Raw genomic sequence first — 56,904 nt, forward strand, 5'->3', positions numbered from 1 at the left:
ATCTTCTTTGGTAGGGGTAGTTCATATGGGGCTTTTGTATGTACCTACAAAAAATTTGCAGGTCGGGAAATTGGTTATAACGATTAATTATAATTTCTATTAATTAATATATTAAATAGAAAATAAATGAAGTCAGGCAAGCGGAGTTTTACACCAACCCCCAGCCATAAAAAAACCAACCCTAACAGGTTGGTTTTTCTAGGGAAATTTGGTCGGCATGAGAGGATTTGGGCTTCCGACCTTTATGAAAATAACGAGCGTGTATCTTATGAAGACGGAGAGCCATACGATATTCTTGAACACGGTAGATTAGGTGTTAGGGTAAAGATTCAGTGTGGAACGCTAAGTAGGGAGAATTGTAGGAATATATAGAAGGAATAAGAACGAAATAATTTCTAGATGTATATTTTCGATTCCAAAATATTGGGGTGCTTATTGCTGGTAATGATACAAAAATATTTAACCTTAATAAGTAATAAGAACACTGCATTATTCTTTTTCTGAACTAGACTTTAATTGGTGTGAATTGCAAGGGGATTATTTTTGCAATAACTCAATATATTGATTATATACTCAAGATACTTCAAAGTGCATGTTTGAAAAACGATTATGTTGTTGAATTTAAATGTTTTTATATCTGACATCTCAAGCATCTTGAAGTTCATTCGGTATATACCCTATGGATTTCAAGATGCATCGCGACGGCAAGGGAGTGAATCCCCGGGAGCATAGAAAACTATGTGACCGGGGTGAGCGAGTGCAGCCAACAAAGAGGCAGCTTGAAAGATAACGGGTATAAAAGAATATTATGTAATTTAAGGAGAAAGTATATGAATCCTAAGAATGATTTTAAGGCTTTTTCTATTAATAATAATGCGAATGTAGTGAGTCAAGAAGAATATGAGGTCAATCAGAGTTTGCAGACTGGATTTTCACCCGATAATGTTCCCACTCACTTGTTAAATAAAGTATTACGTCAAGCGTCAATGGTATCATCTGCCGTGGCTGATTTTATCGCGGTACGATCTGGCAATGATGTTCTGGATGATGGGAACACAACCAAACTAACCGCGCAATTAAATAAAGCATTAGAGCAAAAAATTACAACAGACATTCCCAGTGCCTCATTAACACAAAAAGGTGTTGTCCAGCTTACAAATGTGATTGGCAATAGCGATACATTAGTGGTTACACAGAAGCTTGTTCAGGAAGTAATAAATTCATTACGTGAGTATACCCGCGAAGAGATAGATAATCGGATTAAAACAGCTAATGAAATTCCTGTTGGTTCTCCTATTCCTTGGCCGTTGCCCTATCCACCTATCGGCTATCTCACTTGTAATGGTGCATTTTTCAATAAATTACAGTACCCGAAGTTGGCAGAAGTTTATCCTGACGGTAGATTACCCGATCTAAGGGGAGAATTTATCCGGGGTTGGGATGATGGAAGAGGGGTAGATCCATCTCGTTCATTATTATCATGGCAAGAAGGGTCTTATTTGGTACAGGAAATTTATGCGCCTGGTGATAATATTCTTACCTTTTCACTCAATGATCGTGGTAAATTGAAGTGGGATGTTCCCGAAAGTAGCAATATTTCGACAAGAGTTAAATGGATTGAAAAGACTCATCTCGGGGAAGCGAGTAAGGATTATATAGGAGTGTCAAGACCTCGTAATATCGCATTTAACTACGTCGTCAAGGCGGGAATAATAGTGACACAAGAATCTATCTTAGATTCAGAAATTGCCATATTAGGTGAAGACAGATTAGCGACTCAAGCCGGCTGGATAAAGGTTTATCATGTTAATCCTTATTCGAGAGAATTTGCTGGAACTAATTTTGAGTATGTCGCAAAAGGTGTGGGTTTATCAGCGCGTTCTTACCCTGATGCGCCAGATTTTTCCGATTCTGATGATATGGCTATTTGTCGCAGTGAAGACGGTAAGTGTTGGGAAATTGTCCCTGACCACAGAGGGAAAATAGCTTACAACAAGCAAACTCGCGCACAACTAGAAATTATTGAATTGGGTGAGCTACCGGAAATTCTGACATTTAAGAAGCCTGATACCGATTACGATAGATGGGATGGTAAAGAGTGGATGGTTGATAAAGAGCTTCTCAAATCCCATCAGATTGAGGAAGCAAAACGGAAGAAAGCAGAACTGTTAAGACAAGCAAATGAAACAATCTCATTGCTACAAGACTCTGTTGACTTGGAAGTCGCTACAGACTCAGAGAAAGAAGCTTTGCTCGAATGGAGAAAATACAGAGTATTGCTGACTCATACAGATTTGAATCAAGCGCCTGATGTGAAGTGGCCGGAGGTGCCGAAGTGAGAACAGTAATAATTAGGTAATTTTATGTTTTGGGGTGAGAAGAACTGGTTTGTTAATGGCTATGAATGCCAGGTTTGAAGTCGGGGTTTTGCCCCGGTTTTTCCCTAATTTTTCCCCAGCCAACCCCCAGCCATAAAAAAACCAACCCTAACAGGTTGGTTTTTCTAGGGAAATTTGGTCGGCATGATAGGATTTGAACCTACGACCCCCGACACCCCATGACGGTGCGCTACCAAGCTGCGCTACATGCCGATAATTCCTATTATAGTACTGATTTTTTATCTAAAAGCAAGTACTGAATTTTGTGACCGATTGATTTTTAAGCATTTAGTTGGCTATAAAATGTTTAACCTCGGTTAGTATCTGTAGCAGTTGTGCCAGATTGGGTTTAGCATCTTTGATTTCGTTGCCTTCCAGGTCATATAGGTGATATTCACCATTTTTATCCAAGAACAAGGTGTTTTCACTGGTTGTAATGATCAAGGAACCATCATCACCGGTAATTATCCACGGGTTATCACGCTGTGCTGCAAATAGATCTTCGCCTTGAGAATAATCATCAGGAGAATTGCTGACGTGCAACAAACGTTGCATTAATGTTGTCATGACGTCCTGATGGCTTGTCAGTTTACTAATTGTCTGTGATGGTGTTCCTGGCCAATGAATCAGCAGTGGAACATGCATTTGAGCACGATTGAGTCTGCCATTATTTATCCACTTAGGTGGATGTGTCGCGGCAAGTTCACTGTGTTCTGCGGTAATAACGATGACCGTATTGTTCAGTGCATTTTTGCTTTTTAGTGTCTCTAGTACAGTATTAATCTGACTATCAAGAGCAGCCGCATTACCTACTGCATCTGTTTTATCCAAGCCACTTAGCCTTAAGAAGGAGAACCAAGGAGCGTTAGTATTGGGTAAATTCAGCCATTGCTGCCATTGTTCGACGGTGAGTTGGTTGCTTTGGTTGACCTCAATAGGTAATGAATAGTCGGAAAGTAATGCATGACGATAAAGCGGAGTGTCAAATCCTACGGAAGAGAATAGGCCGAATTGATATCCCTGATGAGTCAGGGCATTAATCAGGGCTGATGATTTACGTCCAGCCAGTATTCCATCCAGATAACCAGAAGAAATGCCATAAAACAACCCGAATAGGGCCGTATCATTTTGAATCCCGGTGCTGAAATGTTGATTAAACTGAATGTTGGTTTCTCTGAAATGAGAGAGCGCAGGCATATTCTCGGTAATATCTTCATTATCCAGCTTATCAGCTACCAGTATTAACAGGTTGTATCCGCTTCCTTTATTCAGATAAGTCAGATCATTAAGTGGATATTCCACTGTCAGCGCAGCAGGATCACCCTGTTGCATAAGGCGGCGCTGATATTCTTGTTGATCCAGCAAACCATGTTTTTCAAGAAATTTACGCGCAGTCATTGGATAGGAGAGCGGTAGGTTGGAACGTTGCATGGTGATCGGACGATAAAAATTAGCGTCAGCCCAGATATACATCAGATGGGAAGCGACAAAGGCCAAAATCAGGACGGCAGCCAGTGGCTTACCAAATCGTTGCCGATTCAGGCTGCGTAGTTTCTGCCAACTCCAGGTGCCAAATAACATCTGTATCAGAAAAATGACCGGGATACAGATGAACATTAGCTGCCATTCTCGCGCCAGTTCCCCTTGATCAGGATTGATGACTAAATCCCAAACTAAAGGTGTAAGGTGAAGGTGGAAACGGTTGTATATGGCAATATCGAATATTAATAGTGTCAGTCCGGCAGTAGCGAAAATGGCTGAAAGAAACCTGAGCAGGCGCTGCGACATGGAAATAAATGTCAGTGGAAACAGAACCAGCAAATAAGCAGCAAAAACAATAAAACTAAAGTGCCCCAGCCAACTAGCCAGAGCATAAACTCGACCGAATAGTGAGCCCGGCCAGTCAGAAACAAACAGATAACGACTACCCAGTCCAAGGCTGAGCAGGATGTTAAACAGGGCAAACCAGTGCCCCCAGCTAATCATCTGGGAAACTTTTTCACGATAACGCTGACGGCTAGTCACCATATTTTGTTTACGTTGTGGTCTTTAGTTAAAAATTAATGGGCTTTATCTTCGTTTACGGAAGATTTAAGCGCGTGTGCAAACGAGTCAGCAATATGTCTGCGCTGTGCAGGAGATATACTCGTATTGATTAAATTTGTCACCATATTGCCCAGCACCATTAGAGAAAGGTCTGTCGGGGTACGGTTTCTTTCTAGAACACTGACGAGTTCTGTTAGTAAACGTTCAACGTGTTCGTCACTGTAACGAGATGACTGTGGCATAGATTTAAACTTCCTGAACTAACAAAGCACATTATCTTACCGTATAGATGCGTGATTTTCTGCTCTTTTGTGGCAAATTAATTTACGGTTAAGATTATGTTGCAGTAATAGCCTACTTTTAGCAATTTTTTGATATCTGTCAGCAAATTATAGTTGGTGGCAGATGATGAAATGTTATTTTCTTTTGGGGGTTTTTTATTGCAGTCGTTTGTTATCGGTGTTTGAATGCGTGTTTAAAAATGCGTGAAGTCAGCCGAAAGGAGTAGAAAGAATGAGTCTGCAAATAGACCAGATTGCCTTGCATCAATTAATCAAGCGTGATGAACAGACATTAGATGTCATGCTGCGTGATTCTTTGCTCGCCACCGATCAAGTGGTGGAAGATATGATGGCTGAATTACACCGAGTATACAGCGCAAAAAGTAAAGCTTACGGCTTATTTAATGAAGAGAGTGAATTGGCAGAAGCACTCAAACATCAGCGTAAAGGTGATGAAGATTTTCTTGGGTTCAGTCGTGCAGCAACGGCACGTTTGAGGGATGAACTGGCAAAATATCCGTTTGCCGAGGGAGGGACGGTCCTGTTTTGTCAGTATCGCTATTTGGCGGTAGAGTATTTATTGATTGCCGTACTTAATAGCTGTAACAGTATGTCTGTTAACGATAATCTGGATTTAAATACTACGCATTATCTGGATATTCCTCATGCAGATATTGTTGCTCGCATAGATTTGACGGAGTGGGAGGCTAATCCTGAATCAAGCCGTTATTTAACATTCTTGAAAGGCCGGGTAGGGCGTAAAGTTTCAGATTTCTTTATGGATTTTCTCGCTGCTAGTGAAGGTATGAATGCTAAAGTTCAGAATAAAGGCTTGCTACAAGCAGTTGATGATTATTGTGAATCTGGTGAGCTTGATAAGAATGAGCGTCAAGCCTATCGTCAGCAAGTATACAGCTATTGTAATGATCAATTGCAGGCGGGAGAGGAAATTGAGATTAAGGCGTTGTCTCAGGAATTACCTACATTTGGAGAGCAGAATTTTCAGCAGTTTTCACAGGAACAAGGATATGAGCTGGAAGAGAGTTTTCCGGCTGATCGCAGTACGTTACGCCAGTTGACTAAATTTGCCGGTAGTGGTGGCGGATTAACAATCAATTTTGATGCAATGTTATTTGGTGAAAGAATTTTTTGGGATCCGGCAACGGATACTTTAACGATTAAAGGCACGCCGCCAAATTTACGAGATCAGTTACAGCGTCATCGTGGTGGTCATTGATGCTAAGAAATAAATAACGCCGCATTTGCGGCGTTATTTACTCGGCGTCCCGAAAAGCTCGGCTGTGGCTAATTAAGCACGCAGGAAGTCAATGTGCGTCAGTTTTGGCTTAAACGGATGGCGCTGTACAGCCTGCACTTTAACTTTAGTTTCTTTACCGTCGATAACCAAGGTCAGAACTTCACTATAAAATTCAGCTTGGTGTTCCATATTGATAACCTGATCATGATTCAGTTCAATAGAAACTGGCTCTTGGTTGCCACCGTATACGATAGCTGGGAACTTGTTAGCTCTGCGCAGGCGGCGGCTCGCACCTTTGCCCTGCTCTTTACGTACTTCTGCATTAATAGTAAACATTATTTTTTCTCTTCAAGAAGAAAATAAATCCTGCTACAGGCGACCCAGCAGCAGGTTCGAGATTTGGCTTAACATTTAACATAGTAACTAACATAGTAACACCGTGTTAAGCGGGCGGCATTCTAGCGAAAAATGGTAGTTACAGCAAATGGAATAGGTCAATCTGAACCTATTAATACAGTTCATTTTAATACAATTCATCTTAATACAATTCATCTGCTCGTCGAAAACGCCCTTGGTAATCAAAGATCTTTTCACGAATTTGCCAGAATCGGCCTTTTTTACGGGCGACAACAAAATCTGGATGGCGTAATAAAGATTGCCGGCGAACGATATCTGAGGCGGTTTTCCAGTCAAAAGGTATTGCCGGGGCACGTTGATGCTGACGGAGAAATTGGCGCTCAAAGGCTAGTCGTTGGGCAGGGGTTGTCAGCCGAAAGCGTTCCGAAACATCAGCACCATCTTCATCGTAATAGATGATTTTCAGACATTCGCCTTTACTGTCAGTTTCAGAGATGAGTTGCATGCCACCACAACGCAGTACCAGTGCATCTTTGAGCTTCAATGCGGCTTTCAACATATCGTCGGGATCAACCAGCACTTCCTGGCAACTGTGGCAACGCCGCGCTGCAATATCATTTTCTGCATTGCAATGAGGGCAGAGTTTAAAACGAAAGCGGAACTCACATTGATGGCGTTTGCCGCATTGATCCTTTTCCCAACCCTGACAGCGGCGACCGAAGTGTTCAATAATTTCACCGTCGGAGGTGCATTTTCCCCAAAATAGATTAGCGAAGTTACAGATAGGGCAGAATACTTGAACCGGTTGGCTCTGTTTATCCGGTTTATTGCTGCCAACTTCTGGTGTGTAGAGATCGTGAGGATTTCCTGCATAATCGAGAATCAGGCAATCTTTTTTGCCGGGAAATAATCGTAAACCCCGACCGATAATTTGCTGATATAAACTGACGGATTCAGTAGGGCGCAAAATAGCTATCAGATCAACATGGGGAGCGTCAAATCCAGTTGTCAATACGGCGACGTTAACCATATAGCGCAATCGCTGAGTTTTAAAGGCTTCGATAAACAGATCACGATCAGCGGTTGATGTATCAGAACTGACTAATGCGGCTTGGCCGGAAGGGAGTAATTGAAAAATCTCTTTGGCATGTTCGACAGTTGCAGCAAAAAGCATAACACCTTTGCGATCAGCGGAATATTCAATAACCTGTCTGATAATATGGGGGGTGATGCGTTTTTGTCGTTTGATTTCGTGATTTAAATCAGTTTCATTGAAGATGCCTTGCTGACTAGAGTGAACTTGGCTGAAATCATATTGCATAACGGGCATATCTAGCCGTTTTGGCGGGATCAGGAAACTGTGTTTAATCATATAACGCAGGGGCAATTCATAGATGCAATCACGAAAAAAACGACTTTCATCACCACGGATCATGCCGTGATAGTGATATTGATATATCCAGCCGGTAGCCAGTCTGTAAGGTGTCGCCGTTAAGCCGAGAATACGTAGTTGTGGATTATTTTGCCGAAGGTGATGAATAATTTGCTGATATTGGCTGTTTTCATCATCACTAATACGGTGGCATTCATCAATTATCAGCAAAGAGAATTGATTATCAAAATATTCAAGATTGCGGGCAACAGATTGTACACTGCCAAACACCACCTTGCCTGTGCTTTGCTTCTGCTGCAATCCTGCGGAAAAAATATCTGCGGGTAAACCGTATGCGCAGTATTTGCTGTAATTCTGTATAACTAATTCTTTTACATGAGCCAATACTAATACTCTCCCGCGAGCTAATTTTGCCAGTTCAGCAATAACCAGGCTTTTACCTGCTCCAGTTGGTAACACAATGACCGCGGGCTCATGATGGTGCCGGAAATGATTGATGGTGGCATCCACGGCTTCTTGCTGATAGGGACGTAAAGTAAAAGTCATAATCGTTTCGCAACCGAAAAATATTCGCAAAAGAGTAACATTTTCCTTATCAATTTTCTGTGGACGGAAGTCAAAGTAAGATAATTATCTGACTGAGTGAAACTATGACTGGTTATAATAAATAGATAATTGTTGTTTATAGTAAACATAGTTATGATTAGCTTTGAAATATTTTGGGCTCATTTCATATCTTCTTTTTTGGTGGCTCGGTGTTGTAGTGCCAAGGTGGTGCCAAAATAGTAGAGGATCACATTCATTTTTAAATTAATTAATACAGGTGTCTTCATCCATGCGATTGGATAAATTTTTGTCACAACAACTTGGTATCAGTCGGAATGACGTAGGGCGCGAGTTGCGTGCGGGGCGTATCACTGTTGATGATGAGATTGTAAAAACGGGAGCTTATAAATTAACTCCAGAGCAACAGGTCATGTTTGATGGTTCATTATTGGAACAGCAGCAAGGGCCTCGTTATTTTATGCTAAATAAACCACAGGGATATGTCTGTTCCACCGATGATCCGATAAATCCAACGGTGCTCTATTTTATTGATGAGCCGGTAGCGCATAAATTACATACCGCGGGTAGGTTGGATATGGATACTACGGGTCTGGTTTTGCTAACTGATGATGGTCAATGGTCTCATCGTATTACTTCCCCGAAACATCATTGTAAAAAAACATATCTAGTCACACTTGAATGTCCAGTTGCAGCAGAAACGGCAGATAAATTTCTTGCAGGTGTGCAACTTAATGGTGAAAAAACAGTGACAAAACCCGCCCAGCTGGAAATTCTGGAGCCTCAAGTAGCCCGTCTGACGATTAGTGAAGGGCGTTATCATCAGGTAAAACGTATGTTTGCAGCGGTAGGTAATCGGGTAACCTCGCTTCATCGTGAGCGAATCGGTGAAATCATCTTAGCTCCTGAACTGGAGCCAGGAGAGTACCGATCATTAACTGAGCAAGAAATTGCCAGTGTCACTCTTCTTTAATCCTGGTTTTAGTTAATTATTTAAATTATTGGAGCAATATACGTGCAACAACAACGATCATCCTATTTGGGACTGATTTTAATCCTTGGGCTACTTTCTATGTTAATGCCCCTTGCCATTGATATGTATTTGCCGAGTTTGCCGACTGTTGCCGAGGATTTCGGTGTAGATAACGGACAGGTTCAGATGACGCTGAGCAGTTATATTCTTGGCTTTGCCATTGGTCAGATGGTATATGGTCCAATGGCTGACAGTTTGGGGCGTAAGCCGGTTATTCTGGGTGGGGTTACTGTATTTGCTCTAGCTTCAGCTGCGTGTGCAATGGTTCAGAATATCGATGATTTTATTTATATGCGCTTTTTGCATGGATTCTCCGCCGCCGCAGCGGGTGTTGTCATTAATGCGCTAATGCGAGATCTGTTCACCAAAGACGAATTCTCGCGTAGCATGTCTTTTGTGATATTGGTAATGACCATTGCCCCATTAATTGCTCCAATTCTTGGTGGCATGATAATGATTTGGTTCACCTGGCATGCGATTTTCTGGAGTATTGCGGTGGCTTCTGTTATTGCTGTATTCCTTGTCGCTTTCTTTATAAGAGAGACTTTGCCAAAAGAAAAAAGACAAAAATTTCATCTTCGTACAACCGTAAGCCAGTTTATTATGTTATTTCGCCAGCGTCGTGTATTTTGCTACATGCTTGCCAGCGGTTTTTCATTTGCGGGAATGTTCTCTTTTCTCAGTGCAGGGCCATTTGTTTATATTGAGTTGAATGGTGTTTCGCCCCAGCACTTTGGTTATTACTTTGCGCTTAACATCGTATTTCTGTTTGTGATGACGACAATAAATAGTCGCTATGTCCGGCGTTTTGGTGCGTTGAAGATGATGTATTTTGGTTTGAGTGTGCAGCTTATGATGGGGATCTGGTTATTACTGTCTACCGCGCTCGATTTTGGCTTTATTGCTCTGGTCATCGGTGTTGCAGCTTATGTATGTGGTATTGCAATGATTACATCCAATGTCATGGCAGTGGTTTTAGATGATTATCCACATATGGCCGGAACGGTGTCTTCATTGGCAGGTACAGTTCGTTTTGGTATTAGTGCTTTGGTTAGTATATTACTTGCTATGTTACCTGCACGTAATGCCTGGCCAATGGTTGGTTCTATGGTTTTATCTGTTATTTTGGCTGTGTTGCTTATTATATACGCAAAAAAGCGGCGATAAATAAAAACAGAAGGCTGTTTTCATGTGCAGCCTTTTCCTTCAAAAGAAAATTAGAATAAGCGAAAAATATTTTTGATGATGTTGTCTGGTTATAATTTTATGTGAGATTGTTGAGGTTTTTTTATTCTAAAATATATGTCTACTTTCGTTGATATATTCTTGATTGACAAGGGTAAGATTTAATCTTTTTTATTAAAGATAACCAATTAGAACAAAAAATTATGCTATTTTTTGTTATTCTAAGATTTGCCATTAAGTAACGAGGTTGTAATAGCTTTGTAGTATTAGCTGCATTTTCTGTATTACTAACATTATCATTAAAAACGATAATGTTAGTAAAGAGAATATTTTTCCTGAATATTCAGGAAAATTGAAAAATTGGTTATGCATAATATACCCTATGGATTTCAAGATGCATCGCGACGTCAAGGGAGTTTATTTTTTTATTATCGCTGTTGTGTATTTGCTGATTTTTATATTCCTATTGAGCTGAGAAGCTAACTTTTTACTATAAGGAAATTCCGAAATGTTTTTCCGTGTGAATAAATTGTTATTAATGCATTGATAGTAGTTATAAGTCATTGTTGTATTTTTGTTAAATTAAAAAATATTAAACGGCGTTATCATTAGGTTTTCATTAATTATACCTTATAAAACACATTGTTATCTATTTGTTTTTACAGTTCTTATTTGATTTTTATGTTAAGGTATTGAGTTGAAAAAATAAAATATGTAAACAATCATTAAACATAAAGTTGGGTTTTTGCATAAAAATTAGTTGAGTTTTCTTTAAAAAAAGTATAAATATATGAGAAATGAGAGATTGATCTCACTTTTTCTAAGGTGAAATTTGGAATTAATGTAATACTATAAACACAAATTTAACTTTTCGTTTACCTTTTTTGGGGGTTAGTTATTCGGTTTTGGCGAGTAGAACACCTGAAGATAGCCGCTAACTTTAACTTTTGTATCTATGTTCTTTCAGGTAGGAATGATTCGTGAATAATATTCAGCTTTCGGTAGTACATCGGCTGCCGCAAAGTTACAAGTGGTCACCCGGTTTTGTGGGTATCAAAGTTGAGCCGCTTCCGGTTGATGAAGTGAATGCAGAAAGCAGCCTGATGGGGTTGAAGTTACTCAGCCACGAAGACGGGGCTGCGTGGAATATTATGCAAAAATTACAGCAATCACTTGCTGATATGCAAATTGGAAGCACTGTGATTGAGTTGGAAGGTCAGCCGTGCTTATTTATTAATAGTGAAGACGAAAGTGCGGTTATGTGTCGTTTGAAGACACTTGGCGCAGCCATTGCTGAAAAGATAACAGCGCTTTATCCATTTTGATATATACCCAATGGATTTCAGGATGCATCGCGACGGCAAGGGAGCGAATCCCCGGGAGCATGGCGAACGATGTGACCGGGGTGAGTGAGTGCAGTCAACAAAGAGGCAACTTGAAAGATAACGGGTATAAACGCGAAAAGCGCTTCCTTTAATGGGAGCGCTTTTTTGCGGGCAAGGGAAAAATTTTTAGCCGTTAGGTGCCATATTATTGCTGATGACCCGGCGACCACCATAATAACGTTTGCTCCAGTATGTACTGCTTAACCTGGAAACGATTACACCATTGCTAGTAGAGGCATGAACAAATTGGTCATTGCCAACATAGATGCCAATATGCCTGGTACGGGCACCTGTCTTAAATAAAACTAAATCGCCAGGGCGTAATCTTGAACGGTCGATTTTTTTGCCAATATTTTGTTGTTCAAATGTTGAACGTGGTAGTTCCATGCCAAACTGGTCACGGAAAGTACGTTGAACAAAGGCAGAACAATCTATACCGCGTTTAGTATTGCCACCGAGTCGATAGGCAACTCCTTTCCAGCCATTGTATTGGCTAAGAATTTTGGATTTTATGTCCAGATTACGAACGAGTGCTTCGAATTCATCCTGAGACGCTTGAAGTAAGAAGCCGTTCTTACCATTTACTGCATGCGTATCAGTTTGTGTGTTACGAAACCTTGATGAATCTGGTGAGCTGCACGCGGATAAGGTGATCGCTACGAACAGCGCGGGTATCAGCCGCGTAATGTATCTCAGTGCCGGTTGAGACTTGACCATTATTTTTGTTTTCCCTTGCTATCCTTACCTTAGTTGGTCGCTATTATTGAAAAATATCAAACGCTTCAAAGCCTGGTGTTAGAAAAAACAATGATTAAACAACGCGCTTGGTGAAAAAACGCGTCTGATGCCACGTTTTATAACGATATTTACAATAAATGTTATCCAGATCGAGAGTACAGAAACAATCAGGAAAAGGCGAGTATTTAATGACATAATTTACAAAAAATTAGATTTCTAAATGGGAGAGATCAGGCGTGTTGCTAATTTATGTGGGTTTTATGAACTATTAGGAAGGTTAAATACCTTCCCGATATGATTCAGTAAAATAGAGTTTATGGGAAAGATCTTAAGTTGGGCGACCAATTTGCGGTAGATTCTTATCCAACCAGTTAATCATTATGTCACTTAATGGTGTTAATAATAGCCAACTTGTTCCAATTAGCACCAGAGATAAAGAACCGACTGCAATATCAGTAAACCAGTGAGCTCCTGCCATGATGCGAGGTAACGCAAATATTACCATAATGAGTAATGCAATACAGAATGCTCTGCCTGAGATATATCGAAGAATAAAGCAGCTGAAAATCAGGAGCATTAATCCGTGATCACCTGGAAAGCTATCGCCTGATGCATCTTTTGTTACCAGATTGGTCATTTCGCTAATACGATTGATATGATCGAAGGTTAATGTTGGGCTTGGACGGACAACAGGGAGTAGATGACCGATTTGGTTAAGTATAATTGCGCTTATTATCATGACCAAACCAATCATGAATAATCTGCGTTTGCCATCGTAATTTTGTTTACGAAAAGTGTTGTAATACAGCAATCCCATACATAAAAGTGAAATGACATCGAAGGCCCTGATATTCACAAATGCTACAAATTCTGTGAATGTTGAGCCTGATATTAATTTCTCATTAAAGAAGTAGAAGATTGCAGAGTCGATCTTGAGCCAGAAACCATGATGCTCTGGTAAATACCAGGAGAGAAATAAAGTGATACCTAACAGGTTCAGTATAAATATGGCAAATGGGTGACTGCGTGTCATGGGAGACCTATTTGTTAAAAATAAGATAAATGGTAACTAAACTTACAATTATGTAGGTTAATATAACAAATATTGAGTAATAATGTCACAGTTCTTAATCATAAGTTAATTTGTTGTTGTTTATCTACTTTGGTAACTATTCCTGTTCAATTCCATGGATTTTATTGAGTGATGTTGGGGTGTTTAAGGTTGTAAATTCTTAATTTATTGAAAATTACTTCTGATAATTCTAATATTGTAAGATATAAATATCTTAATCAGTTTTAATCGCTAAAAATCATAAATAAACAATGAAAATAGCCGTTACCAATACATAGACTCAGAAATTTTTCCGATTTCTAGATTGATTTCATTTTTGGAAATCGCAGCGAATGATGCTGTTTTATGGAGGGGGCTTTATGTCTATGTTTCGGGTTATAATGGGTTGTTTTTTCCTAATGATTTCTGGTCTTGTCAATAGTGAACCAGAAACAACATCAAATACAGGGGTTATTCGCTTTTCTGGTGCGATCGTTGAATCACCGTGTCGTTTTGATTGGCGTGATAACTGGGCTGACACCACTTGTTGGCGAAAAGGACATAAGATTACCCAACGACAAAAGCTCGATTTGCAAAATGATATTTATTTTTATTTACCACACCAAATAGGGATAACAGAGATTAAATGGATAAAAGGAAAAGAGAAAATTGGCGTTGTTACAATTTTCTATAATTGATGTTAAGAAAAGTTTTACATGTTATTTATTCAATGTTTAATTGAAGAAGAGTCGGGATTTTATCTGTCATTGCTAAAATGAAGGAGTGACAGATTTATATTTTATTTTGGAATTTAAATTATGCCCAAATGTTAATGGGAAGTAGCTGACTGATTTAATGAATGGAATAAAATAAAAAGTGAGTTACCCTGTTTTATACCGGGTAACTCAGAATTAGCTAATATTATTAATCGCAACGCCCCATATAACGGCGTTCTGCAATATGAATACGGATTTTTTCCCCGCTACTGATATATTCAGGTACTTGCACGGTAAGTCCGGTGCTCATTTTGGCTGGTTTTGTTCGTGCACTGGCTGAAGCGCCTTTAATTCCAGGGGCTGTTTCTTCAATAACCATATCGACTGTTTGTGGTAGCTCAAGGGCAATGACTTGCCCCTCTATTGTCAGAACTTGCATACCAGGCAGGCCACCTTCAGGAATAAATAACAACTCTTCTTCGATTTGTTCCTTTTTAAAGTGATAAGGTGTGAAATCTTCATCATCCATGAAAACATATTCATCGCCATCAATGTAGGAAAAGTTAACGCTACGACGAGTTAGGTTGATCGTATCAAGGATATCATCGCCTTTGAAACGTTCTTCCACTTTTTGACCGGTGCGGATATCAGTAAAGCGCATTTTATATAATGTGCTAGCTCCCCGGGCGCTTGGTGCTTGAATATCAATATCTTTAACCAGCAGTAACTTACCATTATAACTGACGGCGCTACCGCGTTTAATTTCATTGGCTTTAGCCATATGTAACCTTCCATAAAACCACAAGAGAATAATCGGCGACAAAATTACTCGCAGTCAAGACATTAGGCAAGTAGGGATTAAAAAACCCCACTGTTTTTTTACATTGGGGTTGTAGTAAGAATGTTTTATATATCAACGATACACAGGTAATAAATCAAGAGAGGACAAAATATGAGCTATAGCATTTATCAAACCAAACAGAATGACGAACCCAATGAGGAATTTCCCTCCTGGCGCTCGGTAACTGGCTTCAGGAAAGCGCTGGCGACTTGCCCGGGCCATGAGTGCTGGAATAATGACAGCCCAGATGGTTGCAGCGAATCCAGCAAAACCAATGGCATATAGAAAACCATTGGGGAACAGTAAAGCTAGCGCTGTTGGTGGAATAAATGTCACTAATGCAGATTTTAACCGGCCGGGGCTGTTATCTTTAAAACCGAAAAAATCGGCTATGTAATCAAATAGCCCTAAGGAGACACCAAGAAATGAACTTGCTAATGCCATATAAGAGAAGGCATTTAGAAGCTGGTGAACGGTTTTGCTGTTTGTTGTATTATCCATGTGTTTTAATAAATCACCGATATTCCCGCCATCAGCAATAATCTGTTTGAATGCTTCGCGGGGAATATTTCCCTGAATGACATATTGCCACAGGATATAAATAGCTAATGCGATTAATGTGCCTAATAACAGGCTGCGAATAACGGCTTTTCTATCTTTATGATAATATTTTACTAAACTTGGGATGTTACCGTGATATCCGAATGAAACGAGTAAATAGGGCAGAGCGGCTAAAGCGTAAGATATATAACTTGTTGTCGTGTCATTTGATATAGCATCCGTCTGATTAAACAGAATGACATATTTCACTTCGGTAAACATGCCACCAACGGACATAAAAAAAGTAATAACCATACCGCCGATCAAAATTGTGCTCAAACGATCGACAGCTTGAGTCGATAACCAGACAATAAATGCAACGATAAACGCGAAAATAAAGCCAGCATTTGCCTGTGATATCGAAATAATATTTTTAAAATTATGGGCAATAATTGAGCCACCCGCTGAAATGTAGGCGTAGGTTAATATATAAAGTACGAATGCAATAGAGATGCCATTGATTGCATTCCATCCTTTACCGAGTAAATCTTTAGTCATGGTATGGAAGCTTGCACCTGATGGGTAGTTCAGGTTGGTTTCTAGTATCATCAAGCCGGAAAAATACATACACACCCATGTGTAAACCAGCAGAATAATGGAGCCAGTAAACCAGACACCGGAAGTTGCCACAGGAGTAGAGAACATTCCTGCACCGACAGCAGTTCCGGCAATTATCATTGCACCACCCAGTATGGGAGGGCGCTTTAAACTCTGGGGTGTCTCGATGGACATATTAACTCCTGCTGGCATATTGTTTCTTTGTACTAGCTTAAAGATACATTTTTGTCTATAGAGTGTAAATAGATGTCATAAAGGATTATTTGAAATTGAACTAACATAAGTTAGTTCATTCGGTAAAATAAAATTTATTTTCTTGCCACATTTTTATTGCATTCCGGCTAGCTTCAAAATGAGGTTCAGGAAGATTATCGGGATCGCCCCACATAAACTGTTCACATTTTTCTGGTTCCATCAATTTTGGTTCACCACCTGGATGTTTTGCCAGTAAACATACTGAAATAGTATGTTTTCCTTCCTGTTGGTAAGTTTGAAGGTTATTACAAATACCGTAGACCTTTGGTGATTGAATCGTCAGACCCGTTTCTTCTTCAATTTCACGGATTGCACATTGCTCAAAAGTTTCTCCGTCATCAACATGACCACCAAAGATTGACCAGTATGGAGCATGTTTACTGCTACGTTTTCCGAGTAATACTTGACCATATTCGTTCACAATAACTACGCCAACACCCACAATGACAGACATTTGGTTTATTCCTTTCATCTAAATTTCAATAAATTAGCAATTCTTTTTGAGAAAAATTCAATGCTATTCTTATCTGGAAATCAATTTAAGACAACGATCAATAACGATCAATAAAGTACGGAATTTAACTGAAACGATTCAATTTTAGTGATATAAAGTGATATAAATAGAACTGAAAATGCGTAGTAATGATGATGATTATTTATTTAGGAGACATCAGGCAAATATGAGCCGTAGAGTTGCCACTATCACCCTAAACCCTGCTTATGATTTGGTAGGATTGTGCCCGGAAATCGTCAAAGGGGCGATCAACCGAGTGCAAGCCGCTGGACTACATGCTGCTGGGAAAGGCAATAATGTTGCTAAGGTTTTGCGTGACTTAGGTATTGATGTCACGGTGAGTGGTTTTTTGGGTAAGGAAAATCAGGAAGGATTTCAACAATTCTTCAATGAAAATGGTATGGTAAATCGTTTTCATTTAGTACCAGGCAGAACACGGATTAATGTCAAATTAACAGAAGAAAGCGGTGAAGTGACAGATTTTAACTTCACTGGTTTTTATGTCGGCGAAGCTGAATGGTCGGGATTTGTTAATGATTCGCTTTCATGGCTTGGACAGTTTGATATGGTTGTTGTGAGTGGTAGCTTACCGGTTGGTGTCTCTGCTGAATCGTTTACCGACTGGATGACCTGTCTACGTCAACTTTGTCCTTGCATTATTTTTGACAGCAGCCGTGAAGCATTGGTTGCAGGGTTAAAAGCATCCCCTTGGTTAGTGAAGCCGAATCGCCATGAGCTTGAAGTATGGGCGGGGCGTCTGTTACCTGAATTATCCGATATCATCATAGCGGCACATCAACTTAGGGATCAGGGAATTGCTCATGTTGTCATATCATTGGGTGAGCAGGGAGCATTATGGGTTAATGCGTCTGGAGCATGGTTGGCGAAACCACCACATTGTAAAGTCGTCAGCACTGTTGGGGCTGGTGATTCAATGGTTGGTGGCTTGGTTTATGGTTTGCTGATGCGGGAATCCAGTGAACATACGTTGCGATTGGCGACCGCTGTATCTGCACTTGCCGTTAGCCAGCCTAATGTTGGTATCAGCAATCGTACTGAATTAGCTGCCATGATGGCTAAAGTTGAACTGATACCCGTTAGATAATGCTTTAATTAAAGAATAATTAATTTTGTTGTAATTTCAGCCAGGCAATTTCTTGTGGCCAAATATCTGGGTTTATTGTTTCAAGGATGAGTGGAATACCATCAAAACGAGCATCTTTCATAATATAACTGAAAGGTGTTTTACCAATATTTCCTTCTCCAAGGCTATGATGTCGGTCAACACGGCTGGCGAATTCACTTTTGGCATCATTTAAATGCATTCCGCATAAATATTGAAAGCCAACAATTTTTTCAAGCTGTTGAAAAGTTTGTTTACAAGCATCGTTTGTACGTAAATCGTAGCCAGCAGCAAAGGCGTGACAGGTATCAATACAGACACCCACTCGGTTTTTATCTTCAACTCCATCAATAATTGCTGCCAGATGTTCAAATTTGAAACCCAGATTAGTGCCTTGACCTGCCGTATTTTCGATAACAGCAATGACTCCCTGGGTTTTATTGAGAGCAATATTGATAGATTCCGCAATACGCGCCAGGCATTTATCCACATCTATTTTATTGAGATGGCTGCCAGGATGGAAATTCAATAAATCGATCCCTAATTGTTCGCAACGTTGCATCTCATCAATAAAAGCCAGTCGGGATTTTTCCAGTGCTTCAATTTCTGGGTGGCCAAGATTAATCAGATAACTGTCGTGAGGGAGAATTTGTCGGCTACCATATCCATAACGTTCACAATTTTCTTTAAATTTATCGATAACGTCAGCGGCTAAAGGTGGAGCATGCCACTGGCGCTGATTTTTTGTAAATAGGGCAAAGGCGGTCGCTTTTAGTTCGTGCGCCCGGATAACTGCTTGATCAACTCCACCGGCAGCGCTGACATGTGCTCCAACAAATTTCATATTTTTCTCCTTCTTACTTTACGTCATTATGGCATTGTTCAATCACTCTATGAACCTTAAGAACGGAAAGGTTATATACCCGTTATCTTTCAAGTTGCCTCTTTGTTGGCTGCACTCGCTCACCCCGGTCACATCGTTAGCTATGCTCCCGGGGATTCTCTCCCTTGCCGTCGCGATGCATCTTGAAATCCATAAGGTATATGCTGTTGAAATAAAATTTCTCCGGGTGGATTCTGATCAGCCAAACAGATGTTGAATGCCAAGATTGATCAAAAGACCACCCGCCATCAGCCATACAAACAAAATTAGAGCCAATAAAATGGGTTTAAATCCGGCCTGACGGATGGCACTTACATGAGTAGTTAAACCCAGTGCCCCCATTGCCATAGTAAGCATAATAGTATCAATATTAATCAGAGAATTAATTATTGCAGCAGGTAGTAAATTGAAAGAGTTAAGACCTGCTATTGCAATAAAAATCACCGCAAACCAGGGGATAGTCATTGGTGTTTTCTCCTGATGGTTTCTGCCATTTTTAGTGTGGGCACGGCTAATGTAACGGGATAATAACAACAGGAATGGCGCCAACATCATAACCCTGATCATTTTACTGATAACGGCTGCGTTTTCCGTTTGATCGCTAATAGCATGCCCAACAGCAACAACTTGAGCAACTTCGTGAAGGGTGGAACCAGTAAAGATGCCGAAAGTTTCCTGAGTAAGTGGTAACCACTGATAAAGCTCATTGAGTTGATAAAACCACGGATAAATGAAAATAGCGATAGTGCCAAAGATGACAATTGTCGATACCGCAACAGCAACTTTACTGGCAGGGGCATTCACTACTGGCTCTGTTGCCATAATAGCTGCTGCGCCGCAGATACTGCTGCCGGCACCAATTAGTATCACCGTTTGCTGGTCTAATCCAAAGAGTGATTTGCCTAGCCACATTGCAATAAAGAAAGTGGAAGACAACATAGCAGCATCAATCAGAAGGCCGGTAATGCCAACATCGGCAATTTGTTGAAATGTCAAACGGAAGCCATAAAGAATAATACCTGCCCGCAGAAGATAATGTTTTGAGAAATGAATACCTTCATCACAATAAGGTTTGAGTAAAGGATAAACAGTATTACCGGCAATGATCCCTGCAAGGATCGCCAGTGTTAATGTGCCCAGTCCCATATTAATAAACCACGGAATATTGCCGGCATATATTGAAATTGCAGTAAGTGTTGCCGCTAATATTAACCCAAATATTAATTTCATACCGGGAATAGATGATTGTTTGCTGAATTTTTTGGCACGAATGTCAGACATAGAGGTTTCTCACTTTGCTTATATGTTTTAAACATAAGCATATAGCAGACTAACTTATCATTAAAATTGATAATATTTTTATATATAATCGAAAAAATTGGTAAGAAAGTGGATTTTTGTTAAGTTGTCTATTGCCGTATAAAATTAAAACAAGCTAATTTTGACTGACACCATATTTTGCGGGGCAATATGCACATCACATTGAGGCAGTTAGAAGTTTTTACTGAGGTATTGAAAAGCGGTTCAACGACGCAAGCCTCTCAGCAATTGGCACTATCTCAGTCCGCAGTGAGTGCCTCATTAACGGATCTGGAAAGCCAACTTGGCGTACAGCTTTTTGATCGGGTAGGAAAGCGATTGGTGACGAATGAACATGGTCGTCTACTCTATCCCAAGGCGTTGGCATTGCTAGAGCAAGCAGGGGAAATTCAGCAGTTATTCAAACAGGAGTTAGGAGCGCTACGTATCGCTGCCAGTAGCACCATTGGTAATTATATGTTGCCGGAAATGCTGGCAAATTATCGTCAGGATTTTCCTGATACGCCGCTAGAGTTAAATATCAGTAATACGCAGGATGTCATCAATTCTGTGCTGGAATTCCGTGTTGATCTTGGTTTGATAGAAGGTTCCTGTCATAGTCCTGAGTTGATAACTCAACTATGGATGGAGGATGAATTGGTTATTTTTTCTTCTCCTGAAAATCCGCTAGCTAAACAGGATCTAAAATTGGATGATTTAGTTAAGGCATTATGGATATTAAGGGAGAGGGGATCGGGTACAAGAGAAGTGCTGGATCATCTGTTGTTTGCCCATTTACCTGGGTTCAAGATTTTGATGGAATTGGGAAATTCTGAAGCGATAAAACATGCGGTCAAATTTGGTATGGGCATCAGTTGCTTGTCCAGACGAGTCGTTGCAGAGCAATTGCAAAATCGTACTTTACTGGAGTTAAAAGTGCCAGGATTAAGACTTTTCAGAACATTGTACCTGATTTATCATCGGCAAAAGCATATGTCTATCGCACTGCAAAAATTGCTCAGTTACTGCCGGTAAATTTTACGTTTTGTTTAAAATCCAAAATTAGCTGTGTTACTTATAATTTTCTCTAAATTATGAAGGTATCTTATAACAGTGCTTCCTCGCTATTTTGATAGTGAGGATTTGTTACAATCCGCCATCAGATTTATTTGCAGCTAACAGGAACAGAATGTCTCAACAACAAAAAAGTGTTTCCCTGAAACCAGCAACGCAACATTTGCGACGTGAATTGAAAGCTCGGCATCTGGCGATGATTGCCGTTGGCGGATCAATAGGCACCGGGTTATTCGTGGCTTCAGGTGCGACAGTTTCACAAGCAGGGCCTGGCGGAGCATTACTTTCCTATGCATTAATTGGCTTGATGGTTTATTTCCTGATGACCAGTTTGGGGGAACTGGCCGCTTATATGCCCGTTTCCGGTTCTTTCTCAACTTACGGTTCCAAATATGTTGAAGAAGGGTTTGGTTTCGCTCTGGGTTGGAACTACTGGTACAACTGGGCGGTGACTATCGCGGTGGATTTGGTTGCTGCCCAATTGGTTATGGGTTATTGGCTGCCGGATATGCCGGGTTGGATCTGGAGTGCGTTATTCCTCGCGCTGATTTTCCTACTGAATTTTATTTCAGTGAAAGGATTTGGTGAAGCTGAATATTGGTTCTCTTTAATTAAAGTCAGCACGGTTATTGTTTTTATTGTGGTCGGATTACTGATGATAGCCGGCATCATGAAAGGGGCAGAAGGTGCTGGATGGCATAACTGGACTATTGGTGATGCACCTTTTGCCGGTGGTTTCTCTGCCATGATTGGCGTGGCAATGATAGTTGGGTTTTCTTTCCAGGGAACTGAGTTAATTGGCATTGCGGCGGGTGAGTCAAAAGATCCGGCAAAAAATGTTCCCAGTGCTGTACGTAAGGTATTTTGGCGTATTCTGCTATTCTATATTTTTGCGATCCTGATTATCAGTTTGATTGTTCCTTATACTGATCCAAGCCTACTGCGTAATGAGGTTGGTGATATTAGTGTTAGTCCGTTTACGTTGGTATTTGAAAACGCTGGTTTGTTATCCGCCGCCGCTATGATGAATGCGGTTATTTTGACGGCTGTGCTGTCTGCGGGTAATTCAGGTATGTATGCATCGACTCGTATGTTGTTCACATTGGCAAAAGAGGGTAAAGCACCGAGGATTTTTGGCAAATTATCCAAAGGTGGTGTACCGCGTAATGCCTTGTATGCAACGACAGTGGTTGCTGCGTTGTGTTTCCTCAGTTCAATGTACGGTAACCAGACCGTCTATCTGTGGTTGTTGAATACTTCTGGGATGACCGGTTTTATTGCATGGTTGGGGATTGCTATTAGCCATTATCGTTTCCGCCGTGGTTATGTAGCTCAGGGGTTGGATTTAAGTAAATTACCTTATCGTTCAGGATTTTTCCCGGTTGGTCCAATCTTTGCGTTTGTTTTGTGTCTAACCATCACATTAGGACAGAATTATCAGGCATTTCTACAAGATAAAATTGACTGGTATGGTGTAACTGCAACTTATATTGGTATTCCACTATTCCTGTTGATTTGGTTTGGTTACAAATTAGTTAGGAAAACTCACTTTATCAAATATAGCGAGATGAAATTTCCTGATATCACGAATCAGTGAATGTAAATACGTTAAATCGTGATTAACAGGTCGGTAGGAATCTTTGAAAAAATTCCTACCAGCTTGGTTTTATGGTTTTTTTAATTCGATTCACGATTAATTTATTATTATCTTAATGTTTTATTTATTTGAGTAGATAAGCCGTTTTTGATAAGAAATTAAAAGAATACACTCATTTTGTGATCAAATAGGTATTTTTTATTTTTCATAGTGTTAATTCATGCAATTAATCACGTAATTTACCAAAATTTGTGTAGATCATATTGATAAGTATTCTCATTTGTCCTATTGTTAGTACCATAATTATTAATATGAAAGGGCTAACAAAATGAAATTTATGTCGCGATCCATAGCAAAGAGTATCAGTGTCGGCCTGTTAGCGGGTTCGGCAGTCATGGCAAGCTTCGCATCATGGGCTGAAACGGTCACCGATATAGTTGGTCGTACTGTTGAAGTTCCTGAGAATGTAAATCGTATTTTGTTGGGCGAAGGCCGTTTGTTCCACGCTATCGCTTTACTTGAAGGTGATAAACCACTGGCCCGTATTGCGGGTTGGCAAGGTGATTTCCGCAAACTGGACCCACAGTCTTACGCCGTCTATAAAGCTAAATTCCCTGAGATTGATAAGGTTCCTTTGATTGGTAACACCAGTGCTGATAGTGTCAGCTCTGAAAAAGTGTTAACCCTCAATCCGGATATCGCCATTTTTGGCTTGTCTGGTCATGGTCCTGGTAAAAACAGCGAACTGGTCGCCCAACTTGAAAAGGCAGGTGTTCCGGTTGTATTTGTTGATTTTCGTACTGAGCCGTTAAAGAATACGCTGCCGAGCATTCGTATGCTAGGTAAAGTACTAAATCGTGAAAAACAAGCGACAGAATATGCCGATTTTTACGAGAAAAATGTAAAACTGGTGACTGATATCACCAATAAAATCTCGGAAGAGAAAAAACCAACAGTATTTATCGACTTGAGAGCGGGTGCTTTTGAAGACTGCTGTGCGACTGCCGGTAATGGCAATATGGGTAATTTTATCGATTTGGCTGGTGGTAAAAACATTGCTAAAGGTGTTCTGCCAGGCGCACTTGGTAATATGAACCTCGAAAAAATTATTGCAGTTGACCCTTATATTTACATTGCTAGTGGGGCAAAAGCGCCAGACAGTAATGAACCTGGTGTAAAACTGGGAGCGCAATCTACGCCTGAACTAGCAAAAGCCAGTCTGAAACAAATGACTGAACGTAAAGGTATCAGCTCGTTGACTGCGGTCAAAGAGGGCAGAGACTATGCGATTTGGCATAACTACTACAATTCTCCCTATAATGTGGTAGCGACTCAGGTATTTGCTAAATGGTTCTATCCTGAGAAATTTACAGATTTAGATCCGCAGAAGACACTGAATGAATTACACAGTAAATTCCTGGCAGTTGATCCATCAGGGGTTTATTGGATCAGTGAAAAATAATCAGTAAGTCAGGTAACGGGAATAATGAGTGCCACTACCGAGCCGATGCCAATGGTGAAACAACAATTAGATGACAGCAGTGTAAAAGCCCATTACCAATATATTTTACGCCGCCGTATTGTGATGATGGTCTTCATCGTGCTGATTATTGGTGTTTCACTGGTATTAGATTTTACGATAGGTCCATCAGGTTTATCTTTGTCATCTCTCTGGCAGACTTTAGTATCGCCAGAGAGTGTGGATGCGGGTACACGGGTAATTGTTTGGGATATCCGTTTACCCTATGCCCTGATGGCGGTAGTGATTGGCCTGTCCCTTGGGTTGGCTGGCGCGGAAATGCAGACGATCTTAAATAACCCATTAGCCAGTCCCTCTACTTTAGGGGTTGCCCAGGCGGCTGCATTTGGTGCTGCGTTGGCGATTGTGTCTGGTATTGGTATTCCAGGCGTGCCTGATCAATGGTTCATTTCTGCGAATGCTTTCATTTTCGCCTTGTTGGCAGCATTGGTGCTGGATACGATTACTCGTTGGACACGAGTTGCTACGTCTGGGGTCGTATTATTTGGCATTGCATTAGTTTTTACCTTTGAAGCATTGGTTTCCATGATGCAGTTTATTGCAACGGAAGATACCCTTCAGGGGCTGGTACTTTGGACAATGGGTAGCCTTGCCAGAGCAACCTGGATAAAACTGGGTGTTATGTTGTTGGTGTTTGCCGCCGTTTTTCCTATTTCAATGATGAATTCTTGGAAGCTGACAGCGCTGCGCTTGGGTGAAGATCGTGCAATCAGTTTTGGTATTGATGTTCGTCGTCTGCGCCTGGGGACATTATTGCGTATCAGTATTCTTGCTGCTTTAGCAGTTGCCTTTGTTGGGCCAATTGCCTTTATCGGTTTAATTGCGCCACATATTGCCCGCATGATGTTTGGTGAAGATCATCGTTTCTATTTGCCAGCCAGTGCCTTGATTGGTGCACTGGTGCTGTCTATGGCGTCCATCGCCTCGAAAAACTTGATCCCGGGTGTCGTTATTCCTGTTGGGATCGTTACTGCGTTAGTTGGGGTTCCATTCTTCCTTAGCATAATCTTACGTCATAGGGCGAATATATGAATCCGGGATTAACCATTAACAATTTTTTTGCAGGTTATCCGAAACATTCTGTTATTGAAAATCTGAATGTTGCTCCGTTGCCTCGTGGGAAAATTACAGTATTGTTGGGGCCAAATGGTAGCGGTAAATCAACACTTTTGCGTTCTTTGGCTGGTTTAAATCGTGCAAGAGGCCAGCTTTGGCTTGATGGTCAAGATTTGATGAAGATGAGTTTTGTCCAGCGATCGGAAAATGTGGTTTATTTACCACAAAGCTTACCTGCTGGTGTTCATTTGCATGTACTGGAGTCAATTATCGTTGCTCAACGGGCATCCGGAGGGCGTTATTCTGAAACCAGCGAAGAAGAAGTGATGTTGCTGTTACGTCAGTTGGGGATTGAGCATCTGGCGTTATGTTATTTAGATCAGTTATCTGGCGGTCAAAAACAATTAGTCGGATTAGCACAGTCGTTAATTCGTAAACCAGCATTATTATTATTAGATGAACCACTTAGTGCGCTGGATTTAAATTATCAATATCACGTAATGGCGTTGGTGGCACAAGAAACTTATCAGCGGAATATTATTACTGTGGTCGTTGTGCATGATATTAATATCGCTTTGCGTCATGGTGACCATGTATTAATGTTGCAAAAAGGGCATTTAATTGCCGAGGGAACTCCTGAGCAGGTTATTACGCCAGATAGTCTGGCACAGGTTTATGGTGTCAAAGGCAGAATTGAACGTTGTTCTCAGGGTATTCCTCAGGTATTAGTTGATGGATTAGTTTCAAAGCTAGTGAGAGAAAATTCATTTTAACTTATTGTTTAATATATATTTTTAATAAAGTGTAGGCGCAGAATGCGTACAAAAATCAGAATGTGCATTGTCGTATATACCCTATGGATTTCAAGTTGCATCGCGACGGCAAGGGAACGAATCCCCGGGAGCATAGATAACTATGAGACCGGGGTGAGTGAGTGCAGCCAACAAAGAGGCAGCTTGAAAGATGACGGGTATATACCCTATGGATTTAAAAGCTAAGCCATATTTGAAAGCTACAGTTTTTGTCTGGTTAATGCTGAGATTCATTCTTTACTGCGAAGAATAGTAAATGGAATAAGTTAATAAGATGGATTGTTGTAATTAATAAAAAATATTGTCTTATGTCTTATGGTAATAAGATGTAAGCAAACTAATAAAACCACACAGAGGTAAATATTTTATCCTCGTTATTTGAGCACATGTTGATTATCCATTTTTATAGATAAATAAAGTGTAATTATATCTCTTGGAGAATCGGGAATGGGTGTTTTTAATAAAAGAAAAATCGCGTTAGGTATTATTGCTGCAATCTCATCTGGCCCAGTTTTTGCGGCTAGTAGCAGTAATGACACTATTCTTGTCACTACGGCAGCTGGTTTTCAACAGAAAATTGAAGATGCGCCAGCGTCTATTTCTGTGGTGAGCCGTGAACAATTGGAAACTAAGGCTTATCGTGATGTGACTGATGCACTGAAAGATGTGCCAGGTGTCGTTGTTACAGGTGGTGCTAGCAGCAGTGATATCAGTATTCGCGGTATGGCGTCTCAATATACAATGATTCTGGTTGATGGTAAGCGTGTTGATACCCGTGGTACTCGTCCAAACCGTGATAATTCTGGGATTGAACAGGGGTGGTTGCCGCCATTGGCCGCGATAGAACGTATCGAGGTTGTTCGTGGTCCTATGTCTTCTCTTTATGGTTCTGATGCGATGGGAGGGGTGATTAACATCATTACCCGTAAGGCACAGAAAGAGTGGAAAACCAGCTTCCGCGCTGATGGCACTTTGCAGGAGCGTTCTAAATCAGGTAATAGTCATCAGAGTAGTGTGTATACGTCAGGTCCAATTATTGATGGATTATTAGGGCTGAAAGTGAGCGGCCTGTATTCTCACCGTAATGAAGATAAATTTATCGGTGGGTTTAACAAACAGGAAATGCGTAATGGTTCAGCCACTTTCTCTTTCACTCCCGATGAGCAGAATACTTTTGATTTTGAAGCGGGACGTTATGAGCAAGATCGTGATTCTACTGTAGGGAAAACAAAGACAAGTAGTTGGCGATCTCCAGGTAATAGTCAAAGTCGATATAAAAGAAATAATTACTCTATCACCCATAATGGCGTTTACGATTTTGGAACGTCGACAACGTACTTCCAGCGTGATGAATCACGTAATCCTGGTCGTGATATGAAATATTACGATAATCTGTTCAATACTCATACAGTGTTTATGTTGGATGATCATTCATTGAGTATAGGTGGTCAGTATCGTTATGAAGATTTACGCGATGAAGGGAATCAATTAGCTTCTGCTAAAAATATCAATAAGCTGAACCGTTGGAGTTGGGCGTTATTTGCTGAAGATGAATGGCAAATGACCAATGACTTTGCTCTGACCGGTGGTATCCGCATGGATAAAGACGAAAACTTCGGTGACCATTGGACTCCACGTTTGTACGGTGTATGGCATGTTGATGAGCAATGGACGATTAAAGGAGGCGTTTCTACAGGATATCGTTCACCAGAATTACGTCAGGCAGCATCTAATTGGGGGCAGATTACGGGTGGCGGTGGTGATCCAGCGATTATCGTCGGTAATCCGGATTTGAAACCGGAGAAGAGCTTCAATCAGGAAATTGGTGTTATCTGGAACAATCGGGATAACTTTAATGTCGGTTTAACAATATTCAACACTGAATTTAAAGATAAAATTACTGAATTACGTCGTTGTACCGATCCAAGTGGTAAATCTCAGGGCAAATGTGTTATTGATGGCACTGCTTATAAATTTATCAGTGACCGTGTGAACATTGATAAAGCCAATATGCGTGGTGTAGAAGCGACGATGAACTGGGATATTGTTGATAACTGGGTATTGGCTGCAAACTATACGTATACTGATTCTGAGCAAAAGAGCGGTAACTTCAAAGGGAAGCCTTTGAATAAGATGCCTAAACATATGGTGAATGCAACCTTAAACTGGCAGGTTTTACCAGAAATGCAAACTTGGGCGCGTGTTAACTACCGTGGCAAAACTTCGAATTATTTATCACGTACCTCTATGGGGACAGGAACACCGTCTTATACCTTTGTGGATATCGGTGTCAGCTATTATCTGGCTGAAGGTTTACGCTTGGTAGGGGGGGTATATAACGTGTTTGAAAAACAAGTGACTGAAGACACCCATGATATAGTATTGGATGGCCGTCGTTATAACATTGGTATTAATTACGACTTTTGATAATACGTTCTAACTAACTATACCCTATGGATTTCAAGATGGATCGCGACGGCAAGGGAGTGAATCCCCGGGAGCATAGGTAACTATGTGACCGGGGTGAACGAGTGCAGCCAACAAAGAGGCAACTTGAAAGATAACGGGTATATTTTATAATCCTCCTTGTTTGTCGCTGACAAGGAGGATTTTTGTTTTTTGCTTATACCTGTAAAACTGAATAGAAATCCGTTTTGTGTTGTGTTAAAACTTAGCCACATTAAAAAAATGTATATGACACCGTCAAATTCCATAGCGTCATCAATGAGTGTGGTAAAAAATAATGAACTTTTAGTGTGGTGAGTATTGCTATTTCAGGTCTTCAAGTGCAGAATTCGCCCACTAGAGAATAACTGATGCGTTTATATGCGTCGGTTATTTTTTTTGCTATGACTTATTTTTTACTATACCAGAGGCCGGACTCTGAGCCGGATAGATAATTGGCCCACGATCAACCGCAATGAGAATCGGTTGCCGTAATGAGGAACGCTAATATGGAGCAATTATTTCCTTTCGCACTTGTGCCAATTGGCACATGCTGCTGCATCGATGACTATGGAGCATTGAGCTCTGCATATAATCCAGCCTCTAATTCTACTGCCTATAGGCAGAAGCGAAGTCTTCCCAGTAACTATCGATTAAGTAGTGTCATAACACGAATCGGAGTTATGGGAGGTTTTGCTCATGACTCATAATACTGTAATCACACTAGGTACCAACCAGACTGGTGCTAATAATCGCGTTCAGCTCAGAAAAACACTGACCTTGGTTCAGGTAGTGATGATGGGTCTTGCTTATCTGCAACCTATGACTATCTTTGATACTTTCGGTATTGTTTCTGGTTTGACTAACGGTCACGTAGCGACATCCTACGCTATTGCTTTGATCGCAATTCTGTTTACCGCCGTGAGCTACGGGAAGTTGGTAAAACGTTTCCCTTCTGCTGGATCTGCATATACTTATGCACAAAAATCCATTAGTCCGCATGTTGGCTTTATGGTGGGTTGGTCATCGCTATTGGACTATATGTTCATGCCGATGATTAATATCTTGTTAGCGAAAATTTATCTTCAGGCCATTTTTCCTAGCGTAGATCCGTGGATCTTCGTTGTGGGTTTTGCATTACTGATGACCGCTTTTAACCTGCGTGGCATTAACGTTGTTGCTAATCTCAACACGGCTATTGTTATTGTTCAGGTGGCCATTATGGTCGTATTTGTGGGTTTACTGATCCACGGTGTGTACAACGGGGAAGGAGTAGGAACTTTATGGAATGCGAAACCATTTGTTTCTGAAGATGCCCATTTGATCCCAATGATTACTGGGGCGACGATTTTGTGCTTCTCATTTCTAGGGTTTGATGGCATTAGTTCGTTGTCCGAAGAGACTCCGAATGCTGGTAAGGTGATTCCGAAAGCGATTTTCCTGACAGTATTAATCGGTGGTGTTATCTTCATTGCGGTTTCTTATTTCTTGCAGCTCTATTTTCCGGATATTTCTCGGTTCAAGAACCCGGATGAATCTCAGCCAGAAATTATGCTGTATGTAGCAGGTACTCTGTTCCAATCCATTATTTTGGTGTTCTCTTGTGTCACTGTTTTGGCTTCTGGTATGGCGGCTCACGCGGGGGTTTCCCGTTTGCTCTATGTTATGGGGCGCGATGGTGTATTTCCTGAGAAAATATTTGGCTATGTTCATCCAAAATGGCGGACTCCGATAATCAACGTATTGTTGGTAGGCACCATAGGGTTATCTGCGATTACCTTTGATCTGGTTACTGCAACAGCTCTGATTAACTTTGGTGCGTTGATAGCGTTCACCTTTGTAAACTTATCAGTTATTTCTCAATTCTATATCCGTGAACGTCGTAACCGTACATTAAAAGATACCATTAATTTCTTGATATTACCTGTGATAGGTGCTTGTACTGTTAGCGTACTATGGATGAATCTGGAGCAAAGTTCTATGGAATTGGGGCTAACTTGGGGAGCAATTGGTCTGGTTTATATGGTATTCCTGACCCGTAGCTTCCGTCAGCCGATGCCTCAATACTCTGAAATGGTTTAATATTTAGCAAAAGAATAATGGCGCCGAATTTGGCGCCATTATTTTTACTATGTTGCTAATTTTACCGTAATAGTTAACGAAAAGGAGCTTAAGAAAAAAAACAGCGAGGTCGCTTACAGATAAGAAAAATTTCAACGGTAAACGAAGAAAAACAATCTATGCTCTGAGAGGTAATTGTATATTAAGGAAGAGACTATGAATGATGCAAAGACCTCTCAAAATCAGCAACTCATTACTACCCTGACCAATATTGTCGGTAAATCTCATATCCTGACTGCTCCCCATAAAACTGAACGTTATCGTAAAGGCTTTCGCTCCGGCCAGGGAGATGCTTTAGCCGTTGTATTTCCCGGCTCGCTGGTGGAACAGTGGCGTGTGTTTAAGGTCTGCGCTGAAGCAGATAAAATCATTTTAATGCAGGCGGCCAACACGGGTATAACTGAAGGTTCTACTCCGAATGGTAAGGATTACGATCGTGACATAGTCATTATTAGCACGCTGCGCATGAATAAAATTCAGATTTTAAAACAGTATAATCAGGTAGTTGCATTACCTGGCAGTACATTATGGCAACTTGAACGGGCGCTCAAGCCGCTGGGACGTGAACCACATTCAGTTATCGGTTCTTCCTGTATTGGCGCTTCTGTGATTGGGGGCATCTGTAATAACTCAGGAGGTTCTTTAGTTCATCGTGGGCCGGCTTATACCGAAATGGCATTGTATGGACGTGTTAATGAGTGTGGTAAGCCAGAATTGATTAATCATCTGGGTATCTATTTGGGAGAAACACCAGAAGAGATTCTCTCTTGTCTGGAAGAACAGCGTTACAGTGATCAGGATGTAGAACAGGGTCAGCGTAAAGCATCTGATCATGAATATGCCCAACGAGTACGTGACGTAGATGCTGATACTCCATCTCGTTTTAATTCTGACGAGCGTCGTTTATTTGAAGCTTCAGGTTGTGCGGGTAAGTTGGTTGTGTTTGCTGTGCGGCTCGATACTTTTCCGGCAGAACCTTTGTCTCAAGTATTTTATATCGGTACCAACCAAACTGGCGTATTGACGGAATTGCGTCGCCATATATTAGCAAATTTTCATAATTTACCGGTGGCGGGTGAATATATGCACCGGGATATTTTCGATATTGCGGAAACTTACGGTAAAGATACTTTCATCATGATTGATAAGCTTGGCACGGATAAGATGCCGGCTTATTTTACTTTGAAAGGGAGAATGGACGCTCTTTTCAACCGAATTCCATTTTTACCTGTCAATCTTATCGATCGCATTATGCAGGGGTTAAGTCGTTTACTTCCCTCCCACTTGCCTAAACGTTTGAAAGAATATCGTAATCGTTTTGAGCACCATTTGATATTAAAAATGTCAGGTGATGGGGTTGAAGAGGCCAGAAGCTGGTTGGAAGAATATTTTAGCCGGGTGGAAGGGGATTTTTTTGCTTGTACGCCGGAGGAGGGTGCTAAAGCGTTCTTGCATCGTTTTTCCGCCGGTGGTTCAGCGATCCGTTATCAAGCGGTGCATAGTAACGAAGTAGAGAATATCCTGTCACTTGATATCGCTCTGCGCCGCAATGATCGTGAATGGTTTGAACAATTACCCCCAGAGTTTGATGATGTATTGGTACACAAACTTTATTGCGGGCATTTTATGTGCTACGTGTTTCATCAGGATTACATTGTGAAAAAAGGGGTGGACGTACAGGCATTGAAAGAAAGAATGATAGAGCTGCTTGATAAACGAGGAGCGGAATATCCCGCAGAGCATAATGTGGGTCATCTATATCAGGCTAAACTTCAACTTAAGGCTTTTTATCGGATGACTGATCCCACTAACACTCTCAATCCCGGAATTGGGAAAACATCCAAGTTGAAAAATTGGGGTGAAAGATCTTAATGTCAATATTCTCAGTAGTGACAATGTCATGTTGTCACTAGGAAAGTTTAAATCTGTAAAGATTGATGAGAGAGTTATCCTGTCGGAAAGGCGAGTATATATGACTCGCCGTTTTATATTTACCTACTGTCTGTTTAATTATCCGACCAGTTTTGCCGCATACTCCATGAGTGCTTTAAGTTGACGGCATTTTTCTTCGTTGCCTTGATATTCAGTGAAGAGTTGTTCAATTATAAAGAAATATTCACTCAGCTTATCTTGAGTTAATACATCTTGACGATGACGTAACCAGTGTTGTTGTTCATCGTAAGTTAGAGTAGCAGGGTAGTTTCTGGCTCTATAGCGGAATAACAGCGTTTTAATACGTGGGTCCTGAAAAGTCAGATCGAGTGCAGGTAAATTCTGAGGTAATGTCTCACGGATAATATTCATTGCTGCTTTATCGGCACTACTAAAAAAACCATCATACAGCTTAGCATCAACATTATCAGATTCAGGGAAAGGTTCAGCCTCTGCAAATAGCTCTACAACTTTTTCTCTAATTTGTGGATTATTTCGCAGAATAGCCAGATTTCTTTCACAATGATCACGATCCAAACCGATACGCTCAGCGTCTTCTGTTCGCAAAGTATTATCGGGGGCGACTATTGGGCACTTATTAATATGAACCAGTTTTATCGGGACTGGTAGTTGATCTGGCTGTAATTCATCATGGCGGGTATATAGACGTTCACGCAATGTATCTGCATCCAATTCCAGTAATGGTGAAATATCTCCGGCTAAATCGCACATAATAACGGCATTCTGATTTACCGGATGCCAGGCAAGAGGTGCAACCAAACTGAGATTGCTGCGAGCAGCGCCAAACATCCCGGAAACATGAACTAGCGGTTTCATTTGGGGAATATCGATGAGGGCGCTAATTTTCTGCTTATTTCTTAACTGAAAGAAATAATTAAACATCCTTGGCTGTACTTCTTTGAGTAATTTTGCCATTGCGATTGTGGCATAGACATCGGACATCGCATCGTGAGCATGTGAATGTTCAACACCATTTGCCTTAGTCAGATGTTCTAGCTTAAAGCTAGGTAGACCATCTTCATTCTTTGGCCAGACAATACCTTCGGGGCGCAAGGCATAACAGGCACGTAATACATCAAGTAAATCCCAACGGGAATTACCTTTTTGCCAACTATAAGCGTACGGATCATAAAAATTGCGGTAAAAAATATTACGGCTGACTTCATCATCAAACCGAATATTGTTATAACCGAGGATACAACTGTTCGGTACACTGAATACATTATGAATCTGGCGGGCAAATTCCGCTTCATTGACCCCTTTTTCTAATGCAATTTGCGGAGTAATACCTGTAATCATGACAGCTTCTGGTTGTGGCAGATAATCATCAGCAGGTGAACAGTAAATAACTAATGGCTCTTCAATAATATTGAAATCCATATCAGTACGAACACCAGCAAATTGAGCCGGTCTGTCTAAGGCCGGATGTTGACCAAAAGTTTCGTAGTCGTGGATGTAGAAAGTGGGTTGTTCGCTGTTATTTTTCACGGTTGTTCAATGTCCAATGATGTTAATTGTTTGTTTTTTCAGAGAATGGACGACATTTTTGCCATAAAATAGAGACAATTGTTGTTTACTATCTTAGAGAATCTGGTAATTGCAATCAATATTGTATACCCGTTATCTTTCAAGTTGCCTCTTTGTTGGCTGCACTCACTCACCCCGGTCACATAGTTATCTATGCTCCCGGGGATTCGCTCCCTTGCCGCCGCGATCCATCTTGAAATCCATAGGGTATATACATGTTTTCCTGCTTTTTGTTTTGCGATTGGAGGCCGATTATTAACATTTTGGGTACTTGGAATAAAAAATTGTCTATTTTAAGACCATTTACCCTTGACAATATTGACCTGCCTACCACAGTATCCATCGAAGTATTGAAAAAATAAACGAGGTGAATATGTCAAATTTAATTTATTTAACAGTTAAAGGCCAAAACCAAGGGTTAATTTCTGCTGGATGTTTCACATCATCCGGTAATTATCACTAAATCTATTGATAAAGCTTCTCCTTTATTAGCAAAATAACGGAAAAAATAAAAGAAAAATGTATATTACTCCAATAGGTTACAATTAGTAAGCATAAAAGTTATTCTTCACCAAGGTAGATTTGACTAATAAGTACATTTTTCAGGGGGGCTATTTCAATGGTATTATTACCGGCAATCTATAAAGACCTTTTACTAGTTTGCTGATGAATTGTTTAGGCAATTTTACCAGCAAACAGGGCATATAATAATTATAATATATTTTTCCTTATTAAGGATAATTAACTTCTTGAAAATGCTCATTAATAGATTCAATATATTGATCATTTAAACCAGTTTCATATTGAATTATTTCAAGTAAGTTTATTCTATTAACACTATAAAATGGTTTGATGGAAATCCCATTTTTGGAATGAGTTATTTTTATAATTGGAATTCTTGTTCTACGTGCATGACCAAAAGAGATTTCGTAACCATCCAAATAAAAAGGAATTTTTTTCATCACTAACCTAATCATCGTTATATTTTTCGTCAATTTTAATTATGTTTCAGTAATAAAGAATTTTTTATTTTATTATTAAGATGAATATCATAAATATAGTGATTTTTGTAAGGTGTTTAACTAATAAACTAATAAACTAATAAACTAATAAACTAATAAACTAATAAACTAATAAACTAATAAACTAATAAACTAATAAACTAATGGTTTTCCTATTTAATATAAATTATCTTCAAAATAATTTGCTAAAAATCCTATTTCACAAGGAATTGAAAAGTGAAAGTATTAAGACAGTTCAAAATATATGGAATGTTGGGGGAATAATAACATTTTATTCAAGTTTTTATTGTGTTCTATATAATTAATTGTCTTTATTTGGTTGGTTTATTAATATCTAACTTAATTATTTAATTTATAAATAGAATTAACTTTATAGTTTTTTATTCATTTTGTATGAGATAATAGTGATTAATAATCGTGCACTTGAAATCTGAAAAAATTGTAGAGTAACAGATGGAATATGAGCGATAGGGAAAAACTGTGCTTCTGCCAGTGGAAGATTGGTGATTTATTATTCATTCGCATTGGCTGATTGTTTTCGATTGAGTCAATATGCTGAACCTTTAGCAAGAAGTTAACTGGTTTATGTAATTAATGAGAATCAATAAATAACGGAAACTGACTTGTCTATTAATGGTTTTAGTCTTATTGTGTAGTCAGATTGGATAATTTGTACGTTTAGATTGAAGATAAGGTATGAAAATGGACAACGTAAATAAGCCGTCATTCCACAATGTGTTGGAGTTTGTACATATGTTTCGTCGTAAGAATAAGTTACAGCGCGAAATTGCAGACAATGAAAAGAAAATACGCGATAACCAGAAGCGTGTTTTATTGCTTGATAACTTGAGCGAATACATCAAGCCCGGTATGTCAATTGAAGATATTCAGAGCATCATTATGAATATGAGAAGTGATTATGAAGACCGTATAGATGATCATATAATTAAAAATGCGGATCTTTCTAAAGAGCGTCGTGAATTGTCTAAAAAGCTTAAAACAATGGGTGAACTCAAATAGCATCATTAAATAACCACGCATGAATGCGTGGTTATTCTTACCGACTACGCAACAGCCCAATCAGGTTTAAGCTCTGGATCAACTAAGGTATAAATCTGCTGATATGAAGATTCTTCTTCTGCCATAGTTGCCAGTTGATGTGCAACATCTTGGCGACTAACTGCACCATGAATTTCATGCTGATATCTTTGACAATGGCCTGTTCCTGGTTTATCGGTTAATCCTCCCGGGCGAATAATTGTGTAATTCAAGGAACTTGTCTGGAGGTAGCTTTCTGCCATTGATTTGAGCCTGACAGATTGGCCAAACAATGACTTAGCTCTGGGTGACAGGGTTTTCCAGCCTTCGCTACAACCTATTGAGGTAACGAGTAACATACGTGTTATTCCTGTTTTCTCAATAGCATCAATGATAGTCATATTGCCAAAGAGATCTGAATCAATTCCACCAATAGTAGAAAAGACGATTGCTTCTGAACTTACATGTTGTACCGTTTTTTCAACATCTTCAGCATTACAGGCATCACCTTGTATCACTTTGACACCTAAAGCACTCAGTTCAGTAGCCTGCTGAAAATTGCGGATAAGCGCAATGACGGGACGTTTTTGTTGCAGTGCGACAGTCACGAGATGACGTCCAACGCCACTACCTGCACCAAAAATAAGCCACGGTTTCATAGGTTATTCTCCTGGTTAAATAAGAAATCGAATGATAATTAATTGAACAGGGTTATGGTAATGACTGTTTAAGCTAACCCTTATGTGGATAGAATAAAATTAACGGTAGGTATTTTTGTGGGGTTAGTAGCAAAAAAAAAATGGCTCCCTAAAAAGAGCCATTTTGCTGATATTAAACAATGTTGTTTATTCAAAGAATTGCGGTTTAGCCATTGGTGAAGTAGCCGCATTAGTAGCTGAATGGCCCCCAGCTCCCCCTTTCCCTTCAAAATGAGAAAAAGGCCGTTGCCATTCGCTGATAGCAATAGGTTTTTCAATCATCTCAGGGGCTGGCGCTTTGGTCATCGGCGCATAAGAATGATGAATTTTGGCTATAATAGCAACAGGTTGTTTAACCATTTCATCTTTACTCTCTTCAATAATCATCACTGCTGCAATTTCTTTAGAAACAACAATGTCATCTTCTGCTTCAGATTGCTGCTCAAATTCAGGGATAATCGGTGTTATTGCAACCAGTTCAATAACTGACCGTTCTTCCTGCACTGATTCAGTTTGCTGTAGAACAATGTCATTTTGTTCTGTAATGCCTGTTTCAGATTTGATTCCGTTTTGGTGAGTTTCTAGCGTCTTTGCTACCTTCGGAGATTCAATGATGGTTTGTTCAGATTCTGCAACAACGATGATTGCAGGTACTGTTTCTGTTGCTATTGCCGACAATACCTCATTTTGCTGTTCTTGCTGTTCGATCATAGAAATTTCCTCAGGCATTTCTATGGAAATCGGAACCACCGGATAGCGAACCCAAACTTTACCGGAAGCCATTTCTGGTGATGCAACAGCCATAGATAATGGTACCGGTGATTGAAGTAGATTTCTTTCATCGCGGTAACGGCGGCGGCGCTGACCACTAACGCGCAAATGACGAGGAGAGCGACGAGAGCGGCGTGGCATAACATTATCTTGTTGCTCTTTATTTTCAGTCAATTGTTGCGGCTGGGCTGTTTCTACCGGTATTTCAACAGGTACTGGTAATTGCTCTTCTGTAACAACAGGTACGGGCAGCGAGGCGGCAGTTGTAACTTCTTTCACTTCATCTATGATGCGAATTTTTTGTTCAAGCTGACGACGTTGGCGACGTGGCATAACCGGTAGACGTTCTTCAACCTCATTTTCAACGACTTCCGGCTTCTGGGTTTCAAGTTGCTGCTGGCGTTTTTCTTCCTGACGACGGCGTTGACGTTCTGCACGTTGCTCGCGACGTTGCTGCTGTTGGGTTTCACGAGCAGCAGTATCTATCGTCACATTGTTATCTTGAGTGTCATTTTTCTGTTGAGTATTACGATTTTTCCGTTGTTCGTCACGATCACGGTTATTACGTTGTTCATCACGCAGATTATTATCATCACGATCTTTACGTGAATTTTGGCGGCGTTGATTGCGTCGTTCAGAAGAGCGACGGTTATCATGACCAGATAATTTATTCTCTTTTTTCTGTGCCGGTTTTTCTTCTTCTGCTTCTGTACTGAACATTTTTTTCACAGCAGCCAAGAAGCGGCTTAAGAGACCAGGTTGTTCCGTTATAGTCTGAGCAATGTGGTTTGGCTTTTTCTCTTTTGTTTTATGTGATGGTTGCTGTGCTGGTGTATCGGCTGGCAAAGCAAAAGCAGAAATAGCGGGCTGCTCAGGACGTTTACGTTCAGGTTGGACATCTTCTTGAGGATTTATCGTTCCTGCTTCATAAAATTGAGGAAGCAGATAGCTCAGTGCAGAAATTTCCTCACCCTTACGCACGCGTAGAACAGAGAAGTGAGGCGTCTGCATTTGATCGTTAGGCACGATCACTACGCCAACATCTCCCTGACGGCGTTCAATTGCACTGACTGCCTGGCGCTTTTCGTTTAGTAGATATGAGGCGATTTGTACTGGAACAATAGCATGGACTTGATGCGTGTTCTCTTTCAGTGCCTCTTCTTCAATCAGACGCAAAATGGATAGCGACAGGGATTCATTATCACGAATAGTCCCTGTGCCGCTACAGCGTGGGCAAACGTGGTGGCTGGATTCACCTAGTGATGGGCTCAGGCGCTGACGGGACATTTCCAGTAGACCAAAACGGGAAATACGGCCAATTTGAATACGAGCACGATCCTGACGAACAGCATCACGTAGGCGGTTTTCCACTTCACGTTGATGACGTACTGGTGTCATATCGATAAAATCGATAACAATCAAACCACCAAGGTCACGCAGGCGTAATTGACGGGCAATTTCATCCGCTGCTTCAAGGTTGGTATTAAAAGCCGTCTCTTCGATATCTCCTCCGCGTGTTGCACGGGAAGAGTTAATATCGATCGCAGTTAATGCTTCTGTGGTATCGATAACCACAGCACCGCCTGATGGCAGACGAACTTCACGCTGAAATGCAGATTCAATCTGTGATTCAATTTGATAATGGCTGAATAGGGGAACCTCACCACTATACAGCTTAATTTTACTGGTGAAATCCGGGCGGCCAAGTGCAGTGATATGTTGCCGTGCCAGATCGAGAACCTTGGGATTGTCGATTAGGATTTCACCGATGTCTGGGCGCAAATAGTCGCGGAAAGCACGGACGATGACATTACTTTCTTGATGGATTAAGAAGGGGGCAGAGCGGTTTTCGGCGGCTTTTTTGATCGCTTCCCAGTGTTTAAGGCGGAATGATAAATCCCACTGTAGTGCTTCTGCGGACTTACCGACACCCGCAGTGCGGACGATCAGTCCCATTCCTTCTGGCACTTCTAACGATGCCAAAGCTTCTTTCAGTTCTGTGCGGTCATCTCCTTCGATACGGCGGGAAATACCGCCCGCGCGAGGGTTATTAGGCATTAGTACCAGATAACTGCCCGCCAGACTGATAAAAGTGGTTAAGGCGGCCCCTTTATTACCACGTTCTTCTTTATCGACTTGAACGATAACTTCCTGGCCTTCCCTTAAAACATCTTTGATATTAGGGCGACCGTGAGGATGGTAGTTATTGGGAAAATATTCGCGGGCTATTTCTTTAATAGGAAGGAAACCATGCCGTTCAGCGCCGTAGTCAACAAAAGCAGCTTCCAGACTAGGTTCAATTCGGGTGATTTTACCTTTGTAGATATTTGCTTTTTTTTGCTCGTGTCCTGGGCTTTCGATATCCAAATCATAAAGGCGTTGCCCGTCAACCAGAGCAACACGCAACTCTTCTTGCTGAGTTGCGTTGATTAGCATTCTTTTCATTGTAACTTACTCATTATTTTTTACATTAGTTATAGAGCTACGGGCAAATATAGATGAGCGACTGGTAACCGATGGTCTCGTGTCTTTTACAAATCCGCCAACCTCCCGGTTGTCGTTTGTATAGAGACGCATATTTTCGGCAGGTCTGAATTTTCACTTAGAAAACAGTACCCTTTTCTAGGAATAATCTGCAAATATAAATGAAGCTGATTTGATCCAATTCCAGTAAACTGCTACCCGTAGCCCGCTAATTATTTGATTTCCCAGTACGTCTTACGCCATTGCTGCGTTTTTGTGCAATCAAATGAAGAACAAACGTTTAACTTCGCCATTCAGGTTTAAAAAACTGATGATGGCTACGTATTATTCCATTGCTGTTGGGGTGATAGCAAGGTGACTTTATGTCTTTAAGCGGTTTTTCTGATGAAATAGGAAGAAATAGTTAATATTTAATCTTTATCTTAAAGTAGGGAAGGTAACAACCGGAAAGTATGCGTGATTTTTACACATATTTAAAAATGAGTAGCACTCTGCTTGAGTGATAATTAAAATTGCTATCATGAAAACGAATAATCAAGTTGTACAATTTGTCACTATTGATGACGATGAAGCTGGACAGCGAGTTGATAATTTTTTATTAGCGCGTTTGAAGGGTGTTCCTAAGAGCATGATTTACCGGATTGTGCGTAAGGGGGAAGTGCGGGTAAATAAAGGCAGGATAAAACCTGAGTATAAATTGTCTGCGGGGGATGTTGTCAGAATTCCACCGGTTCGGGTTGCAGAACGGCAAGAAGCGTCAGTTTCAGCTAAACTGGATAAAGTCGCTGCATTAGACGATTGTATCTTATACGAAGATGACTATATTCTGGTGCTCAATAAACCTTCTGGTACGGCCGTTCATGGCGGTAGTGGTTTAAGTTTTGGTGTTATTGAAGGATTGCGGGTTTTGCGTCCGGAAGCAAAATTCCTCGAATTAGTGCATCGTTTAGATCGTGATACCTCTGGAATTTTGTTAATTGCTAAAAAACGCTCAGCTTTACGGGCCTTGCATGAGCAATTACGCCTTAAACAGATGCAGAAAGATTATCTGGCTTTAGTACGAGGACAATGGCAATCACATTGTAAGGTTGTTCAGGCTCCATTGCTGAAAAATATCCAGCAAAGTGGTGAGCGGATTGTTAAAGTAAACAGTGAAGGTAAGCCTTCTGAAACGCGTTTTAAAGTAGAAGAGCGTTTTGCCAATGCAACGTTAGTGAAAGCCAGTCCGGTAACGGGTCGAACTCATCAAATCCGTGTTCACACTCAATATGCTGGGCATCCGATCGCTTTTGATGATCGCTATGGGGATAAAGTTTTTGATTCGCAACTGTCAGCTACGGGCCTTAACCGCCTATTCTTGCATGCCAGTGCGATAAAATTTACTCATCCCTCGACGGGGGAGACATTACGTCTTGAAGCACCGATGGATGAGCAATTGCGCTATTGTATAAAAACGCTACGTCAGAATCACAGTAATTAACCTATCGCCGTCAGTGGGTTTACCCCCTGGCGGATTAATAATTCAGTCAATGTAATTAATGGTAAACCTATCAGCGTATTCGGATCTTTCCCTTCAAGTCGTTCAAATAAAGTGATTCCTAACCCTTCGCTTTTAAAGCTTCCGGCACAATTAAGAGGGTTTTCCGCAGTTAAATAAGCCCAGATTTCATCATCAGCCAGTTCTCTAAAATAGACATTGAATAATTCACAACGTGTATCAGTTATTCCTGTTTTGCTGTTAAAGAGAGAAATGCCGGTATAAAAGGTGACGCAATGACCACTGGCTTGCCGTAATTGTTTAAATGCATTTTCAAGACTGTGGGGCTTGCCGGTGATTTCGCCGTTAATAACACAAACTTGATCAGAACCAATAATCAAATGCTGAGAATATTTTGTTTGTAATGCCTGTGCCTTGGCTTGCGCCAAACGCATAACGAGTTGTTCTGCATTTTCATTCATTCGAGGTGTTTCATCAGTATTAGGCGCTGCGCATATAAAGGGTAAACGAAGTTTTTCCAGTAACATGCGGCGATAAGCTGATGTGGAAGCTAAAATGATTTGTGTCATAATTTTTCCAAAAGACATGGCGAAATAATTGCAGGCATTTTAAACTAGGCACAGCTTAATAAGCGAATATTTGGCGGAAAGGTGCAGATGTGTGGCCTTTTTCTTTGACTATATCTCATTACAAAGATAATATGCGCGCCTTATGCAAAAGGTAAAATTACCCCTGACCATTGATGCGCTTCGCGCCGCTCAGAAACGATTAGACTACGCAGGCAGTTATTCACCTGAGCAAGTTTTGCGTATCGCGGAATCTGTGGTTAGCGTGGACAATGATGTAGACAGCGTTTTATCGTTTCAGATAGATAACCAACGTCTGGCGGTTGTGCGTGGGCATTCCGATGTGGATGTTACGCTTGAATGTCAGCGTTGTGGCGGTAATTTCAGCCATCACGTTCACATAACATATTGTTTTAGCCCGGTCGTCAAAGATGAACAGGCTGAAGCATTACCGGAAGAGTATGAGCCAATTAACGTTAACGAATTTGGCGAAATAGATTTGCTGGCAATGATTGAAGATGAAATAATTCTTTCTCTGCCGGTAGTTCCGGTACATGATTCTGAACACTGTGAAGTGTCCGAAGCGGACATGGTGTTTGGTGAATTACCTCTAGAGGCTGAAAAACCAAACCCATTTGCCGTATTAGCCAGTTTAAAGAAAAGTACTTAAGGAGTAAGGTCAATGGCCGTACAACAGAATAAACCAACTCGTTCTAAACGTGGTATGCGTCGTTCTCATGATGCACTGACTGCACCATTACTATCTGTAGATAAAACTTCTGGTGAAACTCACCTGCGTCACCATGTGACTGCTGATGGCTACTACCGTGGCCGCAAAGTCATCAACAAATAATCTCCGCCAGTCATTAGCAAGTTGATACCTTGACTAATCTGACTTTAGCGTTAGATGCCATGAGCGGGGACTTTGGTCCTCGCGTTACGGTGCCTGCTGCATTGCAGGCACTGGCGTCTAACCCTAGACTTAAATTATTGCTGGTCGGAATCCCCGATATCATTTCTCCGATGCTTGTAAATAGTGATGCTGAGTTGCTCAGTCGTTTACAAGTGGTTCCTGCTGAACGGGTTGTGGCTAATGATGCGAAACCGTCGCAAGCGATTCGTAACAGCCGAGGAACGTCAATGCGTATTGCCCTGGATTTAGTGAAATCAGGTGAAGCGCAGGCGTGTATCAGTGCAGGGAATACCGGAGTATTGATGGGGTTATCTAAATTGATGCTAAAATCGATAGAAGGCATTGAAAGACCTGCTTTGATGACCGTGTTGCCAAACCTGAAACAGCGGCAAACTGTCGTATTGGATTTAGGTGCCAATGTTAATTGCGATAGCCGCATGTTGGTGCAATTCGCCATTATGGGTTCAGTAATGGCCGAGGAAGTCGTGGGGGTGGTTAATCCCGCGGTAGCATTGCTTAACATTGGTACGGAAGAGAGTAAAGGGCTGGATAATATCCGCGAAGCCGCCACTATTTTAAAGCGCATTCCGACGATAAATTACATTGGTTATCTGGAAGGTGATGAATTACTGACAGGTAAAAGTGATGTATTGGTATGTGACGGCTTCGCAGGTAACGTGACGTTAAAAACGATGGAAGGGGCGATCAGAGTTATTTTATCCCTGCTTAAATCATCGGATGGACAAAAGAAAAAATTTTCCTGGTTGTTGAAAATAGTCAAGAATTGGCTGCAAAAACGGATGACAAAACGCTTCGGTCACCTGAACCCTGACCAGTATAATGGCGCATGTCTGTTAGGATTATATGGAATTGTAATCAAAAGCCATGGGGCGGCTAATGAGCATGCGTTTAAGGCCGCAATCGAACAGGCTGTTCAGGCCGTTGAAAGGCAGGTTCCTGATAGAATTGCTGCACGCCTGGAAACAGCATTACCCAAGAGTGACTGAACATACATGTATACAAAAATTTTAGGTACAGGTAGTTATCTACCTGCGCAAGTGCGTACTAATGCTGATTTAGAAAAAATGGTGGATACTTCTGATGAGTGGATTATTACCCGTACAGGTGTCCGCGAACGTCGTATTGCTACTGATGATGAAACTGTTGCGGTTATGGGGTTCCGGGCTGCAAAGAAAGCAATTGAAATGTCGGGCATTGATAAAGAGCAGATTGATTTAATCATTGTTGCAACAGCTTCATCCACCCATGCTTTCCCCAGTTCTGCGTGCCAAATTCAGCACATGTTGGGTACCCAAAATTCAGCGGCTTTTGATATTTCTGCTGCTTGTTCTGGTTTTGTTTATGCACTGAGTATTGCTGATAAGTTTATTAAAACCGGTGCGGCAAAACATGCATTGGTTATTGGTTCTGATTCTATTACCAGAACACTTGATCCAGAAGATCGCGGAACACTTGTCCTGTTTGGCGATGGTGCAGGTGCTATGGTGGTAGGGGCTTCTAATGAGCCAGGAATTCTTTCAACTCACCTTCATGCAAATGGTAGCTATGGTGAATTGTTGGTATTGCCTTATCAGGAGCGCCAGAATCTAAAAGAACCCGCGTATGCTAGTATGATCGGTAATGAAGTATTTAAGATTGCAGTCCGTGAATTGGCTAACATAGTTGATGAGACTTTAGAAGCAAATAACTTACCATATAGTGAGTTGGATTGGCTGGTACCTCATCAGGCTAATTTGCGTATTATCGCAGCGACAGCTAAAAAATTAAACATGACAATGGATAAAGTAGTGGTAACGCTGGATCGTTACGGTAATACTTCTGCGGCATCGGTACCCACAGCATTTGATGAAGCAGTACGTGATGGCCGGATTAAGCGCGGTCAGTTAATCTTAATTGAGGCTTTTGGTGGTGGCCTTACTTGGGGTTCAGCACTGATACGTTTTTAATTTGACAGGAAGATGAGCATGTCTATGTCTGAATTTGCAATGGTATTTCCTGGTCAGGGTTCTCAAGACCTTGGTATGTTGGCCGATTTGGCTACAGCGTTCCCGGTTGTCGAGCAAACTTTCGCTGAAGCGTCTGATGTGCTGGGATATGATCTCTGGGCTCTAGTTCAACAGGGGCCAGAAGAAGAACTGAATAAAACATGGCAAACTCAACCCGCGTTGTTGGCCGCATCGGTTGCTATCTGGCGGGTTTGGCAGGAAAAAGGTGGAAAAGCACCATCACTGATGGTTGGACATAGCCTTGGTGAATATTCTGCACTGGTTTGTGCAGGTGTCATTGATTTCAAACAAGCCATTAGACTTGTTGAACTGCGTGGCAAATTGATGCAAGAAGCTGTACCTGAAGGCACTGGTGCAATGTATGTTATTATTGGTTTAGATAATGAATCCATTGATCGTGCCTGTAAAGAAGTAGCTCAGGGGCAAATTGTTTCTCCAGTTAACTTTAACTCACCTGGTCAGGTTGTTATTGCGGGTGAGAAAGAGGCGGTAGAGCGTGCTGGTGATGCATGTAAAGCAGCAGGTGCGAAACGTGCGCTGCCTTTGGCAGTCAGTGTACCGTCGCATTGTGCACTGATGAAACCCGCCGCAGATAAGCTGGCAGTTGTTTTGGAAGGAATTGAATTTAGCCATCCTCAGTTCCCGGTGGTAAATAATGTTGATGTGAAAATAGAACAATCTGCTGAAGCTATCCGTGATGCACTGGTACGACAACTCTATAATCCTGTCCGTTGGAGAGAAGCAGTTGAATTTATTGCTGGACAGGGTGTTGGGCAGCTATTAGAAATAGGGCCAGGTAGAGTTTTGACAGGTTTAACTAAACGAATTGTCAATACCTTAAGCGCAGCAGCAGTTAATGACACAGCTACACTAATAACTGCATTGGAAAATAATTGAGGGCAATATGAGATTAGATGGAAAGATTGCATTAGTAACAGGTGCTAGCCGTGGGATAGGCCGTGCAACTGCTGAGCTATTAGCAGAGCGTGGAGCCTATATCATTGGTACAGCAACAAGCGATAAAGGCGCTGAAGTCATCAGTGCTTACCTTGGTGAAAAAGGTAAAGGTTTTGTACTGGATGTCACTGATCCGGAATCGATTGAACAGCTTATGTCTACCATCCGAACAGAGTGTGGCGGGCTTGATATTTTAGTGAATAATGCGGGTATCACCGGTGATAATCTGGTGATGCGTATAAAGGATGATGAGTGGCAGCATATTATTGACACTAATCTTTCATCCGTTTTCCGTATGTCAAAAGCGGCGATGCGCTTTATGATAAAAAAACGTCACGGTCGTATCATCTCTGTTGGTTCTGTTGTTGGATCGATGGGGAATGTTGGGCAGGCAAGCTATGCAGCGGCGAAAGCAGGGCTTGTTGGTTTCAGCAAGACATTGGCTCGGGAAGTGATTTCCCGTGGTATTACTGTTAACGTTGTTGCGCCAGGGCTTATTGAAACTGATATGCTAAAAGCATTGCCAGAAGAGCAGTTGGCGAACTTTTCAAAAGATATCCCCGCTAAGCGGCTTGGGGATGCAAAAGAAATTGCTAGTGCTGTGGCTTTCTTCGCTTCTGATGAAGCGGCTTACATCACAGGCGAAACATTACATGTCAATGGCGGCATGTATATGAACTAAAAAATGAGCGAACCAGTTGCATTTTTTGTGTCAAATAACGCAAAATAGAGCAAGTTTGTGGTTCGACCAGCCGGGATTGGGTTGCATCTTTTCCTGTATTTTATAAACTACGAAAACCATCGCGAAAGCGAATTTTGATAGGAAATTTAATAGCATGAGCACTATTGAAGAACGCGTTAAAAAAATCATCGTTGAACAACTTGGTGTTAAAGAGGAAGAAGTTATTAATTCAGCTTCTTTTGTAGATGACTTGGGCGCTGATTCTCTTGACACAGTTGAACTGGTAATGGCGCTGGAAGAAGAGTTCGATATCGAAATTCCAGATGAAGAAGCAGAAAAGATCACTACAGTTCAGGCAGCTATTGATTACGTCCAGAACCAAAGCGAATAAGTGAACACACCTAGGCGGTCATTCGACCGCCTATGTTTCTGCCCTAAATAATTTCCCTCCTTGGAGGATAAGCGTGTCTAAGCGTCGAGTAGTTGTGACCGGACTAGGCATGTTATCTCCTGTCGGTAATACAGCTGAATCTTCTTGGAAAGCTGTTTGTGCCGGACAGAGTGGTATCAGCCTTATTGACCATTTTGACACCAGTCACCATGCAACTAAGTTTGCTGGTCTGGTTAAAGATTTTAATCATGAAGATTTCAATATTTCGCGCAAGGATGCACGAAAAATGGATGATTTCATTCAATATGGTATTGCAGCAGGTGTGCAAGCCATTGAAGATTCTGGAATTGAAGTAACAGAAGCCAATGCTAGTCGTTTTGGTGCTGCTATTGGTTCTGGTATTGGTGGTTTGGGTCTGATTGAAGAAAATCACGGGGCGTTGGTGGCGAGTGGTCCTCGTAAGATCAGCCCGTTCTTCGTACCTTCTACGATCGTAAATATGGTAGCAGGTCATCTGAGTATTATTTACGGTTTGCGTGGCCCAAGTATTTCTATCGCCACAGCATGTACGTCAGGTGTACATAATATTGGTCATGCTGCCCGTATTATTGCTTATAATGATGCTGACATTATGCTGGCCGGTGGTGCAGAAAAAGCCAGTACTCCTCTGGGGGTTGGTGGTTTTGGTGCTGCCCGTGCTTTATCTACCCGTAACGATAATCCACAAGGTGCAAGTCGTCCGTGGGATAAAGACCGTGATGGCTTTGTTCTGGGGGATGGTGCAGGTATCTTGGTACTGGAAGAATATGGGCATGCGAAGAGGCGTGGTGCGAAAATTTACGCAGAAATCGTTGGCTTTGGCATGAGCAGCGATGCTTATCATATGACGTCACCACCAGAAAATGGTGCAGGTGCTGCGTTGGCGATGGAAAATGCGCTGAAAGATGCCGGTATCACTACCAAGCAAGTGGGATATATTAATGCTCACGGTACTTCAACATCTGCTGGCGACTTAGCGGAAGCCCATGCAGTTGAGTCCGTGTTTGGTGAAGGCACTGATGTTTTAGTGAGTTCTACCAAATCAATGACGGGTCATTTGTTGGGTGCTGCGGGGGCGGTTGAATCTATTTTCACTATCCTGGCATTACGTGATCAAGTTGTTCCGCCGACTATCAACCTGGAAAATCAGGATGAGAACTGCCGTCTGGATTTCGTGCCAAATGAGTCCCGTAAGGTAGAGGGGATGGAATATGCATTGTGTAATTCTTTCGGTTTCGGTGGCACTAACGGCTCACTAATTTTCCGTAAGATTAAACCTGATTAACAGGTAGCGCCTGATATTACAGAAAAATACGGTTGAGTTCCGCTTAGTATACCCAATGGATTTCAAGATGGATCGCGACGGCAAGGGAGTGAATCCCCGGGAGCATAGGTAACTATGTGACCGGGGTGAGCGAGTGCAGCCAACAAAGAGGCACCTTGAAAGATAACGGGTATATGATTTTGTAAATACTTTAAGGCGATAGTATAGAGAGCTCCAATAGTTAATAATTATTGGAGCTTTTTTTGTGGCAAGAATCATGGACATTTTTGCACTCGTATCAGCGATATACTATGATATCGCTTGTTGATAAATTGCATTGAAATGCCTTTTTGAATAATTAAGAACAAAATTATATGTATTGGATTAATGGAGAGCAGTGCGACTATTTACCGGCCAATGATCGTTCAGTTCAATTCGGTGATGGTTGCTTCACAACAGTAAAAATAGAACAGGGGCAGGCCGCTTTGTTGTCACTACATATCCAAAGATTACAAAAAGGCGTTGAAAGGTTATATCTTCCACAACCCGATTGGCAACAGCTTGAAAGCCATATAAGACAGATTGTCTCCACGACTGAACAAGGTGTACTTAAAGTTATTATTTCCCGTGGAACCGGAGGGCGTGGCTATAGTGCTCAGGGGTTTACGCAACCTAATCAGATCTTGTCTCTGAGTCCTTATCCCGATAAGTATTTGAAACAGCGTCAGGAAGGTTTATCTATGGTGCTCAGTCCGGTACCGATGGGAATAAACCCCTATCTTGCCGGAATTAAACACCTTAATCGATTAGAACAGATATTGATTAAAACATTTATCGAAAAATCAAATGCTGATGAAGCTCTGGTACTTGATACTGATGGTTTGCTGGTTGAATGCTGTACTGCAAACATTTTCTGGCGTAAAGGAAAAGATGTGTATACTCCTGATTTACGAGGCTGTGGTATCGAAGGTGTGATGCGGGAAAGAATAATCGCGTTATTATCGGAAAGCGATTATCACTTTTCTTGTGTAAGCTGTTATCCCGAAACATTGGCTGATGCAGATGAAGTGATAGTTTGTAATTCTTTAATGCCAGTGATATCTGTCAAAGAAATTCAAGCTCATGAAAATCAGCCCGGATGGAAATATCAGTCAAGGGAACTGTATAAATATTTGCTTCCTGAATGTCTGAAGTTGTAATTCACGACGTATTTAAGCGAACCGTGTGTTTAAGTGAACAATGTGTTTAAGTGATTAGATTAATTGATGAAATGGAAAAAACGCCTTTTTGCCCTATTGACTTTGATTGTCATTACGGCAGCGATATTACTCTATGCTGGCTATGAAAAAGTTGAAAAATTTGCGGATCAAACACTAACAATTAAACAGGATCGAATATTTACTCTGCCAGCAGGTATTGGTCGTCATGGTTTGGAAGCGTTACTGGTTCGGGATAACCTGATTGAAGATAGTCATATTTTCCCTTGGTTATTAAGGTTGGAGCCAAAACTTGCCGAGTTCAAGGCGGGAACTTACCAATTAACACGAGAAATGACTTTACGGGAAATGTTGCAATTATTCTCTAGTGGTAAAGAAGCGCAATTTACGGTTCGTTTTGTTGAAGGTAGCCGTTTATCTGACTGGTGGAAAATACTACAGCAATCTGAATATCTTAAACATGAATTGGATAATAAAGATGCTCAGGAATTGGCTGAAATACTCGATATTAAAGATACAGATACTCTGGAAGGGTGGCTTTATCCTGATACCTATCACTATACGGCAGGCACAAGCGATGTAACATTGCTGAAACGAGCATATCGACAGATGAAAATGACGCTGGAAGAGGAATGGGAAGGTCGCGACAAAAATCTGCCCTATAATAATGCTTATGAAATGTTGATTATGGCGTCGATTATTGAAAAAGAGACCGGTGTTGAGGCTGAGCGGACAAAAGTTGCTTCTGTGTTTATTAATCGCTTACGGTTGAATATGCGACTTCAAACTGATCCGACAGTGATTTATGGTTTAGGTGAAAAATATACAGGCACTATTTTTCGTAAAGATTTAACGACATTGACGCCCTACAATACTTATATGATTAATGGTTTGCCCCCTACACCGATTGCAATGCCTGGCCTTGCTTCTATAAAAGCGGCTGCACACCCGGCAAAAACCGAATTTCTCTATTTTGTGGCGAATGGCAAAGGTGGTCATACTTTTACAACCAATCTGGCTGCGCATAACAAGGCGGTAAATATTTACCGTCAGAGGTTAAAACAGGACAAATGAACGGCAAATTTATTGTTATTGAAGGGCTGGAAGGCGCAGGAAAAACGTCAGCGATGAAAACAGTCGTTGACATATTGCAGCAGCACGGTATTCAGAATTTAATTTTTACCCGTGAACCGGGTGGAACACCTCTGGCAGAAAAATTACGTGGGTTAATTAAACAAGGTGTTGAAGGTGAACCTCTGACGGATAAAGCAGAGGTGTTAATGTTATATGCAGCCAGAGTTCAATTAGTCGAAAATGTGATTAAACCTGCTTTGGCCCGTGGTACATGGGTTGTGGGTGATCGTCATGACCTCTCTTCCCAGGCGTATCAAGGGGGAGGGCGTGGTATTGATAAAAACTTGATGACTTCGCTACGTGATACTGTGCTGGGTGATTTTCGTCCTGACCTGACTATTTATCTCGATCTTCCTCCTCAAATTGGTTTACTGCGTGCCCGTGAGCGTGGAGAGTTAGACCGAATTGAAAAAGAGTCGATAGATTTTTTTGATCGTACTCGCAGTCGTTACCTGGAGTTTGCAGCACAGGATAAGCGTATTGTGACCGTTGATGCGGCTCAACCAATAGAGCAAGTACAAGCCGATATTTGCCAGGTGCTTGGGCAATGGCTGAAGCGGTAGGAAAATGGCTAAATGAATTGGTATCCGTGGCTTAATCAGGCATATCGTCAGTTGGTGGAATCTCATCAGCAAGGACGAGGCCATCATGCTTTATTGGTTCATGCTAATGCAGGTACTGGGGCCGATGTGTTGATCTATGGATTAAGCCGATGGTTAATGTGTCGGAATAGACAGGGGATGAAAAGTTGTGGAAAGTGTCATAGCTGTCATCTGATGATGGCAGAAACTCATCCTGATTGGCATATTATGTCGCCGGAGAAGGGTAAAACCAGTGTTGGTGTGGAAGCGGTACGGCAAATTACGGAAAAGCTCTATAGCCGTTCTCAGCAAGGTGGGGTAAAAATTGTCTGGTTACCTTTGACTGAATGTCTGACAGATGCGGCTGCCAATGCATTATTGAAAACGTTGGAAGAGCCGCCGGAACATACCTATTTTCTTCTGAAATGTCGGCAGCCGTCCAGTCTTTTGGCTACTTTACGCAGCCGCTGTTTTTACTATTTTCTGCCGGTACCTGAGACGGAAAGTAGCCTTTATTGGTTGCAAAAACAGTTGCCTTTAATTTCTTCGGTCGATGCAATGACAGCCTTGAAATTGTCTCAGGGAGCACCTGTAGCAGCAGAACAATTGTTGCAACCGGAGCAATGGCAGATACGGGAACAGTTTTGCCAGGCTGTTAAACAGGCTTTGGATAAACGTGATGCTTTGTCACTTTTACCCCAACTGAATCATGAAAATGCGCCGCAACGCCTTCATTGGCTTATCAGTTTGTTATTTGATGCGGTGAAGTGGCAACAGCAGTTACAGCGTTATTGTATCAATCAGGATCAACAAACGCTGATTTATCAATTGAGTTCCATGCATACTATGGCTGTTTTACTGCAAAGCGTTGATGAGTGGATGTCTTGTCGTCATCAGTTGCTTTCAGTCGTGGGCGTAAATTGGGAATTGTTACTGGCAGAACAGTTGCTCAATTGGGAAAAACAGTTTACTTCATAACCCTGAAATCTTTTTGTATACGAGTTTAAATATGTTGTTAGTTGATTCGCATTGTCATCTCGATTGTCTCGATTATGAAAACCTACATAAAAATGTAGATGATGTTGTTGCGAAAGCGGCAGATCGGGAGGTTAAATTTATGCTGGCAGTAGCGACGACGCTACCCGGTTTCCAGCAAATGAAAACCCTAATTGGTGAACGGGAAAATATCGTATTTTCCTGTGGTATTCATCCACTTAACTTGGATGAAGGTTATAATTTTGATGAGTTAGCGCGTTTAGCAGCCGGGAATGAAGTTGTTGCACTAGGTGAAACTGGGCTGGATTACTATTATCAACAGGATAATGCTGAATTACAGCGAACCTCATTTCGTGAACATATCCGTATCGGACGCAAACTCAACAAGCCTGTTATCGTTCATACCCGTAGTGCCCGTGATGATACTTTGAGAGTATTACGTGAAGAACAGGCACGAGAATGTGGTGGTGTTTTGCACTGTTTTACCGAAGATAAAGATACCGCTAGAGAATTACTGGATTTAGGCTTCTATATTTCATTCTCTGGTATTGTTACTTTCCGTAATGCGGAGCCAATTCGTGAAGCAGCAAGATATGTACCATTGGATCGTATTCTGATTGAAACCGATTCTCCTTATCTTGCACCTGTGCCTCATCGTGGTAAAGAAAACCAGCCTGCTTATGTGCGTGATGTTGCGGAATATATGGCTGTACTCAAGGGGGTGAGTATTGAGGCATTGGCAGAAGTGACCACACAGAATTTTTGCGATTTATTTCATATTGATGTAGACAAAATTTGATTTATCAACTTGAATCTTTGGTTTGTAAGCGCTCATATATCTGTTGTTTTTTTATAAAAGGAAAATGTGATGGCAGAAGAAACTATTTTCAGTAAAATTATTCGCCGTGAAATACCGTCTGATATTGTTTATCAGGACGAGTTAGTCACTGCATTCCGCGATATTTCTCCACAGGCTCCGACTCATATTTTGATTATTCCAAATGTTCTGATCCCAACAGTGAACGATGTTAAACCGGAGCATGAAGCAGCATTAGGTCGAATGATGACAGTTGCAGCAAAAATTGCTGAACAAGAAGGCATTGCTGAAGATGGATATCGTTTGATTATGAACTGTAATCGCCATGCGGGGCAGGAGGTTTATCATATTCATATGCATTTGGTTGGTGGTCGCCATTTAGGGCCGTTGTTGATGAAGTCAATGTGAAGTACTGAAATTCATGGACATAGGCAGATATTCAGGGGATGTTTATTTTAAGCCGGCCTCTGAATATCTCGATTTTTTAAATAAATGCTGCAAATTTATCATTGGAGTTGAACTGATAATTTGTTGCTGGTGTCACAGCAAAAACTTATCTGTTTTTTAAAACTCTGTAATTGGAATAGGTTGATGAAAAGAATTCTTTTTGTAGCACTATCGGTTATGTTTTTGGCGGGATGTCCATCCTTGCCACCGGAGCAGCCTGAACCTCCGACGCCGGTTGTACCAGTGACCCCATCGGAAAAACCGACACCGCCATCTGAAAAAGTACCAGAGCCGCCTAAAATGAGCGCGATTGACTGGGAAAGTACAGTGCAACCATTAGTAGAGCAACTCGTTAAGGCTCATGGGCTGGAAAACGCGAAGTTACTATTAGTTGATACAGTGAAAAACAATACTAACGGCGCATTACAAACCATGCAAGCAACCGATGTTTTGCGTCAGGCTCTCAGTAGCGAGCATGTTTTTGAATTAATACCACAAAATCAGGTACAAAATGCCCGTCAATCTCTGGGCTTATCTGAAGAGGATAGCTTGGGATTGCGTAGTAAAGCGATTGGTCTGGCGCGTTATTTGAATGCGGATTATGTTTTCTATTCCATAGTTTCAGGTAACAGTGATAAGCGTGATATCGTCATGCAACTGATGCTGGTAAAGACGGGTGAGATTCTTTGGTCAGGGCACGGTGACGTTAAATAATCATAATTGTTTATTGCAGGCATTGTGCAAACAATGGCCGCATACCGCAGTAAACGATTGGGAGATAAGACCGTTAAGTGGGCTGACGAATGAGAGTTATTATGCCACCAATGGTGAATATCATATTGTCGGCCGCAGGCAGGGGCAGCAGGCGAAACAGCTTGGCGTTAATCGTCAACGTGAAAGCGCCATTTTACGCCATCTCAGCCAAGTAAAAATTGCTCCGCAAGTCATAGCAATGGTTCCTCACTGGCTATTGTTGGAGTGGTTGCCTGGTCATATTATTGGGCAAAATGAGTTTTCTCAGCCTGAATTTTTGCAAAAACTGGCGGCATTATTGGCTATTTTGCATCACCAGCCTCTGTTTGGTTACCGGCTTCAACTGAGGCATCAGCTAGAAAGCCATTGGTTGCAAATTGATAAAGCGCGTCTTACTCCCTGTTGGTTGCGGCTGCATAAACGTTTTATGTCATCTCCGATGCCTTCAATACTAAAATTATCACCCGTTCATATGGACGTGCATTGTGGTAATTTGCTTAATACCTCTCAAGGGTTGAAACTCATTGATTGGGAATATGCAACTGATACTGATATTGGATTTGCGTTAGCGGCGTTGTTTCGCACTGATCATTGGGATGAGCCGCAGCAGCAGGATTTTTTGAATTACTATTGTAGTCAGCCATCAGGATATTTAAACCGGACACTATTAGAACGTCAAATTAAACGTTGGCAACCTTGGGTTGATTACATGATTTTAATGTGGTTTGAAGTGCGCTGGAAACAGAGTGGTGATCCACACTTTTTAGAACTAGCACAACCGTTGCGCCTCTCTTTTGGTCTATACCCTATGGATTTCAAGGTGGATCGCGACGGCAAGGGAGCGAATCCCCGGGAGCATAGATAACTATGTGACCGGGGTGGGTGAGTGCAGCCAACAAAGAGGCAACTTGAAGGATAAAGGGTATAACGTTTTAAGCTGCATTGATTGCAGTAATATGAATATAAGCGAGGAATGTTATGGGTCCGATCATGTTAGATGTTGTCGGTTATGAATTGGATAATGAAGAAAAGGAAATTTTGCAACATCCATTAGTGGGCGGATTAATTCTGTTTACCCGCAATTTTTATGATGTTGAGCAATTACGAGAATTAGTCCGTCAGATTCGTAAGGCTTCTCGTCATCGTCTTGTGATTGCTGTTGATCAAGAAGGCGGCAGAGTTCAGCGTTTTCGCGAAGGTTTCACTTGTTTACCGGCGGCTCAATCTTTTGCTGGATTGAGTGACAATCTCAATGGCACCCAATTGGCGGAAGAGGCGGGCTGGTTGATGGCGTCTGAAATGATTGCTATGGATATCGATATCAGCTTTGCGCCGGTATTGGATTTAGGTCACCAGTGTGTGGCTATTGGTGAACGTTCATTCCATGAAGATCCTGAACAGGCCAAGATGATGGCGGAGTACTTTATTAAAGGCATGCGTTCTGCCGGAATGAAATCGACGGGTAAACATTTTCCGGGGCATGGTGCTGTCGATGCTGATTCTCATAAAGAAACTCCCTGTGATGATCGCCCGTTAGAAGCGATTTGTCATCATGACATGTCTATTTTCCGTGATTTTATCCAGCGTAATTTATTGGATGCGATTATGCCGGCTCATGTGATCTATTCTCAGGTAGATGAACATCCCGCCAGCGGGTCGTCATATTGGTTAAAATCAGTGCTGCGTCAGCAATTGGGCTTTAATGGCGTGGTATTTTCCGATGATCTCTCTATGGAAGGGGCGGCAATGATGGGAAGTTATATTGAACGCGGACAGACTGCTCTCAATGCAGGTTGTGACATAATTTTAATATGTAATAACCGTGATGGAGCAGTTAGTGTGCTTGATAATCTGCCTTTGACCAAAGTAGAAAAATTATCAGAATTGTATCATCGAGGTGGTCAATACAGTCTGAATGAGTTAAAGAATTCAAAACGTTGGCAACAAGCTAATAAAGCACTAACGGTTTTACATGAGCAATGGCAGGATTGTGGGCGGTAATTTGTAAAGTCGTATCTTATGTTTG

The 56,904-nt window shown here is 41.3% G+C and carries 54 protein-coding genes, 1 tRNA gene and 1 pseudogene; 38 read left to right on the forward strand and 18 right to left on the reverse strand.

Annotated features, from left to right (window positions below):
* Positions 1 to 830: 830 nt before the first annotated feature.
* Together LGZ98_RS11895 and LGZ98_RS11900 are read left to right on the forward strand one after the other, a co-directional pair.
* A pseudogene (locus tag LGZ98_RS11895) lies at positions 831 to 1,487 on the forward strand (tail fiber protein); the annotation flags it as partial.
* A gap of 228 nt (positions 1,488 to 1,715) precedes the next feature.
* Positions 1,716 to 2,339, forward strand: a complete 624-nt coding sequence (locus LGZ98_RS11900) for a tail fiber assembly protein (protein ID WP_390904678.1) — start codon at positions 1,716 to 1,718, stop codon at positions 2,337 to 2,339.
* Between the two features lie 175 nt (positions 2,340 to 2,514).
* Here the strand turns inward: LGZ98_RS11900 and LGZ98_RS11905 are convergent.
* The 3 genes from LGZ98_RS11905 to LGZ98_RS11915 all read right to left on the reverse strand — a co-directional run bounded on the left by LGZ98_RS11905 (position 2,515) and on the right by LGZ98_RS11915 (position 4,666).
* Positions 2,515 to 2,591: transfer RNA gene (locus LGZ98_RS11905), tRNA-Pro, on the reverse strand.
* Positions 2,592 to 2,666: 75 nt separating this feature from the next.
* The gene (yejM, locus tag LGZ98_RS11910; protein ID WP_228902745.1) at positions 2,667 to 4,406 is read right to left on the reverse strand and encodes an LPS biosynthesis-modulating metalloenzyme YejM; all 1,740 of its coding nucleotides are present in this window, start codon (positions 4,404 to 4,406) and stop codon (positions 2,667 to 2,669) included.
* A 32-nt stretch (positions 4,407 to 4,438) separates the two neighbouring features.
* Positions 4,439 to 4,666, reverse strand: coding sequence for a YejL family protein (locus LGZ98_RS11915; protein WP_011147091.1), 228 nt, complete (start codon positions 4,664 to 4,666; stop codon positions 4,439 to 4,441).
* 271 nt (positions 4,667 to 4,937) lie between these two features.
* Between LGZ98_RS11915 and yejK the strand changes: the two genes are divergently transcribed.
* Positions 4,938 to 5,942 carry a nucleoid-associated protein YejK gene (gene yejK / locus LGZ98_RS11920; RefSeq protein WP_113041930.1) on the forward strand — a complete coding sequence of 335 codons (1,005 nt, stop codon included), beginning with the start codon at positions 4,938 to 4,940 and terminating at the stop codon, positions 5,940 to 5,942.
* A 72-nt stretch (positions 5,943 to 6,014) separates the two neighbouring features.
* On the opposite strand, the gene rplY is transcribed toward yejK, so the two are convergent.
* Positions 6,015 to 6,299, reverse strand: coding sequence for a 50S ribosomal protein L25 (gene rplY / locus LGZ98_RS11925; protein WP_113041929.1), 285 nt, complete (start codon positions 6,297 to 6,299; stop codon positions 6,015 to 6,017).
* A 202-nt stretch (positions 6,300 to 6,501) separates the two neighbouring features.
* Positions 6,502 to 8,259, reverse strand: a complete 1,758-nt coding sequence (locus LGZ98_RS11930; RefSeq protein WP_262978118.1) for a DNA repair helicase RadD — start codon at positions 8,257 to 8,259, stop codon at positions 6,502 to 6,504.
* 289 nt (positions 8,260 to 8,548) lie between these two features.
* Between LGZ98_RS11930 and rsuA the strand changes: the two genes are divergently transcribed.
* From rsuA to LGZ98_RS11950, 4 genes are all read left to right on the forward strand, one after another.
* Positions 8,549 to 9,250 (forward strand): 16S rRNA pseudouridine(516) synthase RsuA, encoded by a 702-nt coding sequence (rsuA, locus tag LGZ98_RS11935; protein WP_112878522.1) that lies wholly within the window; start codon positions 8,549 to 8,551, stop codon positions 9,248 to 9,250.
* Between the two features lie 42 nt (positions 9,251 to 9,292).
* Positions 9,293 to 10,477 (forward strand): Bcr/CflA family multidrug efflux MFS transporter, encoded by a 1,185-nt coding sequence (locus tag LGZ98_RS11940; RefSeq protein WP_113041926.1) that lies wholly within the window; start codon positions 9,293 to 9,295, stop codon positions 10,475 to 10,477.
* Positions 10,478 to 11,475: 998 nt separating this feature from the next.
* On the forward strand, positions 11,476 to 11,820 hold the full coding sequence (locus tag LGZ98_RS11945) for a YejG family protein (RefSeq protein WP_113041925.1): 345 nt from the start codon (positions 11,476 to 11,478) through the stop codon (positions 11,818 to 11,820).
* Positions 11,817 to 11,972 carry a hypothetical protein gene (locus LGZ98_RS11950; RefSeq protein WP_158536531.1) on the forward strand — a complete coding sequence of 52 codons (156 nt, stop codon included), beginning with the start codon at positions 11,817 to 11,819 and terminating at the stop codon, positions 11,970 to 11,972. The genes LGZ98_RS11945 and LGZ98_RS11950 overlap by 4 nt, the downstream gene beginning before the upstream one ends.
* Positions 11,973 to 12,006: 34 nt before the next feature.
* Here the strand turns inward: LGZ98_RS11950 and mepS are convergent, their stop codons facing one another.
* Positions 12,007 to 12,597 (reverse strand): bifunctional murein DD-endopeptidase/murein LD-carboxypeptidase, encoded by a 591-nt coding sequence (gene mepS / locus LGZ98_RS11955; protein ID WP_113041924.1) that lies wholly within the window; start codon positions 12,595 to 12,597, stop codon positions 12,007 to 12,009.
* 349 nt (positions 12,598 to 12,946) lie between these two features.
* Positions 12,947 to 13,651 (reverse strand): phosphatase PAP2 family protein, encoded by a 705-nt coding sequence (locus tag LGZ98_RS11960; protein ID WP_113041923.1) that lies wholly within the window; start codon positions 13,649 to 13,651, stop codon positions 12,947 to 12,949.
* Between the two features lie 398 nt (positions 13,652 to 14,049).
* Between LGZ98_RS11960 and LGZ98_RS11965 the strand changes: the two genes are divergently transcribed.
* The gene (locus LGZ98_RS11965) at positions 14,050 to 14,367 is read left to right on the forward strand and encodes a YmdA family protein (protein WP_262978119.1); all 318 of its coding nucleotides are present in this window, start codon (positions 14,050 to 14,052) and stop codon (positions 14,365 to 14,367) included.
* Between the two features lie 226 nt (positions 14,368 to 14,593).
* Here LGZ98_RS11965 and yeiP read toward each other — a convergent pair whose 3' ends face one another.
* From yeiP to LGZ98_RS11980, 3 genes are all read right to left on the reverse strand, one after another.
* On the reverse strand, positions 14,594 to 15,166 hold the full coding sequence (gene yeiP, locus LGZ98_RS11970) for an elongation factor P-like protein YeiP (protein WP_112878518.1): 573 nt from the start codon (positions 15,164 to 15,166) through the stop codon (positions 14,594 to 14,596).
* A gap of 132 nt (positions 15,167 to 15,298) precedes the next feature.
* Positions 15,299 to 16,558 carry a tryptophan permease gene (gene mtr, locus LGZ98_RS11975; RefSeq protein ID WP_113041922.1) on the reverse strand — a complete coding sequence of 420 codons (1,260 nt, stop codon included), beginning with the start codon at positions 16,556 to 16,558 and terminating at the stop codon, positions 15,299 to 15,301.
* Positions 16,559 to 16,673: 115 nt separating this feature from the next.
* Positions 16,674 to 17,093, reverse strand: a complete 420-nt coding sequence (locus tag LGZ98_RS11980; RefSeq protein ID WP_262978120.1) for a nucleotide triphosphate diphosphatase NUDT15 — start codon at positions 17,091 to 17,093, stop codon at positions 16,674 to 16,676.
* A 226-nt stretch (positions 17,094 to 17,319) separates the two neighbouring features.
* Here LGZ98_RS11980 and fruK point away from each other — a divergent pair, with 226 nt between their 5' ends.
* Positions 17,320 to 18,258, forward strand: coding sequence for a 1-phosphofructokinase (gene fruK, locus LGZ98_RS11985; RefSeq protein WP_113041920.1), 939 nt, complete (start codon positions 17,320 to 17,322; stop codon positions 18,256 to 18,258).
* 19 nt (positions 18,259 to 18,277) lie between these two features.
* Here fruK and nfo read toward each other — a convergent pair whose 3' ends face one another.
* Positions 18,278 to 19,120 (reverse strand): deoxyribonuclease IV, encoded by an 843-nt coding sequence (nfo, locus tag LGZ98_RS11990; protein ID WP_113041919.1) that lies wholly within the window; start codon positions 19,118 to 19,120, stop codon positions 18,278 to 18,280.
* A 237-nt stretch (positions 19,121 to 19,357) separates the two neighbouring features.
* Positions 19,358 to 20,440, reverse strand: coding sequence for a YeiH family protein (locus tag LGZ98_RS11995; protein ID WP_113041918.1), 1,083 nt, complete (start codon positions 20,438 to 20,440; stop codon positions 19,358 to 19,360).
* A 189-nt stretch (positions 20,441 to 20,629) separates the two neighbouring features.
* Between LGZ98_RS11995 and yieE the strand changes: the two genes are divergently transcribed.
* The 9 genes from yieE (at position 20,630) to dld (ending at position 32,975) form a co-directional block, all read left to right on the forward strand.
* Positions 20,630 to 21,493, forward strand: coding sequence for a DNA-binding transcriptional regulator YeiE (yieE, locus tag LGZ98_RS12000; RefSeq protein WP_262978121.1), 864 nt, complete (start codon positions 20,630 to 20,632; stop codon positions 21,491 to 21,493).
* A 154-nt stretch (positions 21,494 to 21,647) separates the two neighbouring features.
* Positions 21,648 to 23,129 (forward strand): amino acid permease, encoded by a 1,482-nt coding sequence (locus tag LGZ98_RS12005; protein WP_262978122.1) that lies wholly within the window; start codon positions 21,648 to 21,650, stop codon positions 23,127 to 23,129.
* A 328-nt stretch (positions 23,130 to 23,457) separates the two neighbouring features.
* Complete coding sequence (locus LGZ98_RS12010; protein ID WP_228902706.1) at positions 23,458 to 24,591, forward strand: ABC transporter substrate-binding protein; 1,134 nt, start codon at positions 23,458 to 23,460, stop codon at positions 24,589 to 24,591.
* A 24-nt stretch (positions 24,592 to 24,615) separates the two neighbouring features.
* Positions 24,616 to 25,701: a FecCD family ABC transporter permease gene (locus LGZ98_RS12015; protein ID WP_113041914.1), complete on the forward strand. Its 1,086-nt coding sequence runs from the start codon at positions 24,616 to 24,618 to the stop codon at positions 25,699 to 25,701.
* Positions 25,698 to 26,498 (forward strand): ABC transporter ATP-binding protein, encoded by an 801-nt coding sequence (locus LGZ98_RS12020; RefSeq protein ID WP_113041913.1) that lies wholly within the window; start codon positions 25,698 to 25,700, stop codon positions 26,496 to 26,498. The genes LGZ98_RS12015 and LGZ98_RS12020 overlap by 4 nt, the downstream gene beginning before the upstream one ends.
* Before the next feature lie 42 nt (positions 26,499 to 26,540).
* Positions 26,541 to 26,723 (forward strand): hypothetical protein, encoded by a 183-nt coding sequence (locus tag LGZ98_RS12025; protein WP_146748077.1) that lies wholly within the window; start codon positions 26,541 to 26,543, stop codon positions 26,721 to 26,723.
* Positions 26,724 to 26,984: 261 nt separating this feature from the next.
* The gene (locus tag LGZ98_RS12030; RefSeq protein WP_113041911.1) at positions 26,985 to 28,964 is read left to right on the forward strand and encodes a ligand-gated channel protein; all 1,980 of its coding nucleotides are present in this window, start codon (positions 26,985 to 26,987) and stop codon (positions 28,962 to 28,964) included.
* A gap of 717 nt (positions 28,965 to 29,681) precedes the next feature.
* A complete protein-coding gene (locus LGZ98_RS12040; protein WP_113041910.1) occupies positions 29,682 to 31,064 on the forward strand; it encodes an APC family permease in 1,383 nt (460 codons plus the stop codon).
* Between the two features lie 195 nt (positions 31,065 to 31,259).
* Positions 31,260 to 32,975, forward strand: coding sequence for a D-lactate dehydrogenase (gene dld, locus LGZ98_RS12045; protein WP_262978123.1), 1,716 nt, complete (start codon positions 31,260 to 31,262; stop codon positions 32,973 to 32,975).
* A gap of 138 nt (positions 32,976 to 33,113) precedes the next feature.
* Here the strand turns inward: dld and sbcB are convergent, their stop codons facing one another.
* The 3 genes from sbcB to LGZ98_RS12060 all read right to left on the reverse strand — a co-directional run bounded on the left by sbcB (position 33,114) and on the right by LGZ98_RS12060 (position 35,545).
* Positions 33,114 to 34,544 carry an exodeoxyribonuclease I gene (gene sbcB / locus LGZ98_RS12050; RefSeq protein ID WP_113041908.1) on the reverse strand — a complete coding sequence of 477 codons (1,431 nt, stop codon included), beginning with the start codon at positions 34,542 to 34,544 and terminating at the stop codon, positions 33,114 to 33,116.
* Between the two features lie 38 nt (positions 34,545 to 34,582).
* Complete coding sequence (locus LGZ98_RS12055; RefSeq protein ID WP_158536529.1) at positions 34,583 to 34,726, reverse strand: hypothetical protein; 144 nt, start codon at positions 34,724 to 34,726, stop codon at positions 34,583 to 34,585.
* A 588-nt stretch (positions 34,727 to 35,314) separates the two neighbouring features.
* A complete protein-coding gene (locus LGZ98_RS12060; protein WP_113041906.1) occupies positions 35,315 to 35,545 on the reverse strand; it encodes a hypothetical protein in 231 nt (76 codons plus the stop codon).
* A gap of 762 nt (positions 35,546 to 36,307) precedes the next feature.
* On the opposite strand from LGZ98_RS12060, the gene tmaR reads away from it, so the two are divergent.
* Positions 36,308 to 36,625 carry a PTS system regulator TmaR gene (tmaR, locus tag LGZ98_RS12065; protein ID WP_112878499.1) on the forward strand — a complete coding sequence of 106 codons (318 nt, stop codon included), beginning with the start codon at positions 36,308 to 36,310 and terminating at the stop codon, positions 36,623 to 36,625.
* Positions 36,626 to 36,669: 44 nt separating this feature from the next.
* Here tmaR and LGZ98_RS12070 read toward each other — a convergent pair whose 3' ends face one another.
* Positions 36,670 to 37,302 carry an SDR family oxidoreductase gene (locus LGZ98_RS12070; protein WP_113041905.1) on the reverse strand — a complete coding sequence of 211 codons (633 nt, stop codon included), beginning with the start codon at positions 37,300 to 37,302 and terminating at the stop codon, positions 36,670 to 36,672.
* 186 nt (positions 37,303 to 37,488) lie between these two features.
* Complete coding sequence (rne, locus tag LGZ98_RS12075; protein WP_113041904.1) at positions 37,489 to 40,557, reverse strand: ribonuclease E; 3,069 nt, start codon at positions 40,555 to 40,557, stop codon at positions 37,489 to 37,491.
* Between the two features lie 559 nt (positions 40,558 to 41,116).
* On the opposite strand from rne, the gene rluC reads away from it, so the two are divergent.
* A complete protein-coding gene (rluC, locus tag LGZ98_RS12080; RefSeq protein WP_113041983.1) occupies positions 41,117 to 42,076 on the forward strand; it encodes a 23S rRNA pseudouridine(955/2504/2580) synthase RluC in 960 nt (319 codons plus the stop codon).
* Here rluC and LGZ98_RS12085 read toward each other — a convergent pair.
* Complete coding sequence (locus LGZ98_RS12085) at positions 42,073 to 42,663, reverse strand: Maf family protein (protein ID WP_113041903.1); 591 nt, start codon at positions 42,661 to 42,663, stop codon at positions 42,073 to 42,075. The genes rluC and LGZ98_RS12085 overlap by 4 nt on opposite strands.
* 142 nt (positions 42,664 to 42,805) lie before the next feature.
* Here LGZ98_RS12085 and yceD point away from each other — a divergent pair, with 142 nt between their 5' ends.
* The 18 genes from yceD (at position 42,806) to nagZ (ending at position 56,879) form a co-directional block, all read left to right on the forward strand.
* A complete protein-coding gene (yceD, locus tag LGZ98_RS12090) occupies positions 42,806 to 43,330 on the forward strand; it encodes a 23S rRNA accumulation protein YceD (RefSeq protein WP_113041902.1) in 525 nt (174 codons plus the stop codon).
* Positions 43,331 to 43,342: 12 nt separating this feature from the next.
* Entirely contained in the window at positions 43,343 to 43,513 is a 171-nt protein-coding gene (gene rpmF / locus LGZ98_RS12095) for a 50S ribosomal protein L32 (RefSeq protein ID WP_011147057.1), read from the forward strand.
* A 29-nt stretch (positions 43,514 to 43,542) separates the two neighbouring features.
* Entirely contained in the window at positions 43,543 to 44,580 is a 1,038-nt protein-coding gene (gene plsX, locus LGZ98_RS12100; protein ID WP_113041901.1) for a phosphate acyltransferase PlsX, read from the forward strand.
* Positions 44,581 to 44,586: 6 nt separating this feature from the next.
* Positions 44,587 to 45,540 carry a beta-ketoacyl-ACP synthase III gene (locus LGZ98_RS12105; RefSeq protein WP_112878494.1) on the forward strand — a complete coding sequence of 318 codons (954 nt, stop codon included), beginning with the start codon at positions 44,587 to 44,589 and terminating at the stop codon, positions 45,538 to 45,540.
* A gap of 24 nt (positions 45,541 to 45,564) precedes the next feature.
* Positions 45,565 to 46,497: an ACP S-malonyltransferase gene (gene fabD, locus LGZ98_RS12110; RefSeq protein WP_113041982.1), complete on the forward strand. Its 933-nt coding sequence runs from the start codon at positions 45,565 to 45,567 to the stop codon at positions 46,495 to 46,497.
* A gap of 7 nt (positions 46,498 to 46,504) precedes the next feature.
* Positions 46,505 to 47,239 carry a 3-oxoacyl-ACP reductase FabG gene (gene fabG, locus LGZ98_RS12115; RefSeq protein WP_113041900.1) on the forward strand — a complete coding sequence of 245 codons (735 nt, stop codon included), beginning with the start codon at positions 46,505 to 46,507 and terminating at the stop codon, positions 47,237 to 47,239.
* A 154-nt stretch (positions 47,240 to 47,393) separates the two neighbouring features.
* Entirely contained in the window at positions 47,394 to 47,630 is a 237-nt protein-coding gene (gene acpP / locus LGZ98_RS12120) for an acyl carrier protein (RefSeq protein WP_112894165.1), read from the forward strand.
* Between the two features lie 73 nt (positions 47,631 to 47,703).
* Entirely contained in the window at positions 47,704 to 48,954 is a 1,251-nt protein-coding gene (fabF, locus tag LGZ98_RS12125) for a beta-ketoacyl-ACP synthase II (RefSeq protein ID WP_113041899.1), read from the forward strand.
* Positions 48,955 to 49,307: 353 nt separating this feature from the next.
* A complete protein-coding gene (pabC, locus tag LGZ98_RS12130; RefSeq protein ID WP_113041898.1) occupies positions 49,308 to 50,132 on the forward strand; it encodes an aminodeoxychorismate lyase in 825 nt (274 codons plus the stop codon).
* Positions 50,133 to 50,198: 66 nt separating this feature from the next.
* Positions 50,199 to 51,224, forward strand: a complete 1,026-nt coding sequence (mltG, locus tag LGZ98_RS12135; protein WP_113041897.1) for an endolytic transglycosylase MltG — start codon at positions 50,199 to 50,201, stop codon at positions 51,222 to 51,224.
* Positions 51,221 to 51,847: a dTMP kinase gene (gene tmk, locus LGZ98_RS12140; protein ID WP_113041896.1), complete on the forward strand. Its 627-nt coding sequence runs from the start codon at positions 51,221 to 51,223 to the stop codon at positions 51,845 to 51,847. The genes mltG and tmk overlap by 4 nt, the downstream gene beginning before the upstream one ends.
* Before the next feature lie 12 nt (positions 51,848 to 51,859).
* On the forward strand, positions 51,860 to 52,843 hold the full coding sequence (holB, locus tag LGZ98_RS12145) for a DNA polymerase III subunit delta' (RefSeq protein WP_113041895.1): 984 nt from the start codon (positions 51,860 to 51,862) through the stop codon (positions 52,841 to 52,843).
* A 31-nt stretch (positions 52,844 to 52,874) separates the two neighbouring features.
* Positions 52,875 to 53,660: a metal-dependent hydrolase gene (locus tag LGZ98_RS12150; RefSeq protein ID WP_113041894.1), complete on the forward strand. Its 786-nt coding sequence runs from the start codon at positions 52,875 to 52,877 to the stop codon at positions 53,658 to 53,660.
* A gap of 69 nt (positions 53,661 to 53,729) precedes the next feature.
* Positions 53,730 to 54,086 (forward strand): purine nucleoside phosphoramidase, encoded by a 357-nt coding sequence (gene hinT / locus LGZ98_RS12155; RefSeq protein ID WP_113041893.1) that lies wholly within the window; start codon positions 53,730 to 53,732, stop codon positions 54,084 to 54,086.
* Positions 54,087 to 54,269: 183 nt separating this feature from the next.
* A complete protein-coding gene (gene lpoB, locus LGZ98_RS12160) occupies positions 54,270 to 54,839 on the forward strand; it encodes a penicillin-binding protein activator LpoB (RefSeq protein ID WP_113041892.1) in 570 nt (189 codons plus the stop codon).
* Positions 54,826 to 55,743 (forward strand): thiamine kinase, encoded by a 918-nt coding sequence (gene thiK, locus LGZ98_RS12165; protein ID WP_228901485.1) that lies wholly within the window; start codon positions 54,826 to 54,828, stop codon positions 55,741 to 55,743. The genes lpoB and thiK overlap by 14 nt, the downstream gene beginning before the upstream one ends.
* 4 nt (positions 55,744 to 55,747) lie before the next feature.
* Positions 55,748 to 55,891, forward strand: a complete 144-nt coding sequence (locus LGZ98_RS12170) for a hypothetical protein (RefSeq protein WP_262978124.1) — start codon at positions 55,748 to 55,750, stop codon at positions 55,889 to 55,891.
* Positions 55,857 to 56,879, forward strand: coding sequence for a beta-N-acetylhexosaminidase (gene nagZ, locus LGZ98_RS12175; protein WP_262978125.1), 1,023 nt, complete (start codon positions 55,857 to 55,859; stop codon positions 56,877 to 56,879). The genes LGZ98_RS12170 and nagZ overlap by 35 nt, the downstream gene beginning before the upstream one ends.
* Positions 56,880 to 56,904: the final 25 nt, after the last annotated feature.

The sequence above is a fragment of the Photorhabdus kayaii genome, from assembly GCF_025384895.1.
Taxonomy (GTDB): domain Bacteria; phylum Pseudomonadota; class Gammaproteobacteria; order Enterobacterales; family Enterobacteriaceae; genus Photorhabdus; species Photorhabdus kayaii.

What these genes read in the sequence shown, in the direction of transcription:
- tmk (WP_113041896.1), top strand. Translation starts at nt 51,221, where the DNA reads ATGAACGGCAAATTTATTGTTATTGAAGGGCTGGAAGGCGCAGGAAAA.
- rsuA (WP_112878522.1), top strand. Translation starts at nt 8,549, where the DNA reads ATGCGATTGGATAAATTTTTGTCACAACAACTTGGTATCAGTCGGAAT.
- yieE (WP_262978121.1), top strand. Translation starts at nt 20,630, where the DNA reads ATGCACATCACATTGAGGCAGTTAGAAGTTTTTACTGAGGTATTGAAA.
- LGZ98_RS11960 (WP_113041923.1), bottom strand. Translation starts at nt 13,651, where the DNA reads ATGACACGCAGTCACCCATTTGCCATATTTATACTGAACCTGTTAGGT.
- LGZ98_RS11980 (WP_262978120.1), bottom strand. Translation starts at nt 17,093, where the DNA reads ATGTCTGTCATTGTGGGTGTTGGCGTAGTTATTGTGAACGAATATGGT.
- nfo (WP_113041919.1), bottom strand. Translation starts at nt 19,120, where the DNA reads ATGAAATTTGTTGGAGCACATGTCAGCGCTGCCGGTGGAGTTGATCAA.
- lpoB (WP_113041892.1), top strand. Translation starts at nt 54,270, where the DNA reads ATGAAAAGAATTCTTTTTGTAGCACTATCGGTTATGTTTTTGGCGGGA.
- pabC (WP_113041898.1), top strand. Translation starts at nt 49,308, where the DNA reads ATGTATTGGATTAATGGAGAGCAGTGCGACTATTTACCGGCCAATGAT.
- LGZ98_RS11965 (WP_262978119.1), top strand. Translation starts at nt 14,050, where the DNA reads ATGTCTATGTTTCGGGTTATAATGGGTTGTTTTTTCCTAATGATTTCT.
- LGZ98_RS12030 (WP_113041911.1), top strand. Translation starts at nt 26,985, where the DNA reads ATGGGTGTTTTTAATAAAAGAAAAATCGCGTTAGGTATTATTGCTGCA.
- mepS (WP_113041924.1), bottom strand. Translation starts at nt 12,597, where the DNA reads ATGGTCAAGTCTCAACCGGCACTGAGATACATTACGCGGCTGATACCC.
- yejK (WP_113041930.1), top strand. Translation starts at nt 4,938, where the DNA reads ATGAGTCTGCAAATAGACCAGATTGCCTTGCATCAATTAATCAAGCGT.
- LGZ98_RS12040 (WP_113041910.1), top strand. Translation starts at nt 29,682, where the DNA reads ATGACTCATAATACTGTAATCACACTAGGTACCAACCAGACTGGTGCT.
- rplY (WP_113041929.1), bottom strand. Translation starts at nt 6,299, where the DNA reads ATGTTTACTATTAATGCAGAAGTACGTAAAGAGCAGGGCAAAGGTGCG.
- rne (WP_113041904.1), bottom strand. Translation starts at nt 40,557, where the DNA reads ATGAAAAGAATGCTAATCAACGCAACTCAGCAAGAAGAGTTGCGTGTT.
- LGZ98_RS12070 (WP_113041905.1), bottom strand. Translation starts at nt 37,302, where the DNA reads ATGAAACCGTGGCTTATTTTTGGTGCAGGTAGTGGCGTTGGACGTCAT.
- yceD (WP_113041902.1), top strand. Translation starts at nt 42,806, where the DNA reads ATGCAAAAGGTAAAATTACCCCTGACCATTGATGCGCTTCGCGCCGCT.
- fruK (WP_113041920.1), top strand. Translation starts at nt 17,320, where the DNA reads ATGAGCCGTAGAGTTGCCACTATCACCCTAAACCCTGCTTATGATTTG.
- LGZ98_RS12060 (WP_113041906.1), bottom strand. Translation starts at nt 35,545, where the DNA reads ATGAAAAAAATTCCTTTTTATTTGGATGGTTACGAAATCTCTTTTGGT.
- holB (WP_113041895.1), top strand. Translation starts at nt 51,860, where the DNA reads ATGAATTGGTATCCGTGGCTTAATCAGGCATATCGTCAGTTGGTGGAA.
- LGZ98_RS11930 (WP_262978118.1), bottom strand. Translation starts at nt 8,259, where the DNA reads ATGACTTTTACTTTACGTCCCTATCAGCAAGAAGCCGTGGATGCCACC.
- rluC (WP_113041983.1), top strand. Translation starts at nt 41,117, where the DNA reads ATGAAAACGAATAATCAAGTTGTACAATTTGTCACTATTGATGACGAT.
- LGZ98_RS12150 (WP_113041894.1), top strand. Translation starts at nt 52,875, where the DNA reads ATGTTGTTAGTTGATTCGCATTGTCATCTCGATTGTCTCGATTATGAA.
- LGZ98_RS12010 (WP_228902706.1), top strand. Translation starts at nt 23,458, where the DNA reads ATGAAATTTATGTCGCGATCCATAGCAAAGAGTATCAGTGTCGGCCTG.
- LGZ98_RS12015 (WP_113041914.1), top strand. Translation starts at nt 24,616, where the DNA reads ATGAGTGCCACTACCGAGCCGATGCCAATGGTGAAACAACAATTAGAT.
- LGZ98_RS11915 (WP_011147091.1), bottom strand. Translation starts at nt 4,666, where the DNA reads ATGCCACAGTCATCTCGTTACAGTGACGAACACGTTGAACGTTTACTA.
- rpmF (WP_011147057.1), top strand. Translation starts at nt 43,343, where the DNA reads ATGGCCGTACAACAGAATAAACCAACTCGTTCTAAACGTGGTATGCGT.
- fabG (WP_113041900.1), top strand. Translation starts at nt 46,505, where the DNA reads ATGAGATTAGATGGAAAGATTGCATTAGTAACAGGTGCTAGCCGTGGG.
- hinT (WP_113041893.1), top strand. Translation starts at nt 53,730, where the DNA reads ATGGCAGAAGAAACTATTTTCAGTAAAATTATTCGCCGTGAAATACCG.
- mltG (WP_113041897.1), top strand. Translation starts at nt 50,199, where the DNA reads ATGAAATGGAAAAAACGCCTTTTTGCCCTATTGACTTTGATTGTCATT.
- LGZ98_RS12020 (WP_113041913.1), top strand. Translation starts at nt 25,698, where the DNA reads ATGAATCCGGGATTAACCATTAACAATTTTTTTGCAGGTTATCCGAAA.
- LGZ98_RS12105 (WP_112878494.1), top strand. Translation starts at nt 44,587, where the DNA reads ATGTATACAAAAATTTTAGGTACAGGTAGTTATCTACCTGCGCAAGTG.
- mtr (WP_113041922.1), bottom strand. Translation starts at nt 16,558, where the DNA reads ATGTCCATCGAGACACCCCAGAGTTTAAAGCGCCCTCCCATACTGGGT.
- acpP (WP_112894165.1), top strand. Translation starts at nt 47,394, where the DNA reads ATGAGCACTATTGAAGAACGCGTTAAAAAAATCATCGTTGAACAACTT.
- fabD (WP_113041982.1), top strand. Translation starts at nt 45,565, where the DNA reads ATGTCTGAATTTGCAATGGTATTTCCTGGTCAGGGTTCTCAAGACCTT.
- yejM (WP_228902745.1), bottom strand. Translation starts at nt 4,406, where the DNA reads ATGGTGACTAGCCGTCAGCGTTATCGTGAAAAAGTTTCCCAGATGATT.
- yeiP (WP_112878518.1), bottom strand. Translation starts at nt 15,166, where the DNA reads ATGGCTAAAGCCAATGAAATTAAACGCGGTAGCGCCGTCAGTTATAAT.
- LGZ98_RS12085 (WP_113041903.1), bottom strand. Translation starts at nt 42,663, where the DNA reads ATGACACAAATCATTTTAGCTTCCACATCAGCTTATCGCCGCATGTTA.
- tmaR (WP_112878499.1), top strand. Translation starts at nt 36,308, where the DNA reads ATGGACAACGTAAATAAGCCGTCATTCCACAATGTGTTGGAGTTTGTA.
- nagZ (WP_262978125.1), top strand. Translation starts at nt 55,857, where the DNA reads ATGGGTCCGATCATGTTAGATGTTGTCGGTTATGAATTGGATAATGAA.
- LGZ98_RS11995 (WP_113041918.1), bottom strand. Translation starts at nt 20,440, where the DNA reads ATGTCTGACATTCGTGCCAAAAAATTCAGCAAACAATCATCTATTCCC.
- dld (WP_262978123.1), top strand. Translation starts at nt 31,260, where the DNA reads ATGAATGATGCAAAGACCTCTCAAAATCAGCAACTCATTACTACCCTG.
- LGZ98_RS12025 (WP_146748077.1), top strand. Translation starts at nt 26,541, where the DNA reads ATGCGTACAAAAATCAGAATGTGCATTGTCGTATATACCCTATGGATT.
- LGZ98_RS12005 (WP_262978122.1), top strand. Translation starts at nt 21,648, where the DNA reads ATGTCTCAACAACAAAAAAGTGTTTCCCTGAAACCAGCAACGCAACAT.